Source organism: Desulfarculaceae bacterium, assembly GCA_020444545.1.
In the GTDB taxonomy this organism is placed as follows: Bacteria; Desulfobacterota; Desulfarculia; order Desulfarculales; family Desulfarculaceae; genus Desulfoferula.
Genome location: JAHLKT010000001.1, coordinates 623,864 through 680,394, shown reverse-complemented (window position 1 = coordinate 680,394; position 56,531 = coordinate 623,864). Strand labels below are relative to the sequence as shown.

At 67.2% G+C, this 56,531-nt stretch carries 50 protein-coding genes (2 of these 50 running past the window's edge); 25 read left to right on the top strand and 25 right to left on the bottom strand.

Going from position 1 to position 56,531, the window contains the following annotated elements:
• A protein-coding gene (locus KQH53_03160) for a carbohydrate ABC transporter permease (GenBank protein ID MCB2225652.1) crosses the window boundary here: on the top strand, nucleotides 1–514 show its 3' portion. It extends 305 nt beyond the left edge of the window; the window shows 514 of its 819 coding nt (coding positions 306–819); its start codon lies off the left edge, out of view; its stop codon occupies nucleotides 512–514.
• Nucleotides 515–518: 4 nt separating this feature from the next.
• Complete coding sequence (locus KQH53_03155; protein ID MCB2225651.1) at nucleotides 519–1,565, top strand: ABC transporter ATP-binding protein; 1,047 nt, start codon at nucleotides 519–521, stop codon at nucleotides 1,563–1,565.
• Here the strand turns inward: KQH53_03155 and KQH53_03150 are convergent.
• From KQH53_03150 to KQH53_03120, 7 genes are read right to left on the bottom strand one after another with little or no spacing between them, the layout of a single operon-like run.
• On the bottom strand, nucleotides 1,558–2,472 hold the full coding sequence (locus tag KQH53_03150; GenBank protein MCB2225650.1) for an MBL fold metallo-hydrolase: 915 nt from the start codon (nucleotides 2,470–2,472) through the stop codon (nucleotides 1,558–1,560). The two genes, KQH53_03155 and KQH53_03150, sit on opposite strands and share 8 nt — an antisense overlap.
• Nucleotides 2,473–2,484: 12 nt before the next feature.
• On the bottom strand, nucleotides 2,485–3,684 hold the full coding sequence (locus KQH53_03145) for a tetratricopeptide repeat protein (protein MCB2225649.1): 1,200 nt from the start codon (nucleotides 3,682–3,684) through the stop codon (nucleotides 2,485–2,487).
• Entirely contained in the window at nucleotides 3,681–4,340 is a 660-nt protein-coding gene (locus KQH53_03140; protein MCB2225648.1) for a TonB family protein, read from the bottom strand. The genes KQH53_03145 and KQH53_03140 overlap by 4 nt, the downstream gene beginning before the upstream one ends.
• Nucleotides 4,337–4,762, bottom strand: a complete 426-nt coding sequence (locus KQH53_03135) for a biopolymer transporter ExbD (protein ID MCB2225647.1) — start codon at nucleotides 4,760–4,762, stop codon at nucleotides 4,337–4,339. Before KQH53_03135 ends, KQH53_03140 begins: the two co-directional genes overlap by 4 nt.
• On the bottom strand, nucleotides 4,750–5,367 hold the full coding sequence (locus KQH53_03130; protein ID MCB2225646.1) for a MotA/TolQ/ExbB proton channel family protein: 618 nt from the start codon (nucleotides 5,365–5,367) through the stop codon (nucleotides 4,750–4,752). The genes KQH53_03135 and KQH53_03130 overlap by 13 nt, the downstream gene beginning before the upstream one ends.
• A 1-nt stretch (nucleotide 5,368) precedes the next feature.
• Nucleotides 5,369–6,757, bottom strand: coding sequence for a DUF3450 family protein (locus KQH53_03125; protein MCB2225645.1), 1,389 nt, complete (start codon nucleotides 6,755–6,757; stop codon nucleotides 5,369–5,371).
• Nucleotides 6,757–7,533 carry a DUF3450 domain-containing protein gene (locus KQH53_03120; GenBank protein MCB2225644.1) on the bottom strand — a complete coding sequence of 259 codons (777 nt, stop codon included), beginning with the start codon at nucleotides 7,531–7,533 and terminating at the stop codon, nucleotides 6,757–6,759. Before KQH53_03120 ends, KQH53_03125 begins: the two co-directional genes overlap by 1 nt.
• A 264-nt stretch (nucleotides 7,534–7,797) precedes the next feature.
• Here KQH53_03120 and KQH53_03115 point away from each other — a divergent pair, with 264 nt between their 5' ends.
• From KQH53_03115 to KQH53_03085, 7 genes are all read left to right on the top strand, one after another.
• Nucleotides 7,798–8,667 carry a sialate O-acetylesterase gene (locus KQH53_03115; GenBank protein ID MCB2225643.1) on the top strand — a complete coding sequence of 290 codons (870 nt, stop codon included), beginning with the start codon at nucleotides 7,798–7,800 and terminating at the stop codon, nucleotides 8,665–8,667.
• 164 nt (nucleotides 8,668–8,831) lie between these two features.
• Complete coding sequence (locus KQH53_03110; protein ID MCB2225642.1) at nucleotides 8,832–9,881, top strand: hypothetical protein; 1,050 nt, start codon at nucleotides 8,832–8,834, stop codon at nucleotides 9,879–9,881.
• Between the two features lie 12 nt (nucleotides 9,882–9,893).
• Complete coding sequence (locus tag KQH53_03105; protein ID MCB2225641.1) at nucleotides 9,894–10,250, top strand: 4Fe-4S dicluster domain-containing protein; 357 nt, start codon at nucleotides 9,894–9,896, stop codon at nucleotides 10,248–10,250.
• A gap of 96 nt (nucleotides 10,251–10,346) precedes the next feature.
• Complete coding sequence (locus KQH53_03100; GenBank protein ID MCB2225640.1) at nucleotides 10,347–11,297, top strand: GTP-binding protein; 951 nt, start codon at nucleotides 10,347–10,349, stop codon at nucleotides 11,295–11,297.
• Between the two features lie 93 nt (nucleotides 11,298–11,390).
• Nucleotides 11,391–11,819, top strand: a complete 429-nt coding sequence (locus KQH53_03095) for an arsenate reductase ArsC (GenBank protein MCB2225639.1) — start codon at nucleotides 11,391–11,393, stop codon at nucleotides 11,817–11,819.
• 28 nt (nucleotides 11,820–11,847) lie between these two features.
• A complete protein-coding gene (gene arsB / locus KQH53_03090) occupies nucleotides 11,848–12,942 on the top strand; it encodes an ACR3 family arsenite efflux transporter (protein MCB2225638.1) in 1,095 nt (364 codons plus the stop codon).
• 109 nt (nucleotides 12,943–13,051) lie between these two features.
• The gene (locus KQH53_03085) at nucleotides 13,052–13,633 is read left to right on the top strand and encodes a cob(I)yrinic acid a,c-diamide adenosyltransferase (protein MCB2225637.1); all 582 of its coding nucleotides are present in this window, start codon (nucleotides 13,052–13,054) and stop codon (nucleotides 13,631–13,633) included.
• Between the two features lie 598 nt (nucleotides 13,634–14,231).
• Here the strand turns inward: KQH53_03085 and KQH53_03080 are convergent.
• The 17 genes from KQH53_03080 to KQH53_03000 all read right to left on the bottom strand — a co-directional run bounded on the left by KQH53_03080 (nucleotide 14,232) and on the right by KQH53_03000 (nucleotide 35,210).
• Nucleotides 14,232–14,543 carry a hypothetical protein gene (locus KQH53_03080; GenBank protein MCB2225636.1) on the bottom strand — a complete coding sequence of 104 codons (312 nt, stop codon included), beginning with the start codon at nucleotides 14,541–14,543 and terminating at the stop codon, nucleotides 14,232–14,234.
• 78 nt (nucleotides 14,544–14,621) lie between these two features.
• A complete protein-coding gene (locus KQH53_03075; GenBank protein MCB2225635.1) occupies nucleotides 14,622–16,697 on the bottom strand; it encodes a DUF4445 domain-containing protein in 2,076 nt (691 codons plus the stop codon).
• A 102-nt stretch (nucleotides 16,698–16,799) separates the two neighbouring features.
• Nucleotides 16,800–17,477 (bottom strand): cobalamin-dependent protein, encoded by a 678-nt coding sequence (locus KQH53_03070; protein ID MCB2225634.1) that lies wholly within the window; start codon nucleotides 17,475–17,477, stop codon nucleotides 16,800–16,802.
• An 81-nt stretch (nucleotides 17,478–17,558) separates the two neighbouring features.
• Complete coding sequence (locus KQH53_03065; protein ID MCB2225633.1) at nucleotides 17,559–18,605, bottom strand: hypothetical protein; 1,047 nt, start codon at nucleotides 18,603–18,605, stop codon at nucleotides 17,559–17,561.
• A 55-nt stretch (nucleotides 18,606–18,660) separates the two neighbouring features.
• A complete protein-coding gene (locus KQH53_03060) occupies nucleotides 18,661–19,614 on the bottom strand; it encodes a hypothetical protein (protein MCB2225632.1) in 954 nt (317 codons plus the stop codon).
• Between the two features lie 235 nt (nucleotides 19,615–19,849).
• A complete protein-coding gene (locus tag KQH53_03055; GenBank protein MCB2225631.1) occupies nucleotides 19,850–22,243 on the bottom strand; it encodes a PAS domain S-box protein in 2,394 nt (797 codons plus the stop codon).
• Nucleotides 22,240–23,301, bottom strand: a complete 1,062-nt coding sequence (locus tag KQH53_03050; protein ID MCB2225630.1) for an arginase family protein — start codon at nucleotides 23,299–23,301, stop codon at nucleotides 22,240–22,242. Before KQH53_03050 ends, KQH53_03055 begins: the two co-directional genes overlap by 4 nt.
• Before the next feature lie 98 nt (nucleotides 23,302–23,399).
• Nucleotides 23,400–24,416: a hypothetical protein gene (locus KQH53_03045; GenBank protein MCB2225629.1), complete on the bottom strand. Its 1,017-nt coding sequence runs from the start codon at nucleotides 24,414–24,416 to the stop codon at nucleotides 23,400–23,402.
• A gap of 81 nt (nucleotides 24,417–24,497) precedes the next feature.
• Nucleotides 24,498–25,202, bottom strand: coding sequence for an ABC transporter ATP-binding protein (locus tag KQH53_03040; protein MCB2225628.1), 705 nt, complete (start codon nucleotides 25,200–25,202; stop codon nucleotides 24,498–24,500).
• A gap of 22 nt (nucleotides 25,203–25,224) precedes the next feature.
• On the bottom strand, nucleotides 25,225–25,998 hold the full coding sequence (locus KQH53_03035) for an ABC transporter ATP-binding protein (GenBank protein ID MCB2225627.1): 774 nt from the start codon (nucleotides 25,996–25,998) through the stop codon (nucleotides 25,225–25,227).
• A 3-nt stretch (nucleotides 25,999–26,001) separates the two neighbouring features.
• Nucleotides 26,002–27,018: a branched-chain amino acid ABC transporter permease gene (locus KQH53_03030; GenBank protein MCB2225626.1), complete on the bottom strand. Its 1,017-nt coding sequence runs from the start codon at nucleotides 27,016–27,018 to the stop codon at nucleotides 26,002–26,004.
• Nucleotides 27,011–27,880, bottom strand: a complete 870-nt coding sequence (locus tag KQH53_03025; protein MCB2225625.1) for a branched-chain amino acid ABC transporter permease — start codon at nucleotides 27,878–27,880, stop codon at nucleotides 27,011–27,013. The genes KQH53_03030 and KQH53_03025 overlap by 8 nt, the downstream gene beginning before the upstream one ends.
• Nucleotides 27,881–27,993: 113 nt before the next feature.
• Nucleotides 27,994–29,196 (bottom strand): ABC transporter substrate-binding protein, encoded by a 1,203-nt coding sequence (locus tag KQH53_03020; protein ID MCB2225624.1) that lies wholly within the window; start codon nucleotides 29,194–29,196, stop codon nucleotides 27,994–27,996.
• 253 nt (nucleotides 29,197–29,449) lie between these two features.
• The gene (locus KQH53_03015; GenBank protein ID MCB2225623.1) at nucleotides 29,450–30,772 is read right to left on the bottom strand and encodes a (Fe-S)-binding protein; all 1,323 of its coding nucleotides are present in this window, start codon (nucleotides 30,770–30,772) and stop codon (nucleotides 29,450–29,452) included.
• 17 nt (nucleotides 30,773–30,789) lie between these two features.
• A complete protein-coding gene (locus KQH53_03010; protein MCB2225622.1) occupies nucleotides 30,790–32,229 on the bottom strand; it encodes an FAD-binding oxidoreductase in 1,440 nt (479 codons plus the stop codon).
• 320 nt (nucleotides 32,230–32,549) lie between these two features.
• Complete coding sequence (locus KQH53_03005) at nucleotides 32,550–34,145, bottom strand: CoA-acylating methylmalonate-semialdehyde dehydrogenase (GenBank protein ID MCB2225621.1); 1,596 nt, start codon at nucleotides 34,143–34,145, stop codon at nucleotides 32,550–32,552.
• A gap of 168 nt (nucleotides 34,146–34,313) precedes the next feature.
• Nucleotides 34,314–35,210, bottom strand: a complete 897-nt coding sequence (locus KQH53_03000; GenBank protein ID MCB2225620.1) for a FadR family transcriptional regulator — start codon at nucleotides 35,208–35,210, stop codon at nucleotides 34,314–34,316.
• Nucleotides 35,211–35,730: 520 nt separating this feature from the next.
• Between KQH53_03000 and KQH53_02995 the strand changes: the two genes are divergently transcribed.
• The 13 genes from KQH53_02995 (at nucleotide 35,731) to KQH53_02935 (ending at nucleotide 49,426) form a co-directional block, all read left to right on the top strand.
• The gene (locus tag KQH53_02995) at nucleotides 35,731–36,084 is read left to right on the top strand and encodes a hypothetical protein (protein ID MCB2225619.1); all 354 of its coding nucleotides are present in this window, start codon (nucleotides 35,731–35,733) and stop codon (nucleotides 36,082–36,084) included.
• A 46-nt stretch (nucleotides 36,085–36,130) separates the two neighbouring features.
• The gene (locus tag KQH53_02990; GenBank protein ID MCB2225618.1) at nucleotides 36,131–37,426 is read left to right on the top strand and encodes a hypothetical protein; all 1,296 of its coding nucleotides are present in this window, start codon (nucleotides 36,131–36,133) and stop codon (nucleotides 37,424–37,426) included.
• 9 nt (nucleotides 37,427–37,435) lie between these two features.
• Entirely contained in the window at nucleotides 37,436–38,743 is a 1,308-nt protein-coding gene (locus tag KQH53_02985) for a hypothetical protein (protein ID MCB2225617.1), read from the top strand.
• A gap of 14 nt (nucleotides 38,744–38,757) precedes the next feature.
• A complete protein-coding gene (locus KQH53_02980) occupies nucleotides 38,758–39,621 on the top strand; it encodes a hypothetical protein (protein ID MCB2225616.1) in 864 nt (287 codons plus the stop codon).
• Between the two features lie 2 nt (nucleotides 39,622–39,623).
• Complete coding sequence (locus KQH53_02975) at nucleotides 39,624–40,337, top strand: cytochrome b/b6 domain-containing protein (GenBank protein MCB2225615.1); 714 nt, start codon at nucleotides 39,624–39,626, stop codon at nucleotides 40,335–40,337.
• The gene (locus KQH53_02970) at nucleotides 40,334–41,767 is read left to right on the top strand and encodes a respiratory nitrate reductase subunit gamma (GenBank protein MCB2225614.1); all 1,434 of its coding nucleotides are present in this window, start codon (nucleotides 40,334–40,336) and stop codon (nucleotides 41,765–41,767) included. The genes KQH53_02975 and KQH53_02970 overlap by 4 nt, the downstream gene beginning before the upstream one ends.
• A 28-nt stretch (nucleotides 41,768–41,795) precedes the next feature.
• Nucleotides 41,796–43,316, top strand: a complete 1,521-nt coding sequence (locus tag KQH53_02965; protein ID MCB2225613.1) for a (Fe-S)-binding protein — start codon at nucleotides 41,796–41,798, stop codon at nucleotides 43,314–43,316.
• A gap of 150 nt (nucleotides 43,317–43,466) precedes the next feature.
• On the top strand, nucleotides 43,467–44,435 hold the full coding sequence (locus tag KQH53_02960; GenBank protein ID MCB2225612.1) for an ABC transporter substrate-binding protein: 969 nt from the start codon (nucleotides 43,467–43,469) through the stop codon (nucleotides 44,433–44,435).
• Nucleotides 44,432–45,199 carry an ABC transporter permease gene (locus tag KQH53_02955; GenBank protein ID MCB2225611.1) on the top strand — a complete coding sequence of 256 codons (768 nt, stop codon included), beginning with the start codon at nucleotides 44,432–44,434 and terminating at the stop codon, nucleotides 45,197–45,199. Before KQH53_02960 ends, KQH53_02955 begins: the two co-directional genes overlap by 4 nt.
• Entirely contained in the window at nucleotides 45,196–45,960 is a 765-nt protein-coding gene (locus KQH53_02950) for an ABC transporter ATP-binding protein (protein MCB2225610.1), read from the top strand. Before KQH53_02955 ends, KQH53_02950 begins: the two co-directional genes overlap by 4 nt.
• Complete coding sequence (locus KQH53_02945) at nucleotides 45,957–46,556, top strand: flavodoxin family protein (protein ID MCB2225609.1); 600 nt, start codon at nucleotides 45,957–45,959, stop codon at nucleotides 46,554–46,556. The genes KQH53_02950 and KQH53_02945 overlap by 4 nt, the downstream gene beginning before the upstream one ends.
• Before the next feature lie 337 nt (nucleotides 46,557–46,893).
• On the top strand, nucleotides 46,894–48,450 hold the full coding sequence (locus KQH53_02940) for an MSMEG_0568 family radical SAM protein (GenBank protein ID MCB2225608.1): 1,557 nt from the start codon (nucleotides 46,894–46,896) through the stop codon (nucleotides 48,448–48,450).
• The gene (locus tag KQH53_02935) at nucleotides 48,440–49,426 is read left to right on the top strand and encodes a hypothetical protein (protein MCB2225607.1); all 987 of its coding nucleotides are present in this window, start codon (nucleotides 48,440–48,442) and stop codon (nucleotides 49,424–49,426) included. Before KQH53_02940 ends, KQH53_02935 begins: the two co-directional genes overlap by 11 nt.
• Here KQH53_02935 and KQH53_02930 read toward each other — a convergent pair.
• Complete coding sequence (locus KQH53_02930) at nucleotides 49,423–53,067, bottom strand: PAS domain S-box protein (protein ID MCB2225606.1); 3,645 nt, start codon at nucleotides 53,065–53,067, stop codon at nucleotides 49,423–49,425. The genes KQH53_02935 and KQH53_02930 overlap by 4 nt on opposite strands.
• A gap of 252 nt (nucleotides 53,068–53,319) precedes the next feature.
• Between KQH53_02930 and KQH53_02925 the strand changes: the two genes are divergently transcribed.
• The 3 genes from KQH53_02925 to KQH53_02915 form a co-directional block, all read left to right on the top strand.
• Nucleotides 53,320–54,216 carry a PAS domain S-box protein gene (locus tag KQH53_02925; protein MCB2225605.1) on the top strand — a complete coding sequence of 299 codons (897 nt, stop codon included), beginning with the start codon at nucleotides 53,320–53,322 and terminating at the stop codon, nucleotides 54,214–54,216.
• Between the two features lie 209 nt (nucleotides 54,217–54,425).
• Nucleotides 54,426–55,493: a TAXI family TRAP transporter solute-binding subunit gene (locus KQH53_02920; protein MCB2225604.1), complete on the top strand. Its 1,068-nt coding sequence runs from the start codon at nucleotides 54,426–54,428 to the stop codon at nucleotides 55,491–55,493.
• A gap of 83 nt (nucleotides 55,494–55,576) precedes the next feature.
• Nucleotides 55,577–56,531, top strand: the 5' portion of a protein-coding gene (locus KQH53_02915; GenBank protein ID MCB2225603.1) for a TRAP transporter fused permease subunit. 989 nt of this gene lie beyond the right edge of the window; 955 of the gene's 1,944 nt are visible here — the first part of the coding sequence; its start codon is at nucleotides 55,577–55,579; its stop codon lies off the right edge, out of view.

Here is a 56,531-nt window from a genome sequence, read left to right as displayed (position 1 = left end):
CATGGGCGCGCTGCTCCTGGTCTCCATGTTTCCCCAGATCTCCCTGGCCGGGCCCATCTGGCGCATGCTCCAGGCCGCCGGGCTTTTGAACAGCCATTTGGGCCTGATCATCCCCTACGTCACCCTGACCCTGCCCCTGGCGGTGTGGATACTCACCTCCTACTTCTCCGAGCTGCCCCGCGAGCTGGAAGAAGCGGCGCTCCTGGACGGCTGCGGCCGTTTGGGCGCGCTGGTCAGGGTGGTGCTGCCCCTGGCCGGGCCGGGGATGTTCACCGCGGCCATCCTGGTGTTCATCTACGCCTGGAACGAGTTTTTCTTCGCGCTACTCATCATGACCCGACGCTCGGTGCAGACCCTGCCCGTGGGCATCGCCCTGTTCCAGGGGCAGTTCACCATGCCCTGGGGCGAGATAGCCGCCGCCTCCACCGTGGCCACGGTGCCCCTGGTGCTGCTGGTCTTCCTCTTTCAGCGGCGCATTGTCAGCGGCCTGAGCGCCGGGGCCATCAAGGGATGAAGCCATGTCCGGCCTGCAAATAGAAGCCTTAAGCAAGTCCTTCGGCAGCGAGCAGGTGCTGAGTCAGGTGTCCTTCGCGGTGGAGCGGGGCGAGCTGGCCGTGCTCTTGGGCCCCTCGGGCTGCGGCAAGAGCACCATCCTGCGCCTGGTGGCCGGGCTGGAGGAGCCGGACCACGGCGCCATCACCCTGGAGGGACGCCCCCTGGCCGGGCTGGCCCCCAAGGAGCGCGACGTGGCCATGGTCTTCCAGAGCTACGCCCTGTACCCCCACCTCGACGTGTTCGGCAACCTGGCCTTCCCTTTGCGTATGCGCGGCGAGCCCAAGGCCGAGATCGCCAACAAGGTGCGCCAGGCGGCGCGCCTATTGGGCATCGAGCGCTTTTTGGGCAAGAAGCCGGGCCAGCTCTCCGGCGGCCAGCGCCAGCGGGTGGCCATCGGCCGGGCCATCGTGCGCGAGCCCGCCCTGTTTCTTTTCGACGAGCCCCTGTCCAACCTCGACGCCCAACTGCGCGGCGAGATGCGCCTGGAGCTGGCCCGTTTGCACCGCCGCCTGGGCACCACCATGCTCTACGTGACCCACGACCAGACCGAGGCCCTCACCTTGGGCGATGTGATCGTGGTGCTGGAGGCGGGCCGGGTGCGGCAGATCGGCGGGCCCACCGAGATATACCAGCGCCCGGCCAACCGCTTCGTGGCCGGCTTCCTGGGCTTCCCGCCCATGAACTTCTTCGCGGGGGAGATCGCGGGGCGCGAGTTCGTCTGTGCGGCTCCGGAGTTTCATTTGCCCTTGGAGGGCGGCTTGCAGCCCGGCCCGGCGCTGCTGGGCCTACGGCCAGAGGAGCTGAGCCCGGTGGAAGGCGGCGCTCTCACCGGCTCCCTGGAGCTCATCGAGCGGGTGGGCGGCCAGAGCGTGCTGCACCTGGCCTCGGGCGAGGCCCGCTTCACGGCCACCGCCCCGGCGGACTTCGCGGCCGAGCCGGGAGAGGCCGTCACCCTGGACCCGGCCTCGGCCAGGCCCCATCTATTCAGGGAAGATCAGCGCATCAACTAGGCTGATTGAACTCAGCCGCCAGGCAAGCCACCCTGGCTTCCAAATTGAGCATGTAGGCAGGCAAGGGCTGCTTGGGCTCGGGCCGGTGGTCGTATTCGCCCTGTTTGACCAGCTCAACCACCTTGGCCTGGTCGCCGTTCTCCTGCTCCAGCAGGCGCAGCACCCAGTCCTTGAACTGCTCGGCCGCCGCGATGCAGCGCAGGGCGTATTGGCGGGCCGCCTCGCCGTGGTGCACCATGTGGTGCCCCTGACAGAGCAGCTCCACCTCCAGCCTGGCCAGGCGGCGCATACTCTCCACGTAGGCCGCGTAGCTCACCAGAAACTCGCTGACAATGTAGCCTTCCGGCGCTTGGGTGCTCACCGCCTCGGAGGCGATCAGGGTCTTGATCGCGGGAAGGTAGAAGCTCAGCGAGTCCCAGGTGTGCCCCGGCGTGGCCAACACCTCCACCCGGTGGCCGCCGGCCAGCTCCAGGGCGTCGCCCTCGTCCAGGGTGCGGGCCATGGTGAAGGGCTTGAAGGGCTCGTCGCTCACCTGTTGGTGGCGCAGCTTTCTCAGGGCCGTGGTGGTGGACTGGTTCAGGCTGGTGATCAGCTTGATGGCGTTGGGCCGCTCGATGATCTTGGCCGCCTTGGGCGCGGCCGCGATCTTTATCTCCGGCCACTCCTCCTGGAAGTAGCCCGCCGCGCCGCAGTGGTCGAAGTGCACGTGGCTCATCAGGAGCCAGGCCGGGGCGCGGCCGCCCAGCACCGCCTTGGCGTCGGCCAGGTAGTAGGGGGTCAGGCAGGTGAAGCCCGCATCGAACAGCACCGGCTCCGGACCGTCCCAGAGAAATACCGGGGTGGCTTCGTGGCCCAGGCGGTAGAAGTTCTCGGCCAGGCGCACGGGGCCTTGGGGTTGGTGGCTCATGCTGCTTTCCTCCTAGCCCTGCTCCCTTTGCTGAATCATCTGGCGCACCGCCTTCAGGCCCTTGGCGGCCTCCTTGGCGGTGCTGCTCTTGGCCTTGGCCGCGTCCAGGGCCTTGGCGAAATCGTTGGCCGCCTGCTTTAGCTTCTCGCCCTGCCAGGCGGCATACCCGGCCATGAGCCAGTTGCGCCCGCCCCGGCTCTTCAGCTTGGCGGCGGCGGCATAGGCCGCCCGCGCGGCGGCATAGTCCTTCTGCGCCATGGCGATGCGCCCCACCCGAGTCCAGCGCTTGGCCGTGGGCCGGGCCTGCGCCGCCTTCTCGGCCCAGGCGCGGGCCCCGGCCAGGTCGTGGCCATGCTGACATAGCTGGGCCAGGCGGTCCAGCTCCTTGGCGCTGGGTTTCTTGTCGCCCAGGAACTTTTGATAATAGCGGGCCGCCGTCAAGGGCGCCCCGGCAGCGCGGTAGAGCTCGCTCAGGCGGTGCCAGCCCTCGGGCGCGGGCGGCTCCAGGCGATAGGCCACGGCCAGGTCGGCGGCGGCGGTGGCATAGTCCTGGCGCTGGGTGGCCAGGCTGGCGGCCAGGCGCCAAAGGGAGGCGTCCCCCGGCCACCCGGCCAGCAGGCGCTTCACCACCACCTCGGCCTTGCGGGGCTTTTTCAGCTCAAGATAGGCGTGGGTCAGGGCGGTGAGCCAGGCCTTCTTGGGCTTGGGCCGCGCGGCCAGGCGCTCCAGCAGGGGCCGGGCCTGGGCCGGCTGCTTGGCGCTCAAGTGGAACACCGCCGCCTCGTAGAGCAACTCGTACTGCGGCGGTTTGCTCAGCTCGAAGGCCCGAAGGGCCAGAGCGGCCGCCTCGGCCGGGCGCTCCTGCTCGAAGCGCACCACGGCCAGGTTTCTCAGCGCCGCCTGAAAGCAGGGATCGGCCTTGACCGCCGCCGCGAAGAAGCGCCCCGCCTGGTCGCGCTGCTTGGCCTGATAGGCCAGCACCCCTTGCAGGAAGCTTAGCTGGGGATGGACCTCGTCCCGGCCCTTGGCATAATCGGCCAGGCGGGCGGCGGCCTCGGAGGGCTTCTTTTTTTCAATGAGCTGCTGGGCCTGGTGCAGGGCCGCCTGCAAGGAGCGGATCATGCGCGGCTGGGGCGGGCACTTGTCCGCCGCCCCGGCCACCCCGGCGGCCAGGCAGACGAGCAGCGAGGCTATGACCAGAGCGCGCCTCATCGTCCCTCCAGCTTGAAACGGATGGTGGTCTCCACCCAGGTCTCCACCGCCTCGCCGTCCTTGACCCCGGGCGCGAAACGCCAGCGGCCCACGGTCCTGAGCACCGTCTCCTCGAACACGCCGGGAGGCTCGGCCTTCAGCACCTCCAGATGGCTCACCCCGCCATGCTTATCAACCAAAAAGCGCACCGTCACCGCGCCGCTGATGCCCCGCCGCCGGGCCAGATAGGGATAGGGCGGGGGGGCCTGCCCTTGGGCCAGGGGTGCGCGGTCCACCTGGCCCAGGGTGTAGCGGGCCGGGCCGGGCGCGGCGATGGCCGGGCCCAGGGCCAGGCGCGGGTTCAGCTCCAGGTCCAGGCGCGGCGTCTCCATCTGGGGCTGGAGGGTGGCCACGTGGCTGGCTTGCAGGGGCTTTAGCTTGGTTATCTTGGGCGGAGGCGGCGGAGGGGGCGGCTCTTGCTCCACCTCGGGGGGCGGGGGCGGGGGCAGGGGCAAGAAGGCGCTGATCTGTATCGCATCCAGGCTGGGGCGTTGGGGCTGGTCCGAGAGCAACCAGGAGGCGGCCCCGAAGATGACCCCGTTGATCATGAGCGCGCCCACCAGGGACAAAAGCCATCCCAGGCGCGGCGGGCGGTGTTCCAGGGAAGCGGCGCTCAATTCCCCGGCCTCCGGGCGGCCACGGCCACGTCCTTGGCTCCGGCCAGGCGGGCCTGGTCCAACACGGCCACCGTGGCGCCAGTGGGGGTGGCCTTGTCCGCCGCGATGATCACCGCGCCGGCCGGGTCTTCGGCCAAAAAGCGCTCCACCAGGCCGCGCACGCTGCGCAGGTCCACCTGGCGGCGCTCCACGTAGATGCGCCCGTCGGCGGCCACGCCCACGATGAGGGCGCCCTTTTCCTTGGCCGCGGCGGTGGCCGCGGTGGGCCGCTGCACCTCCACCCCTGACTCGCGCACAAAGGTGGTGGTCACCAAAAAGAAGATGAGCAGGATGAATACCATGTCGATGAGCGGGGCCATGTTGATCTCGGGCTCGGAAGCCCCGCTCTCCAAGCCGCCCAGGCGGCTCCTCAGATGGACCATGCCGCCTCCTCCCGCGATTTAAGCCAGTTGTGCAGCGCCCCGGAGAAACTGAGCAAGCCTTGCTGCAATTTACGCACCTGGCGCTTGAGCACCCAGCCCGCGAAGATGCCGGGGATGGCAATAAGTAGGCCGGTCTCGGTGGTCACCAGCGCCTCGCGGATGCCCCCGGCCATGGCCTGAGCGTTGCCCGTGCCGTACTGGCCGATCACCGCGAAGGTCTCGATCATGCCGCTAACCGTGCCCAGCAGGCCCAGCAGCGGGGCCACCGAGGCCAACACCAGGATGGACTCCACGTGACGCCACAGGCCCGGCTCCTGGCGGCGCACCGAGGCCTCCCAGAGGCGGGTGTCCACCCGGGGCTCGCGGCCGGGCAGGGACATGAAGTGGGCCAGGGCCGCGCTCTTGGGCCCGGCCACGGGGGGCGCGTGGCCGCGCAGCAGGTCCTCCACCGCGTCGTCCAGCTCCAGGCCCTCGCGGCGCACCCGGGCCACCCACAGGAACTTGTAGAGCATCAGGGCCCACAGCCACAGGGACAAGACCAGCAGGGGCCACATCACCGGCCCCCCGGCCAGGAAGAACTGCCACGCCGTGTCCAGCAGGTGCATCCTAGTGCTCCGCCTTGATCAGGGCCGCGGCCAGGGCCACCGCCTTCTCTTCCATGTCCCCGGCCAGGCGGCTGACCCGGCGGCCCAACAGGGCCGAGGCGATGAGGATGGGGATGGCCACGGCCAGGCCCAGCTGAGTGGTGATCAGCGCCTCGGAGATGCCCCCGGCCATGAGGCGCGGATCGCCCGCCCCGAACACGGTGATCACCTGGAAGGTGTTGATCATGCCGGTGACCGTGCCCAACAGGCCCAGCAAGGGGGCCACGGCGGCCAGCACCTTGAGGGTCGTAAGGAAGCGCTCCAAACGGGGCAGCTCCCGCAGCATGGCCTCGGAAAGCCCCGCGTCGATCACATCGGCGGCCTGGCCCCGGTGGGCCAGACCGGCGGCGAGCACGTTGCTGGTGGGGCGGCCGGGCTGCTTCTCCACCTCCTCCAGGGCGGCGGCGAAGTCGCCCTTGGCCACCTCCTCGGCCACCGAGGCCATCATCTGGTCGGTGTTGGCCCGCACCCGGCGCAGGAAAAACAGCCGCTCGATGATCAGGATAAGCGCGGCCAGGGCCACGGCCAGGATGGGCCACACCAGGGGCCCGCCGGCCTGCAGGCGCTCCCAGGCGGTCTCGGAGCGGCTAAGCTGCCTGAGGGCCGCGCCGCCGCTGATGTCCATGGGCGCGGCCGGGCTCTGGCGGTCCAAATAGGCCGTGATGTCCCGGCCCAAGAGCCAGGAGGGATCGCCGCCGGCGGCCAGCAGACGCCCCGAGGCCGGCCCCAGGGTGGCGAAGCCCAGCTCGTCGCCGCTCTTGTACAGGGTGGTGAAGGAGCCCAGGCGCACGATGTCCGCCGAGACCTCACGTCCCTGGCGGTCCACCAGGGGCCCGCGCCAGCGCGCGATCTGGCCGGAGGCGGCCATCTCCGCGAAGTACAGGTCCAGCAATTTCGAGATGTCGCTGAGGCCCGGGAAGCGGCTCTTGTTCAGATAGCCTCGTAGCTCCTCCAGGCGGCCGGGGCTCTGAGCGGTGGAGGGCGAGCGCTCGGCCAGGGCCAAGAGCTCCCGCGCCCCGGCCCGCACGTGGCCGGCCAGCTCCTTCAGGTCGCCGCTGGTCTCGGCCAGCTTGCGGCCCAGCTCGGCCTTTTCCCGGCTGGCTTGGGCCAGGCCCTCGCGGGCCGCGGCCAGGGCCTTTTTCTCGGCGGCCAGCCGGGCGCTCAGCTCCTTGAGCCTGGCGGTCATGGCCGCCTTCTCCTGGGCGATGCTCTGCTGGGCGGTGGCGGCCTCCTGCTTGGCCGTGGCCAGGTCAGCGGCGGTGTCCTTGGCCGCTTGGTCGAAGTCGGCGGCCAGGGCCGGGGCGGCGGCCAAAAGCAGCGCGGCGCTCAGGATGAATAGCAACCGCCGCATTACTTGGCCTCCAAAACCGGGGCCAGGCCCACCGGCAGCTCCACCAGGCTCACCACCCGGCGGCGCTGGGCGATCTCGGCGGCCAGCTCCAGCTCGCGGGCGTATTCGCCCTGGGGCTGCCAGGCCAGCGCCTCGCGGTCCCAGCGCCAGGCCGCGCCCCCGCCCTGCTCCAGGGCGAACAGGGCCAGGCGGCCCAGGCGCAGCAGGCGCACCCGCCGCCGGGCTCCGCCAAGGTCCATTTCGGCCTCCTCCACCGACACGGTGGAGCCGAAGCGGGCCTCGATCTCCAGGGCCTCCAAGAGGCGGCGCGCCTTGCCCGCCAGGGAGGCGTCGTAGTCGCCCAGGGTCTGGCCCAGGGCCTTGAGGCGCGAGGCGCGCTCGGTGGCCAGGAAGGGCAGGTCAGCGGCCACGAAGGCGTCCAGCTTGGCCAGGCTGGCGTCCAACAGGGGCTCCAGCTCGGCCCGGATGCGGGCCATCTCGGCCAGGCGGCGCTTCAGCTCGGCCACCTTGGCCCGCTGCCCGGCCAGGTAGGTCTCGGCCTTGACCCGCTGGGCGCTCACCAATTTCAGCTCTTTTTCGGTGGCCTCGATGGAGTCGGCCAGCTTGGCCCTGGGCCCGGCCCAGGCATCGGCGGCCTTCTGGGCCTGACGGCGCGCGTCGACCGCCTGGCGGGACTGTTGTTGCACCTGTGACGCCGGGGGCGCGGCCCCCAGGCAGGCCAAGGCGAAGCATAGGAGCAGGGCTCCCAGCCAGCGGAAGCGGCAATTATCGCTCATGTGTCTTCTCATGGTCATAAAAACGCCAAACCCCCACCCTGAGGCAGGGCTGGGGGTTCATCCCACGGTTGATTCTGGTTTGTTTCGCTTCCCGGCCCGCCCGCCGCCAATAGCAGCCTTCTGGCTGATAATATATACCTTTTTTCGCCCAGTCGCCCCAGCTTGCGCCGGGCCGGGCGGCGGGTGCGGTGTTTGGCCGTCGCAGCCATGTCATAATTGGTACATCATCCCGCGCTTGTCAAGAAAAAGCACCCGAGAGTAGCCATGCCCCGACTATGCCTCATTTTTTTGCTGTGCCTGTGCCTGGGGGTTGTGGCCTGCGGGCGCGATGAAACGCCGCCCGAGCTGCTCATCTTCATCCTGGCCGGCCAGTCCAACATGTCCGGCCGGGGCGAGCTGAACCAACTGCCCGACAACTTCCCGGCCAACCGGGAGCGCATCGCCAACTTCAACAACGCCTACCAGTGGAGCGGCCCCCAGGAGCCCCTGGACAGCCCCCAGGGCCAGAAGGACCTCTGCTCCCTGGACCTGACCCCCGGGGTGGGGCCGGGCGCCTCCTTTGGCCAGCGCATCAGCGAGCTGATGCCCACGGTGCACGTGGGGCTCATCCCCTGCGCCCTGGGGGGCGCGGGCATCGCCATGTGGGCCCCTTCCACCAACCCCAAGACGCTCTACGGCTCCAGCATCCGGCGGGCCGGGGAGGCGGCCAAGCGGGGCCGGGTGCGCGGGGTGCTGTTTTTTCAGGGCGAGAGCGACACCGCCTCGCGGGCGGCGGTGGTGGCCTGGCCCCGGCGCTTCGCGGCCCTGGTGGCCGCCTGGCGGCGCGACCTGGGCGACCCCACGCTGCCGGTGGTCTTCGCCCAGCTGGGCCGCCTGGGCGGCAACCTGAAGAGCGACCCTGACTACCGCTACTGGAACCTGCTCAAGGCCAAGCAGGCCAAGCTGCGTCTGCCCTACGTGGCCATGGTGCGCTCCGACGACCTGGCGCTCAAGCCCGACGGCATCCACCTGAGCACCTCTGGCCAGATCTTCCTGGGACGCCGCATGGCCGAGGCCATGTACCGCCTGCTCATCCACCGCGACCCCCGGCCCGACCCGGTGGCCGACCGCTGGGTGGGCGGCTCGCCTCTTTAAATCCCATTCAGCTACTGGAAATTATCTCCCGGGTGATTACAATTACCCTCATCCCGGGAGGATGCATGACCAGTCAGCCCCAAGCCCTGTCTCCTTTGACCCCCGCGCCCGCCCCGGCCGGCGGCTCCACCTGATGCTCCGGCGGGTCCCCGGGCGGGGACCCCATGGCCCAGCCCTTTGTGCGCGGCCGGGTGGACACCCCCTCCGGTCCGGCTCCCCAGATAAATAGCCGCCTCACCACCGCCGACCACCTGGGCACCTTAAAGGTGCGTTGGGGCATCGGGCGGCATGACTACACCGTGGCCCCCGGCCTCTACGCCCTGGGCTCGCCCGGGCCGGATTCGCCGGTGTTGGCCTCGGCCAACTACAAGCTGAGCTTCGATCATCTGCGCGCCGCCTGCCCCGGCCTGGACGCCTGGATTCTGGTGCTCGACACCAATGGCATCAACGTGTGGTGCGCGGCGGGCAAGGGCACCATGGGCACCGCCGAGCTGATCAAGCGCGTCGAGGCCGCCCACTTGGACCAGGTGGTGAGCCACCGCAAGATCATCCTGCCCCAGCTGGCCGCGCCCGGGGTGGCCGCCCACGAGATCAAGCGCCACACCGGCTTCCGGGTGGTCTACGGCCCGGTGCTCGCCGCCGACCTGCCCGCCTTTTTGGCCGCCGGCAACCGGGCTCAGCCCGCCATGCGCCGGGTGAGCTTCACCACCTATCAGCGGGTGGTGCTCATCCCGGTGGAGCTGACGGCCGCGCTCCAGATATACGCCTGGCTGCTGCCCGCCCTGGTCTTGCTGGCCGCGCTGGGCGGCTGGATCGGCGGCATTGGCTTCTGGGCCGGGGCGGGAGGGGCCGGGCTGCGCGCCGTGGGCGCCATGCTCCTGGCTCTGCTGGCCGGGGTGGTGCTGCCGCCTCTGCTCTTGCCCTGGCTGCCCGGGCGGGCCTTTGCCCTCAAGGGCCTGTGGCCCGGCCTGGCCGTCTGCCTGCTGCTCTGGGCCGTTTGGCCCGCGCCCGCCTGGCCGCCGGGGGCCGAGCTCTGGGCCTGGTTCCTGGCCGTGCCCGCGCTCAGCTCCTTCATGGCCATGAACTTCACCGGCGCCTCCACCTACACCTCGCTTTCGGGGGTGAAAAAGGAGATGCGCCGCGCGGTGCCGATCCAGATCGCGTCCGCGGCCCTGGGCCTGGGCCTGTGGCTCTATGCCCTGTTCTTCGCATAGGAGGTTTTGGCGATGCCCCTGCAATATCTGAAAGGCGTGGCCACCCTTCGGGCCAACCCCGAACTGTGCGTGGGCTGCGGTCTGTGCCTGGAGGTCTGCCCCCATGGCGTGCTGGAGCTGAAGGACAAGCGGGTGGTGGTGGCCCGGCGCGACGACTGCATGGAATGCGGCGCCTGCATGATCAACTGCCCCGCCGAAGCGCTGTTCGTGCAGGCCGGGGTGGGCTGCGCCCAGGCGGTGATCAACAGCGCCCTGGGCCGCACCGGCGGGGGATGCTGCTGCGTGGCCGAGCCGCGCACCGCCCAGCCCCTGCCCCTGGACGGCATCGGCCACGCCCCGCCCCCGCGCAAAAGCTCGGGCTGCTGCTGATTCGCCCGAATTCCTTTGCCCCCCGGCTTCTCTCCGGGTAGATAATTAAGTGACACCGCCCCGGCGGGGTCACCCCACCCATCCCGGAGGCGACACATGAGCCAGGACATTCCCATACATCTGATCTGCGGCTTCTTGGGCGCGGGCAAGACTACCCTGCTGCAAAGGGTGTTGGCCCAGCAGCCCGCCGATGAATCCCTGGCCGTCCTGGTCAACGAGTTCGGCAAGATGGGCTTGGACGGCGAGCTGCTGGAGGGCTTCTCCTCCCTGGTGCGCGAGCTCAGGGCCGGCTGCATATGCTGCGAGCTGCGGGTGGACTTTTTGCGCACCCTGGCCGAGGTGGTGAACAACTTCGCGCCCCAGCGCATCGTGGTGGAAGCCACCGGCGTGGCCGACCCCAACGAGATGATCAAGGCCATCGAGGAGGCGGCCAAGGAGCTGCCCCTGACCCTGGGCTCGGTGGTCAGTCTGGTGGAGCCGGAGATGTTCGCCCGGCGCGAGGTGTTCGGCCCCTTTTACAACAACCAGATCAAGGCCGGCGACCTGGTGCTCTTGAACAAGACCGACACCATTCCCCCCGAGGAGGTGGAGCCCCTGGCCGCCGAGCTGGCCGCGCTCAACCCTGGGGCGGTGGTGCTGCCCGTGGTGCACGCGGCGGTGGAGCGGCGCCTGATCTTGGAGCCGGGGGGCAAGGGCCTGCGCCAGGGCACGCTCGGCGGGCTCATCAACCTCATGGAGATCACCTCCCTGGCCCAGGGGCCGGGCCACCTGCCCGGCATCGAGGACGGCTTCGTGGCCTTTTCCTACGAAGACCCCGCCCCCCTGTCGCGGGCCTGCCTGGAGAAATACCTGGCCTCCCTGCCCTGGGAGGTGTTCCGGGTCAAGGGTTTCGTCAACAGCGACCAGGGTCCGCTTTTGGTCAACTACACCTACCGGCGGCCCCAGATCGAGCCCGTGGAGGCCGAAGGCCCCACCCGCCTGGCCCTGGTGGGCTGGCGGTTGGACCAGGCGGCGGTGCTGGGCCCCCTGGAGGACTGCCAGGCCTGAACCCGGCCAGGCAATTGACGCTCAATTGTCACGGGTCATAACCGACCCCGGCGGTAAGAATATAGGGGCAAACCTTATAAGGGAGGGAGCCCCATGCCCGGCAAAAAAGTCTTGTTCGTCTGCACCCACAACAGCGCGCGCTCCCAGATCGCGGAGGCCTACATGAAGCAGATGGCCGGGGAGCGCTTCGCGGTGGAGAGCGCCGGTTTCGAGCCCGGCCCCCTCAACCCTCTGGCCGTGGAGGTGATGGCCGAGGAGGGCATCGATATCAGTGGGAACCAGGCGCGCAGCGTGTTCGAGCTGTTCCGCCAGGGCAGGGTGTTCGAGGTGGTGATCACTGTGTGCGAAAATTCCCGCGAGAGCGAGTGCCCCCTGTTTCCGGGCATAACCAAGCGGCTGCACATGCCCTTCCCCGACCCGGCCGGGCTAAGCGGCAGCCACGAGGAAAAGCTGGCCGCCGCCCGCCGGATCCGCGACCAGATCAAGGGCGCGGTGGCCGAATTGATCGACGAGCTGGGCTGAAGCCCGGCGCCCCAGCTGGAGAGAACCCATGGCCCAGGCACCTCCCAAGCGCCTTTCCTTTTTGGACCGGTTCCTTACCCTGTGGATATTCCTGGCCATGGCCGTGGGCGTGGCCTGGGGATACGGGTTTCCGGGGGTCCGCCAGGTCATAGACCATTTCTCGGTGGGCACCACCAACCTGCCCATCGCCATCGGCCTGATCCTGATGATGTACCCGCCCCTGGCCAAGGTGAAGTACGAGCAACTGGGCAAGGTGTTCAAAAACACCAAGGTGCTGGCTTTGTCCCTGGTGCAGAACTGGGTCATCGGCCCGGTGCTGATGTTCGCCCTGGCCGTGGCCTTCCTCTCCGGGCAGCAGGAATACATGGTGGGCCTGATCCTCATCGGCCTGGCCCGCTGCATCGCCATGGTTATCGTGTGGAACGACCTGGCCCGGGGCGACACCGAATACTGTGCCGGGCTGGTGGCCTTCAACAGCATCTTCCAGGTGCTCTTCTTCTCGCTCTACGCCTGGTTCTTCATCACCGTGCTGCCCGAGTGGCTGGGCCTAAAGGGCATGGCGGTGGAGGTCTCCATGGGCCAGATCGCCCAGAGCGTGTTCATTTACCTGGGCATACCCTTCATCGCCGGCATCATCAGCCGGGTGGTCGGCCTCAAGCTCAAGGGCCGCCAGTGGTATGAGGAAGTCTTCATCCCCAAGATCAGCCCCATAACCCTCATCGCCCTGTTGTTCACCATCCTGGTGATGTTCTCCCTCAAGGGGGAGTACATCGTGGCCTTGCCCCTGGACGTGGTGCGGGTGGCCATCCCCTTGTGCATCTACTTCGTGGTGATGTTCCTGGTGAGCTTCTGGCTGTCGCTAAAGGCCAGGGCCACCTATGAGCAGGCCGCCACCCTGAGCTTCACCGCCGCCTCCAACAACTTCGAGCTGGCCATCGCCGTGGCCGTGGCCGTGTTCGGCCTGGACAGCGGCCAGGCCTTTGCCGCGGTCATCGGCCCCCTGGTGGAGGTGCCGGTGCTCATCGGGCTGGTCAACGTGGCGCTCTACATCCAGCGGCGCTGGTTCCCCCACCGGCTGGCCACACCCACCGGGGTCTGCCACGTGAGCTGCAAGCCCTCCTGAACTAAAGCGCCCGCACCGGCCGCCGCGCTCGGCAAGCAGCCCTTGCCCTGGGGCGGCAGTTCGACTATACAAAGTAGACTATCTGTCTCCTAGGCGGGGAGCCGCGAGCTTGAACCAACGCACGACCATGCAGCACATCTACTACCCCGACGAGCGCCACGGCCTGGTGCAACGGCCCGGCCTGGGGCTGGTCCATATCTGCTACGGCCAGGGGGTGGGCAAGTCCACCCGCAGCGTGGGCCTGGCCATCCGGGCGGCCTCCGCGGGACTCCGGGTGTTTTTCGTGCAGTTCATGAAGTCCGGCGATTCTTCCGAGGTGAAGATCCTGGCCAACACCGAGAACATCATCTACCGCTGCCCGGGCAAGCATCCCTTCATTCTCTCCAAGGGCCCCCAGGCGGAGCACTACGAGCACGCCGAGGAGGCCCTGTGGTACGCCCAGCGGGCGGCCAAGGAGGGGGCCGAGGTGATCATCTGCGACGAGCTTCTCTCGGCCCTGGTGTTCAAGGTGCTCAGCGTGGAGCGCGCTCTGAACCTGATCCTGCGCTGTAGGGGGAGCGTGGAGCTGGTGCTCACCGGCATCGACGCCTCGCCGGTGATCCAGGAGGCGGCCGACTACGTCACCGAGTTCCGCCAGGTCAAGCATCCCTATTACAAGGGGCATATGGCCCGCAAAGGCATCGAGTTTTAGCGGGCGGCCCACTGAGCCGGGCTGCAACCCGCGCTTCGCGCTTTGTCTCCTTCGGCGTATTTAGCAATACGCCTCAGTCGCCAAACCGCTGCAGCATCGGGTTTCGCCGCGCCTCAGCGGCCCGCTGGCGGGGCATTTTGGTGATAGTTCCGGAACCGCTCCAAAGCTACGCCTCGCCGACGCACTCGACCGCCGCTGGTGATACGCCTGACTGATAGCCTCAGTCGCCAAACCGCTGCAGCATCGCGTTTCGCCGCGCCTCAACGGCCCTCTGGCTGGGCCGTGCCTCCCAGAATAAAACTAGCCTTGTCATTGCGAGGAGCGGCCTCCGGCCGCGACGCGGCAATCTCTGCCCGGCAGCAGACGACCCGGAACCGGCAAATAGGTTGGGAAAACATGGTTGTTGGGTGGCCCAGACAGCTTGCTGTCTGGGTGCCGCAGGCACAGGAGGTTTGGCGGGGCGGTGGCCGCTGGCGGGTGCTCCTTTCGCTCCCAGCCGCCCGCGAGCTTTTCTTTTTTTCTTGCCCCCCTAAAAGCGCAAAGCGGCCCCGGCGCGCTCATGGCGCCGGGGCCGCGATGATTCAGACGGTTGGCTTGGCTACAGGAACTTGATGCTGGCGGTCCGGGGCACGTTTAGCCCCAGCTCCACCTCGGCCGCCTTGAGCACCCCGCTGATCACGGGGCAGGCGTTGTGCCTCAGCGTCCGGGCGGCCAGCTCGGCCAAAGGCCCTTCCGCGAAACGATGACGCAGCAGCTCGTCGCAGCCCAACTCGGTCAACTCGGCGGCCAGCTTTTCCACCGCCTCGCAGTCCGAACTGATCTTGACGGCCACCGCGCGAGCCCCCTTCTTCTCGGCGGTCACCTTGGTTATGAAGCCACAGGCTCCGGCGTTGATCTCGACCTCGGTCATGGTTGCCCTCCCAGCCATGATGTGTCGCCTCCGGAGGCCGGGGGGCGCCCCGGAGGCTTGCCTTGATGCCGGACGATCTTATTTCTGGTGCAAAATCTCTGGCCGCACCACGCCTTCCAGATGGGGGAACTCGTCGGTCATGTGGGGCAGCTGCATGGACTCCATGAATTGCTGCTCAAAGTCCTTTTCCACGGTCAGCTCGATGTACTCCACGTTCCTGGCGATCCAGTCTGCCTCGTCGCGGCGGCCCATGTCCAGCAGGGCGGCGCGGGCCCCGTCGCCGGCCGCGTTGCCCACGCTCATCACCATCTCCAGGTCGCAGTCCGGGAACAGGCCCATGGCCAGGGCCTTGGCCTTGTCCACGTGGGTGCCGAAGGCCCCGGCGATCTTGACCGTGTCTACCTTTTCGATACCCATGCGGCGCATCATCAGCTTGCAGCCGGTGTAGAGCGCGCCCTTGCCCAGCTGGATCTGGCGGATGTCCTTCTGGGTGATCACCACGTCCTTGCCGATGGAGGTGTCCTCGGCCCAGGCGATGACGAATTCCTTCTGGCGCGGGTTTTCCGGGTTGGAGCGGAAACGGTTGGACTTCTGCTCCTTGGCGAAGCGCCCGCTCTTGGCCACCACCCCGCTGGAGTAGAGCTCGGCCAGCACGTCCAGGATGCCCGAGCCGCAGATGCCCTTGGTCTGCATATCCTTGGCTTCGCTGAAGCTTCTCCAGGCTTCACGCCCGATCACCTTGTAGTCCACCTCGTGGGTGTCGGGGTCGATGGTGATGCGCTCGATGGCCCCGGGGGCCGCCCGCATGCCGCAGGAGAGCTGGGCCCCTTCCAGGGCCGGGCCCGTGGCGCAGGAGCTGGAGATGAGTTTCTTCTTGTTGCCCAGGACCAGCTCGCCGTTGGTCCCGATGTCGATGATCAGGGCCATCTGCTCGCTCTTCTGGGGCTCCTCGGCCACCAGCACGCACACGTTGTCCGCCCCCACGAAGCCGGCCTCGTTGGGCAGGACAAACACGTAGGAGCCGGGGTTGATGCCCAGGCCCAGGTCGCGGGCCTTCAGGTCCAGGCTGTGGTGGATCACCGGCGGGAAGGGGGCCAGCCCCACCGGTTCGGGGTCCAGTTGCAGGAAGATGTGGTGCATGGCCGTGTTGCAGCCGAAGGTCATGTCCATGATGTCGCCGGGCTCCAGGCGCAGATACTCCACGCCTTCCTCGGGGGCCTCCACCAGCTCGGGGTTGCCCTCGGCGTCCTTGACCACCTTGCCGTTCTCGTCTTTCTTTTTCTTCAGCGGCGGGTGGGTGTTGGTGCAGGCCTGCTTGATCAGGGTGTTGAGCCCCTCGATGAGATCGTCGCTCATGCGCTTGAGGCCACCGGGGGTCATCTGATGATAGGTGATGCGGGCCATGACGTCCTCGCCGTACTTACACTGCGGGTTCATCATGGAAACGGTGTCGATCACCTTCATGTCGGCCAGGTTGCACATGTAGGCCGCGATGGTGGTGGTGCCGATGTCCACCGCGATGCCGTAGTAGTCGGTCACCTCGCCGGGCCAGAAGTTGATGATCTCCGAGCCCTGCCACACCGCCACGGTGACGGTCCATTTGCCCTTGCGGATGGCGTTCGGCAGCTTGCGCAGAGCGAACAGGTCGCCCCTGAGGCCCTTCAGGTCGAAGTTCTTCTCCAGCTCGGCGCAGACCCGCTCGAAGTCCGCGGTGGGCTCCTCGAAGGTGGGGGGTTCACAGGTCACGGTGTAGAGGCGCACGGCGGGGTTCCAGTCGATGGGGATGTCCCGCGCCGCCTTGGAGACCACCTGCTTGCCGGCCCGCGACTCCTCGGGCACGAAGACCAACAGGTCGCCGGTCACCTTGGCCGCGCAGGCCAGGCGGAAGCCCAGCTCCCGCTCGGCCGGGGTGATGAACTTGTCCTCCTCTTTTTGCCAGTCGCTCACGTGCTCCAGGCCGGAGGTGACGCCGTACTTCTGAAAGGTGCCGGTCTCGATGCGCACCCTGCACTTGCCACAGACCTTCTTCTCGCCGCAGAGCGCCTCGATGTCCACGCCCAGCTGGCGCGAGGCCTCGATGAGGTTGATGCCGGTCTCCACCTCGCCCCGGCGGCCCGAGGGCTGAAAGATCACCTTGGCGGTAGTTTTTTCCATGAACTGTCTCCCGAGTTGGCCTGTGCCGGCCTGGTGCCACCCAGACGCGATTGGTCGGACCAGGCCGGAGGGGCGGGGCAGTGGCCCCCCCGGCCGGAATGGTTACTCGCTTTGCAGCTTGCGCAGGCTGGCCACCATCTTGACCGCTTCCTGCACCGCGTTGCCCGCGCTCTCGGCATAGCCGTCGGCGCCGAACAGGTCGGCTATGTCGCCGGTCACCGGAGCCCCGCCCAGCATGATCTGCACGTTGGGGTTCTTTTCCTTGATCATCTCCACCACCTTTTTCATGCCCATCATGGTGGTGGTCATCATGGCGCTCATGGCCACGATCTCGCTGTCGGTCTTGAGCTGCTCCTCCACGAAGTTCTCCAGGGGCACGTCGCGGCCCAGGTCGTACACCGTGAAGCCGGCCACCTCGAACATCATCTTGATGATGTTCTTGCCGATGTCGTGCACGTCGCCCTGGATGGAGCCCAAGACCACCTGGCCCTTGGCCCCGCTGCTGCCCACGTCGGCCGGGTCGATGTGGGGCTTCAAGATGTCCAGGCCCGCGTAGAGGGCATCGGCGCACATCAGAAGCTCGGGCACGAAGTACTCCTGCTGGTCATAAAGCTCGCCCACCTCTTCCATGCCCGAGGCCAGGCCGTTCATCACCGCGTTGTACACGTTGTGGCCCTCGGCCAGGACGGCGTTGGATGCTTCCACCACGCGCTCCTCGTCGTACTCCACCACGCCCTCGTGCAGCTCCTTCAGAAGCTCGTTGACTCTTTCCTCGCTCATGATTCCGAATCCTTCCCTGCAGAAAAGGTTTGTGCCTCGCGGCTCCCGGCCCCCGCGTCCGGGGGCCGGGCGTAAGTTGGTTTACAGGCGGCCCACCGCCGAGGTGGGGGCATCGCCGTACTTGTGAACTGCTTCCACGTAGGCCTTCATGTTCTCGGCCTTAACATCGGGCCAGATGTCGCAGCCGGGCCACACCGCGTCTACTCCGGCGTCCACGCAGCCCTTGATCACCGCGTCCACGTCGGCCGCGTCCATGGTGACCAGGGTCTTGTAGGGGTCGAAGTTGCCCAGGATAAGGGCGTCGGGACCCAGTTTCTCGCGGCTGGCCACCACGTTGTTCTTCTGGTCCACGCTCACCGCGTCGGCCCCGCAGTCGCCCATCATCTCGATGATCAGGTCGGTGCCGCCGCAGATGTGGTTCACCGTGGGCACGTCCAGCGCCGCGAAGACCTTTTCCAGGTTGGGCTTGATCAGGGTCTTCCACATGCGGGGGGAGAGCAGGTCGGTGCCCGAGCCCATCTCGCGGATGCTGATGTAGTCCACGCCCAGGTCCTGGTAGTGCTTGGCCATGGCGATGACGTACTCGGTCATGGACTCCAAAAAGGCGGTGACCCGCTTCTTGTCCTTGGCCAAGCCCTTCAGCAGCACGTCCAGCTCCATTATCTGGCCGCCCAGGGTGAAGGGCCCCAGGGTCCAGCCGCCCACCGCGTACTTGCCGCCGTCATAGTCCAGGCAGTACTTGAGCGCTCCGTCCACCACCGGCATGCGCGCCTCACCGAAAAGGCTTTGGTAGTCGTCGGGCAGCTCCACATCGTCCAGGGTGGCCCACTTGGTGGGCACGGTGGGGTAGAGGATGCCCTCCACGTCGGCGTAGAGGGTGGCCCCGCGGCCCATGGCCTCGGCCGGGATGCACATGTCATAGGGCACCACCACGCCGTCGAAGCCCCACATCTCGGCGCTGGTCATGGCCGATTTGCCCATGAGCTCGGCGTCGGTGTGGATCTCGGCGAAGCGCACCCCCATCTTCTCGATGGCCTGGATGGTCACGGTGCCCATGCCCGAGAACACCGGCATGGTGTCGATGGGCTCCTTCTTGAAAAATTTCTGTACCCGTTCCTTGGGGGTCATAGAGCTTTGTCCTCTCTCCGAAAAAGATTGGCCGGCCCGCCTGGGGGCGCGGGATTTAGATCATGCCCTTGAGCTGCTCCACGAACTCGGGGAAGCACTTGTACAGGGGATGGTTGGGGTCCACCGGCAGCTCCTTGTGCTCGCCGAAGACCATGGTGGCCTCGTAGGCGTTGGCCATGGCCACCGCCGGGATCACCCGGTCCGAGCCGGCCATGGGGCCGCTGAAGATGATGTCGTGGTACAGACAGGCGCTCAGGCCCTCCAGGGCGGCGTCGCTGCCCGCCCAGCCCTTGAAGCCCCACATCTCGCGGGCGGCCTTCCACATGTAGGAGCCGTTACTGGGCGCGCTGCCCGCGGGCAGGCCCCACTTCTCCTTGACCAGCTTGTTGGCCAGGGAGCACAGGCCGGTGGCCGGGCCGTTCATCACCGAGGTGTCCACGAACATGGACTCGAACTTGGCCCCCACCTTGTCGATGGCGTCCAGGAGCTTCTGGGTGCCGGAGATGCGGCCGGTGGGCATCTGGTCGGCCATGTCAAAGGCCACCAGCAACACGTGCTTCACGCCCATGTCGCTGATCTCCTTGATCTCGGTCTCCAGATCCTCCTCCCACACGGTGAGGCTGTTGTAGAACATGCGGTCCAACAGGCCCTTTTCGGCGCAGTAGGCCACGCCCTCCAGCTTGGGCTTCATCACCCAGGCGTCGATGCAGAAAGGCATGTCCGTGACGCTGGTGAAGAAGTCGATGAAGGTCTGGAACTCCTTGCCGGTGTTGGCCACGATGTCGGCCATCACCGGCACCCCGGCCTCGGCGGAGATCTTCTCGGCCTGCTTGATGATCTCGGTGGCCTTGGCCTCGTTGAAGCCGTCCTTGCGCTTGGCCCCCTCGAAAACCTTGTCGCCCTTTTGGAAGATGGAGGGCACGACCACGGTGGGGAATTGTCCCGGCTGGCCGCCGAACTTGACACCCCCCACCTCGACTACTTTTTGCTCGGTTTCAAAACGAAACATCGACCCTCCCTCCCTCTGGTGGAGTTGCCGGAATCGGGGTGCCCTTGGGGGGCGCCGCCCTCGGTGCTTTGATGTGTCGCGCAGGGTGTGGGGCAGGTGCGCAGCGTGCCGAGAACCCGGTCCCGGTCTAAAAAATTTATTGTGCGAAGTAATAATGAAAAAAGCCGCCTACGGCCGTCAAGTCTACATAAAGTCTATATAAGTCTATGATTGGGAGGCGGTTGGGAGGGGATTGCTAGATTAAGTCCACTCTATTCAGGTAGTTGACCAGATTTTTGTCGCGGCCCTTGAGGCCCAACTTTTTTCGGATGGAAATGCGTTGCAAACGCACCGTGTCCGGGCTCTTGCCCAGCATGGCGGCGATCTGCTCGCTGGTCTTGCCCGCCCGGATCAGGCGGGCCACCTCCATCTCCTTTTCGGTGAGGCGCAGGATGGGGTCGGATGGGTCCACCTTATCGCTGGCCGGGCGCTGGCCCAGGTCGGTGAGCAGGAGCCCGGCCATCTCCCGCACCAGCTCCGCCGAGTCGGCGTGGTCCAAAAGCTGGTGAATACGCTGGGTTATACGCTTGCCCACGTCCGAGGCCACCGCCTGGCAGGCCCGGAGGCGCTCCTCCTCGGCGTGGCGTAGCAGGGTGTTCAGGGCGGTGTTCTTCTCTTGCAGCTCCCGGCTTTTCACGGTCAGGTTGTCCTGCAAGCGGCGGCGCTGGGTAACGTCGCGGGCCAGGCCCACGGTGCCGTAGGCGCGCCCCCCGTCGTCCTTCAAGAGTGCCATCACCGACGAGCCCATGCCCCGCGAGCCGTCCCGCCGCTGGAACTCGTACTCGCCCTTCCACACGTCGCCGTCGCGCACCACCTTGGCCCCGTGGCGGGCCAGCTCCCGGGAGCGGGCTTCGGGCATGAGCATCCGGGTGTCCTTGCCCAGCACCTCGTCCTTGCGGTAGCCGAACATCTTCTCGGACGCCGGGTTCCAGTCGATGATGATCCCTGCCAGGTCGGTGACGATGATCGCCTCTTCCATGTGGTGGAAGATATGGGCGTATTGCCGCTGGCGCCGCTCGGCCTCGCGCTGCACGGTCACGTCCGCCATGCGCAGCGCCACCCCCCGGCCCACCCGGCCGATCCAGAAGTTCACCAATCGGCTCTCCGAGCTGGCCCGGGGCAGGCGCACCCCGATCTCGATCTCGGCCGGGCCGCCCAGCTCGGCCACCGAGGCCGCCTCGCGGAAGATGCGCTCCCGGGCCGCGCCGTCCACGAACAGCTCGGCCAGGCCCAGGCCGGGGGAGAAGAAGTCCACCCGCCCCAGCAGCCGCCAGGCCGCCGGGTTCACCCAGGGGGCCTGGAAGTCCAGGACCGCCCCGTCCTCGCCCCGCACCGCCTCCAGGAGCATCAGGGCGTTGGGCAGGGCGTCCAGGGCGTAGCCCGCCAGGCTGCCGCCCCGCGCGGTGGGGCCTTCCTGGGGCTCGGGCCGGGGAGGGCGCACCCAGGCGGTCACGCCGGGCCCCTCGGCCTCGCGCTCCACCGGGGCCAAGAGGGCATGGCCAAACAAACGCTGCCCCGCCAGGCCCAGGGGAGGCGGGTCGCTCAGGTTGCGGCCCGCGGCGGCCAGGTCCAGCAGGCCCTGCCAGGCCTTGGCCGCCTCCGGGGGCAGGGGCAGCTCGGCCGGGTGACGGCCCAGCACCTCGCCCGGCCCCAGCTCCAGGCCGAAGGATTGGTTGAGCAGGGCCAGGGCGGCCAGGTTGAAGCGGGCGAAGCCAAGCTCCGGGTAGTAGGCATAGGCCCCCAGCTCGGGGGAGGCCAGGAGGCGCTCGTACTCCAAAATGGCGCTGCGCTCCGAGGGATCGTAGAGCAACATGACCAGCTGGCGGGGGTCGCCCTGGTCGCCCACCATCACCAGAATGCGCATGGCCAGGCGGCGGCCCGCCCCGGCCGGGGTGGCCAGGCTGAGGCTGATCTCGCCCCGCGCCGCGCCCCGGGCCCAGGCCTGCTCCAAGGCGGCCAACACCTTGTCCACCTGGGACGAGTCGGCCAGGATGCCCGCCAGCCAGTCGCCCACCTGGGTGCGCTCGCCGGGCACCGAGCCGGTGAGGCGGCGCACCTCGCTGTCGTACAGGGCCACCAGGCCGTCGCGCCTCAGGGCCACGATGCCCACCCCGCCCATGCGGTAGAGCAGATTCAGGGCGGTCTCCGCGTTGTGCCGGGCCAGGCCCAGGCGGCCCGCCTGGCTCTGCTTGAGCTGGCCCAAGCGGCGGCGCAAGCGGGCCAGCTCAAGAAGCTTGCCCACCGCGCTGACCAGCCCGGCCGGGCTGATGGGGTCGCAGAGCATCATGGGCTCGCCCTGGCCGGCCAGCTCCTCGCCGCTCCAGGCGGGCGAGGCCCGGAGCAAAAGCAGCACCTCGATATCCGGGCTGATCTGCCGGATGCGGGGCAGCACGCCCCCGGCCCCCCAGCCCGCGCCCCGAAGGTCGGCCACCACCACCGGCCAGGCAGTGGGCTCGCTGCCCAGGCGCTCCAGCCCGGCCTCCAGCTCGGGCTCCAGGGACGGCTCCAGGCCGGGCAGGGAACCGCTGAGCGCCTCCAGCAGCTCTTCGCGCCCCGGCTGCGCCGGGCCCAGCCACATCAGGCGGGTCATGGCTTGCCTCCCGGCTCCAGGCCCAGCGCGATGATCTCGATGAGGTCCGCCCCCAGGCGGGCGGCCTCCTCCCGGCCGGGGTGGCGGGGGTTCAGCTCGCTCAGGTCCATGCCCGCCAGGGCCGGGCCGCTCTCGATGAGCCCCCGCAGGCTTTTGGCCAGCCGGATCAGGCTCGCGGTTCCTAAGCCCCGGCGGTCGTTGAAGCGCACCGCCTCGGTGGCCTCGCCCGCGCCCACGTCCAGGTCCAGGGACACGTACACATAGGGCGTCTTGATGCGTTTCAAGAGCGCGGCCAGCTTGTCCCCGCCTCCGGCCAGGTCGCTCCGGGTGGCCACCCCCACCCCCAGGCGGGGCAAACGGGCGTAGGCCCCGGTGTAGGCCTTCATGCCCGGGTCCTTGATGCGCAGGGCCTTCTTGGGCGGCCAGTCGGCCACGCCCAGGAGATACAGGTTCTTGGCCAACACCGCGCCCTCGTCCAGCAGGCAGCCCAAAAAGCTGGAGGCGTTGTAGGAGTCGGGCCGCCCGCGCAAAAAGGGGTCGTGGGGGTCGTAGAGGCTGTCGGGGTTGTGGCCCAGGTCATAAGCCACAGCCCCGGCCACCGCGCTCATGGGTATAGCGTCGGTGTGCGCGTCCAAGACCACCACGGAGAGGTTCTCCGGCCCCAGGCGGCGGCTGAGCTCCGCGATGATCCCCCCGGCCTGGCTGTGGTCCGTGGCGATGAGGCAGGGCGCGTCCTCCCCGGCCGTCTCGGCCAGGGCGGCCACCTCGCCCGCCGCCCGGCGGCAGCCGTCGGAGTCGATGAAGCCCACCATGGCCTCCAGGCTCAGCTCCCCGGCCGAGGCCGGATCGGGGCTGGGCAAAAGCCAGGCCGGGGACGGGGCCTCGCCCAGCTCGCGGAAGCGCTCGGGGCCCACCTCGCGGCGGATGTGGGCCATCACCGCCTGGTAGGGGCTGGGCGGGGTGGCCCCCAGGCTGGCCAGCTTCTCGGCCAGGGCGGGCTCGCGCTCGTCCGGGTCCAGGGCCGAGCCCAGGAAGGCTATCTTGGTTTCAGAACTCATCACTGCTTTATAACCCCCGGGTGGGGGGCAAGACAACGCCCCCGCCGCGCCGGGGCTCCGGCGGACGGGGGCGGCAATGGTGAATGGGATGGCCCCGTTTAACGGGAGAAGTAATCGTCCCGGGCCTTGCGCAGTTGCATGAGGTTTTCCATGGGCGAGAGCGGGGCCACCCCACAGCCCGGGCAAAGGAAGTCGGTGCCGTTTTCCAGGGCCTGGGTGCACTCCTGGTAGCAGGCCTCCGGCGTGCCGTTGAACAGGGTGGTGGCGCTGGCCACGTTGCCGAAGACCACCTTGCCTTTTTCGTGCGCGATCTCGGCGGCGCGCTTCATGTCGGCCTTTTCCTCGATGGACAGGCCCACCGCGCCGGTGTCGCACATCATCTCGATGATGGCGTCGGTGTTGGCGCAGATGTGCAGCACCACCGGCCCCTTCACCTTGCTTATGATCTCCTGCTCCAGGGGCAGCACGATCTGCTTGTACATGCGGGGGCTAAGGAGAGCCGGGCCCGAGGTGGGCTCGGCAAAGACATAGTAGTCCGCGCCCTGGTCGAAGGCGAAGTTGGCCGCCGCGATAGCCGCCTCCTTGGTCACCTCCAACACCTGCTCCACCTTGTCCTTGGCCTTGAAGCACCACCTCATAAAGCTCTCGGTGCCCACCAGGTTGGCCGCCGCGGTGAAGGCCCCCTCGGACTCGCCGAACACGGCCATGTCGTCGCCGATGGCGTCCTTGATGATGCGGAACTGCTCCTTGTACACCGGGAAGCGGCCCCGGCTCAGGAAGTCGCTGGGGAACTCCAGGCCGTCCAGGCTCTCGGCGTAGGGGTGGCCCTTGACGTAATACTGGGTGTCGGGGGTGGGCATGCCCAGCTCCACCCCCAGGGCCTCGGACAGGGGGATGATGTCCCAGCCCATGGCCTTGACCCACTCCCAGCCCAGCTCCTTGGGCGCGGCCAGGGCCCACTGGGCCATGGTCTTGGGGTCCAGGTCGGCCTCGGGCCGGGCCTTGCCGATGGTTTCGCCCAGGCCCACCACCGCGTAGGTGGTGGTGCAGCCCACCGGGGTCATGTCCACTTCCTTGCCCATCAGCTTGTTCATGACGCGTTCTTTTAGATTCATGCTCACCTCCGGAGCTTGACGATTGGCATGACCGGCGGCCGGACTCTCGCCCAGGGCCCGGCGGCCGGGAGAAACTCGGGTTTAGATGGCCAGGGTGCGCTTGATCAGCTCCTGGTCCTCGATGATCTCGGCGGAGCCGACCTCGCCTTGCAGCTTGCTCTTGGTGCCCATCAGGTAGTGCCGCCCGGCCATGGCCAGGGCGATGCGGAAGTTCTGCTCCACCAGCAAGAGCGTGATGCCGTGCTGGGAGCAGAGGTCGCTCACGATGGAGGCCACCTTGGCCACCAGGATGGGGCTAAGGCCCTGGCTCGGCTCGTCCAGGAGCATGATGGTGGGGTTGCCCATCAGGGCCCGGCCGATGGCCAGCATCTGCTGCTCGCCACCGGAGAGCTTGGTGCCCCCGGAGCGGCGGCGCTGGCCCAGCACCGGGAAGTACTCGTAGACCTTCTCCAGGCTCCAGTCGCCCTCGCCGCCTCCCTGGCCCTGGGCCAGGATGAGGTTCTCCTCCACGCTCAGGTCCGGGAAGATGTGGCGCTCGGCGGGCACGTAGGCCACCCCCAGGCGCACGATCTTGTGGGGCGGCCAGCCGCGCACGTCGGTGCCGTTGATCAGCACGCGGCCGCGCTTGGGCGGGGTCAGGCCGATGATGGAGCGCATGGTGGTGGTCTTGCCCACCCCGTTGCGCCCCAGGATGCTCACCGCCTCGCCGGTGTTCACCTCCAGGCTCAGGTCCTGGATCACGTGGCTGGTGCCGTAATAGGTGTCGATGCCTTCCAGCTTGATCATCTCTTGTTCCTGCCTTGGCTGCTCACACGCTGCTCAGCGGCGCCCAGTCGTCGCCGCCCAGATAGGCGTCCTTGACCTCCTGGTTGGAGGCGATCTCCCGGGGGGTGCCCCGCGCGATCACCCCGCCCTGGTGCAACACGATGATGTGGTGGCTGATCTTCATCACCACCTCCATGTCGTGCTCCACCAAGACCACGGCCATCTCGGTTCCCAGGTCGGCGATGAGGTCGCTCACCTGGTCGGTCTCCGCCGGGCTCATGCCCGCGGCGGGCTCGTCCAAAAAGAGCACCCTGGGGTCGCTGGCCAGGGAGATGGCCACTTCCAAGACCCGCTGGTCGCCGTGGGCCAAGAGGTTGGCCGGCCGCTTGGCCAGTTTGTACAGGCCCACCCGCTTGAGGATGGCCTCGGTCTTGTCGTTGACCGAGGTGAGGCCGGGGCGGGAGGACAGGATGCGCAGCGAGCCGCCCAGATGGCTCTGCACCGCGATGCGCACGTTCTCCCACACGCTCAGGCCCATGAAGATGCTGGTGATCTGGAAGGTGCGGCTGATGCCCATCTTCACGCGGTGGTGGATGGGCCGCCGGGTGATGTCCTTGTCGCCGTAGAGCACCTTGCCGCTGCTGGCGGCCAGGCGGCCGGTGATGGTGTTGATCAGGGTGGTCTTGCCCGCGCCGTTGGGGCCGATCACCGACTGCACCAGCTTGTCCTTGACCTCGAGGTTCACCAGGTTCACGGCCAACACGCCGCCAAAGGCGCGCGATAGGTCTTGGGTGGTTAGGACTACTTCGTGGCTCATGTCCTAGCCCTCCCCGCCCGGGCTTTTCTGGAACAAGGCGGGCAGCCCGGCCACCCCCTTGGGCAAGAAGAGCACCAGGAGGATCACGATGGCCCCGATGAATATCTCCCAGTCCTGGGTCCAGGAGCTGAGCTGGTCCTTCAAGACGATGAACAGGGCCGCCCCGATGAAGGGCCCCCACAGGGTGCCCATGCCGCCCAACAGGACCATCATCAGCACCCCGGCCCCCTCGAAGGCGCCCATGACCCCCGGGCCGGTGTAGCCCCGGTAGAGGATGTAGATGCTGCCGGCCACCCCGGCCAGGCCGCAGGCCAACATCCAGCCGATGAGCTTGTAGCGCCGCACGTTGATGCCCACGAAGCTGGCCCGCTCCTCGTTCTCGCGGATGGCCTCCAACACCGCCCCCAGGGGGGAGTGGATCACCCGCCAGGTGAACAGGAAGCACATGAGCAGCACCCCCAGGGTGAACAGATAGATCGCCGTGGAGTTGCCGCTGGATGCCAGGTCGATGCCGAACAGGCTGATCATCGGCTGGGGCAGGCCCATGAGGCCGTCGTCCCCGCCGGTGAGGTCGTACCACTTCCAGGCCACGGTGTAGAACATCATGCCGAAGGACAAGGTGAGCAGGGCGAAGGCCAGGCCTCCGGTGCGCACCTGCACCCAGCCCACGGGCAGGGCCACGGCCATGGTGAACACGGTGCCCACCAGCATGGAAATCCAGATGCTTTCGGGCCAGATGTGGATCATGAACAGGCCGGTGGCATAGGCCCCCAGGCCCAGATAGGCGTTGTGCATGAACGACAGCAGACCGGTGTAGCCCAACAGAACGTCCAGGCTCATGGCCAACAGACCGTAGATCATGATCTCGTTGACCAGGCGGATGTAAAAACGGTTGGGCAGGACAAAGGGCAGCACGGCCAGTATCACCACCGCCGCCGCGGTGGTGATCCACATGGCCTTGCCGCCGCCCAGGCGCTGCATCATCAGTGAGCGGGGCGCTGCTTGCTCCATGTTACTCAAACTTACCCTCTCCCAAGATTCCCAGCGGTTTGATGACCAGAATGAGCGCCATGAGCATGTACACGATGACCATGGCCATCTCGGTGATGAAGAACTCGGCCAGGGTTTGCACGAACCCGATCATGAGGGCGGCGATCACCGCCCCCCGCAGGCTGCCCAGACCGCCGATGACCACCACCACGAAAGAGCTGATGAGCATGTCGTGGCCCATGATGGGGAAGACGGTGAACAGCGGGCCGGCCAGGACCCCGGCGGTGCCGGCCATCATGCAGCCCAGCACGAAGCCCGAGATCTGCACCCCGCGCACGTTCACGCCGCAGGCGGAGACCATCTCGGGGATCTCGGAGGCGGCGCGCATGTTGATGCCCAGCCTGGTGCGCCCCAGCAAAAGCATCAGGGCGGCCACCACCGCCGCGATGCCGATGAGGATCACTAGTCTGAACACCGGATAGGAGGCCGAACCCAGGCTCACCGACCCCTGCATGAACTCGGGCAGGTGGATGAAGCGGGTCTCCACCCCCCAGAAAAATTTGATCAGGCCGTCGATGACGAACATCAGGCCGTAGGTGAGGATCAGGGTGTAGATCATGGAGCGCTTGCGCATGGGGGTGATAAGCACCCGCTCGATGATCAGGCCCAGCACGCCCACCAGGATGGGGGCGGCGATGAAAGCCAGGAAGTAGTTGCCTCCCGCGGACACCACGGTGTAGCCGAAATAGGCCCCCAGGGCGTAGAGCGCGCCGTGGGCCAGGTTCATCACCCGGTTCAGGCCGTAGATGATGTTTAGCCCGACGCCCATGATGACGAAGATGCCGCCCAGGACCAGGCTGTTGAGGATGATGTCTACCGTGATTGCGAACATGCCTTAATTACCTTGCCTACCCCGGGGTGGCCGTGGTGAGGGAGGAGGGGAAGGGGCCCGGGGGCCCCCGCCCATCCTCCCGTTCGGTTTAAGCCTTCAGGAAACCGCCTCGCCTACTGCTTGCAGGGCGGGCCCAGTTCCTTGGCCGGGAAGACCTTCAAGACCTTCATGTAGATGGTGGCCCCGTAGGGATTCTTGGGGGCCTTGACGGTCTCGGTCAGCACGGCGTCGTTGCGCATGCAGTTGTCGCCGGGGCAGATGTAGACCTTGCCGTAGGGGCCGTCGTAGCTGATGCCCCGGATGGCGGCGGCGATCTTCTGCGGATCGGTGCTGCCGGCCTTCTCGATGGCCTTGAACAGGTTCATGGCCCCGACATAGCTGTGCGCGGCCGCGTCGCAGGGGATGGCCTTGTACATCTTGTAGTAGCGGGTGTTCCAGTCCTTGGCCTTGGCTTGGTAGCCGGGGAAGTTCTCCAGGTCCCAGGCGTAGTCGCTGGCGCCGAAGATGCCCACGCCGGCCAGGCCCGCGTTCTCCAGGTCCACCGCGCCGGGAGCGGCGCCGGAAACCAGGCGGCAGGTCTTCATCAGGCCGAACTCGGTGGCCTGCTTCATGAACCGGGGGATGACGTCGGTGATCAGGGCGATGTAGATGCCGTTGGCGCCACTGGCCTTGATCTTGGAGATGTAGGTGGACCAGTTCTTGGTCTTGATGGGGGCCTTGTCGAAGTCCGGGTTAACCACCTGCACGCCCTTGGCCTTGGCCAGGGCGATAAAGCGCTTGGCCGCGTCGTGGCCCCAGGAATAATCATGCACCAGCACGTAGTACTTGCGATTCTTGAGGTCCGGGGTGGCCAGGATGCCCTCCACGTTGCCCACCGCGGTCTGGTCGTTGGCCAGCTGCCCGGAGCGGAACACCAGGGGGTTGAGGCCGTAGAACTTGGTGGTCATCACGTGGGTGGAGACAAAGGGCACGTTGAGCTTGTCGATGTTCTTGGCCAGGGCCAGGCCCACGCCGGAGCTGAACACGCCGATCAGGGCCACGGACTTGTCCTGGTAGACCAGCTTTTCGGCCTTGGATACCGCCACGGCCGGTTTGACCCGGGTGTCCTCCACGATGAGCTTGATGGGACGGCCCAACAAGGTCTTCTTGTCCTTGGCCGCCATGTCGATGCCGTTGGCCATCTCCTTGCCGCCGTTGGCCACGATGCCGGTCAGCGGCACCAACACGCCGATCTTGACCGGATCGGCGGCCACGGCCGGCACGGCCAGGGCCAGAGCCAGCAACAGGCTGGCCCCAATAATCAACATCCGTTTCATAACTCCCCTCCTTTAAGAGAACCCAGGCGGCGGCTTCGGGCGGGGCCACCTTGGCCCGGACCCGGAACGCCGCTTATCGCGTTGCCCTATATTGGGCCGCCGGAGGAGACTGGCTGAGAGTCACTATGGTGTGCTCCCGGCCGGCGGACGTAGATTTTAAGGCTCGCTTTGCTTCAGAAACCTCCTTGTCGCCCTTTGATGTTGCTTCAGGGGGCCGGGCACCCTCCCAAGTAGACCCGGCCCGCCGGTTGTTCTAGTCCTTGGCGGGAATCACCTGGTCCAAAAGCTCCACCACGTCTTGGATCTTCATGGAGCTCTGGATGCGCTGGGCGCCGCTATTCAGATTGAAGTGACAGAAGGGGCAGGTGGAGGCCATTACCTCGGCCCCGGTGCCCATGCCTTCTTCCACCCGCAGGCCCGCGTTCTTGGCGGCCCAGTCGCCGAAGCCGGTCATCACCCCGCCGCCGCCGCCGCAGCAGAAGCTGTTGGAGCGGTTGCGCTCCATCTCCATGAACTCCACCCCGGGGATGGCCTTGAGGAGCTCACGCGGCTCCTCGTAGACGCAGTCCTCCTCGCTCATGCCCAGGTAGGCGCCGGGCCAGAGCTGGCTGCCGTCGTCGTCCACCTCGAACTTGTTCAGGTGGCGGCCGATGTGGCAGGGGTCGTGGTAGGTCACCTTCATGGCCAGCTCGCCCTCGATGGGCAGCTCGCCCTTTTGCAACAGCTCGTGCAAATACTGGGCGGTGTGCACCACCCGGATGCCGTCCATCATCTTGTCGTAGTCGCTGGAGAGGATGTAGTCCTTCTTGATGGCCCGGTAGCAGCCGGCGCAGGAGGTGATGATGGTCTCCACTCCCTGCTCGTCGTGCAGCTTCTTGAACAGCTCCAGGTTGTGGGTGGCCAGGCGCTTGAACTCCTCGGCGTCGCCCACGCGCATGGCCGTGGAGCCGCAGCAGACCTCGTTCTCGCCCAGGATGCCGAAGTCCAGGCCCAGCTTCTGGAACAGGCTGGCCGTGGCGGTGGGGATGGGCCGGGCGCCCTGGTTGAAGGCCCCGGTGCAGCCCACGTAGAACAGGGTGGGCGCGGGCTCCTTCATAATGTTCTTGATGGGCTTCTTGGCCTTCTTGAAAGGCCGGGTCCAGTCGGTGCGCAGGCGGCGCGGGCCCTGATAGGGGTTGTTGTAGTTCTTCAGCGACCTGGTCAGGTTCTTGTGCAGGGGCAGGGGCCCCACGCCCTGCTCCACCGCCTTGCGCCGCATGGCCTCCATGATCTCGGGGATGAAGGGCTTGTGGTCCAGTTGGCACTGGTTCTGGCAGCCGGCGCAGATGGTGCAGCGGTAGATGTCGTTTAAGAGGTCCTCGTCGAACTCCAGGGTTCCGTCCAGGATGCCCCGGGCAAAGGCGATCTTGCCCTTGGAGGACATGTTGCCCTCGAAGCCGAACTCGGTGCCCGCCGGGCAGATGGGGGCGCAGGTGGCCGGGGGGCCGAAGTCATAGGCGACCTTGCAGGTTCCGCAAGCGGTGCAGCGCCAAATGTAATGTTCCAGGTCTTCCAGGCTGGCGATATCCCATTCCATGATCTTGCTCCCCTCCCTTAGATGCCCAATTTGCCGGGATTCATGATGTCGTTGGGATCAAGCATTTCCTTGACCCGCTTGAGCAGCATGAGATAGCCCGGATCGGCCCGGAGGTTGATCTCCTTGGCGAAGTCCACCGGAGGCTTGTAGGGGATGCCTCCCTCGTCCAGGTCCACGCGCAGGCATTCCACGATGGCCTGGCGGGCGTTCTCGGTCTCCTCCTTGGACTGCTTGTTGAAGGGGATCATGGCCCGGAGCATTCCGTAGTGCACCCCGCGGTACATGCTCATGCGCACGCTGGGCGAGAGGTTGTGCCCGATGAGGATGTCCTTCCAGCGGGTGTAGACCGGGGCCCACTTCTTGGCCGGGGTGAAGGTGCCGGGCCAGGAGATGCCGGCCCCGCCCTGCTTGCAGTAGTTCTTGGTGGAGCCCACCACCTGGCTGGGCAGCTGGGTGCGGCCCTTCAGGGCCTCCTCGGGGTAGTGGGTCACCTGGATGGAGGTGCCCTTGGCCTTTTCCTCGGCCACTACCTTGTCCCAAATCTCGGCCCGGGCGTCGCGCTCGGCCTCGGTCCAGGAGAAGGTGGTGGCGTAGGAGTTCCACTCCGCCGCGTCGTCGGGCTTTTCCTTGTAGGGATAGGGAATGGGCACCTGGCTGAGCCACCAGGAGACCGCGGTGATATCGTCGCAGATCTCGTAGTTGCTCAGGTTGAACATGTAGGAGTACATGTCCTGAACCGTGTCGCAGCTCACCGTGAAGATTTTCAAAAGCGGCGGGGCCGGGTGCACGTTCACGCCCATCTTGGTCACCACCCCGGAGCTGCCCAGCCAGCCCTTGAACAGGCCGTCGAGCTTGGGCAGGGGCAGGGTGCTGTGCCAGGCGTTTTTCTGGATGGCGCAGGAGCCCACCCGCACCAGCTCGCCGGTGGGCAACACCACCTCCATGGAGGTGATCTCCTGGCTCTGCAGGCCGTAGCGCGCGTTGAGCCCGCCGATGCCGTGGCTGATGGCGCAGGAGCTCACCGAGGCCGAGGGCGGCCCCACCGGCCAACCGAAGCGGAGCCCCAGGGGGGTCAGGGCGGCGGCCAGCTGGGCGTGGCTCACGCCCGGCTCGATCACCGCCACGCCGTCGGCCACGTCGATGTCGATGATCTTGTTCATCTGCTTGAGGTCCATAAGGATGCCGCCCCGCTCGGGGATGCACAGGCCGCCGATGTTGGTGCCCGCGGTGTAGGGCACCACCGGGATTTTCTCCCGGTTGGCGAACCTGAGGACTTCCTGCACCTGCTCCACGTTCTGAACCATGACCACGTAATCCGGGAGCTTGGGCTCCACGAATGAGAGGTCATAGGAATAGGCGTAGCGGATGTGCTTGGCACCGGAGGCGTTCTTTTCGCCCACGATGCCCTGGAGTTCTTCCAGGACGGGGTCAATTTTCTTGGCGGTGGCGGTATCCATGAGGTCTATCCTCCTTGCGCGCAGGCGCGCGCCAGAGCGCCGGAACCCGGGGCGGGGCCGGGCGACGTGTATAGGCGGGATGATTTAACCAGGTGGGAATAATCTAGGCTGGGCTGGGCGGCTGGGCTCTGGGGGTGGCGGGCCGTTTCCGGCGGCCGCCCCGAGGCGCCCAGCTTGTGTCTCCGATGTTTTTCCATGCCCTCCTCAAACCATGGAAACGGATCGTTAGGCTCTCACTAACGCGCTTTTTGCGGCCCCGGGCCGGGGCGGGGCCGCGTGGGCCCGCCCCGGCGGGGGGTTATGTATTGCTCTCGGATCAACTACTTGTCGGTGGGCAGGGAGGTGATGGTCCCGTCCCAGGTGTCCACCTTATTGTCGATTTCGCCTTCCTCGGGGAACCAGGTCTGGGTGACGCACTTCGACTCGGTGAAGAAGTTGAAGCCGTCGCGGCCCATGACGTGCAGGTCGCCGAAGAAGGACTGCTTGTGGCCGGTGAAGCCGAAGATGCCCAGGGGCACCGGGATGCCCACGTTCACGCCCACCATGCCCGCGCCGGTGCGGAAGGCGAACTGCCGGGCGTAGTAGCCGTTCTGGGTGTAGATCACCGAGCCGTTGCCGAAGCGGCTGTTGTTCATCAACTCGAGGCCTTCCTCGAAGTTCTCCACCCGCTTGATGCACAAGACCGGTCCGAAGATCTCCTCGCGGCCGCAGGACATGTCCTCGGTCACGTGGTCGATGATGGTGGGGCCCACGAAGAAGCCGTTCTCGCAGCCCTCGGGCAGCTCGGGGTCGCGGCCGTCCAGCACGATGGTGGCGCCCTCTTCCTCGGCCTTGTTGATCCAGTTGGTGACGAACTCCTTGTGGCCCTGGTTCACCACCGGGCCCATGCCGGTCTCGGGCAGCCAGGCCTTGCCCAGGGTAACTTCCTTGGACAGCGCCACCAGGCGCTCCACCAACTCGTCGGCGATGGCGTTTTCCACCACGATCACCGGCAGGGCCATGCAGCGCTGGCCGGCGCAGCCGGTGAAGGCGTTCATGATGCCGCCGGCGGTGCGCTCCAGCTTGCAGTCGCGCAGCACCAGGGCGTGGTTCTTGGCCTCGCACAGGGCCTGGACCCGCTTGCCGTTGGCCGCGGCGGTGGAGTAGATGTGCAGGCCCACCTTGGTGGAGCCCACGAAGCTGATGCCCTTGATGTCCGGGTGGCGCAGCAAGAGCTCGGCCTGGTCGCGGCCCGCGGTAATCACGTTGATCACGCCGTCGGGGATGCCCGCCTCCTGCCACAGCTCCATGACCCGCATGGCGCTCTGGGGCACGAAGCTGGCGGCCTTCAAGACCATGCAGTTGCCGGTGGCGATGCAGATGGGGGTCATCCAGCCGTGGGGGATCATGGCCGGGAAGTTCCAGGGCGGAATGCCGGCGAACACGCCCATGGGCTCGCGGTAGAGCGAGGTGTCGTAGTTGGTGGACACCTGCATCAGGGCCTCGCCCTTCATGATGTGGGGCGCGCCGCAGGCGAACTCGACCACCTCGGTGACCTTGAGGATGTCGCCCATGGCCTCCTGGTACTTCTTGCTCATCTCCTTGGCCAACAGGACGGTGAGCTCTTCCAGGTTCTCGTCCAACAGGGCCTTCATCTTATAAAGGACCTGCACCCGCTTGCTCACCGGGGTGATGGACCACTTTTCAAAGGCCACCTTGGCCGCCTGCACCGCCTCTTCCACCTCTTCGGTGAGGCACTGGGGGGCCAGGGCGATGACCGCGCCGGTGGAGGGGTTGTAGCAAGGCATATACACGTCGGTGGCGGAAACCTTCCACTGGCCGCCGGCGCAATACTTCAGCTTGATGGGCCTTTCGCCGCTGATGGGATCGACGGCGACCGAATCGTCCACGAAGAAGTAACGTTGGTTTTCGCTCATCTGTTGAACTCCTTAGTCGGTGCTTGCGCGGCCGGGGCCTTGGGCTCCGGCCTGTTCATGTTGTGTTGTCACGGTGAGCCATGCCAGGGTCGCCCTCGCCGGGCCGCATGGCGGTTTAACTGATCTCTTATGGCCGGGGCATCCGTCCGGTTCGCGGGCGGTGCGCGCCTATTTTTCCTCTTCCTCCTCGGGGACCACCACATAGAGGCCGCCCGAGCCCAAGTGCTTCAAGACCATGGCCCGCCCCAGAGCCTGCCGGGGCAGGGAGGCGTCCAAAAGTTGGGCCAGGGGATCGTCCGCCGTGTCCTTGTCGGGGCCGGCCACGTAGCGGGCGTCCAGGTTCAGTCCCAGGGTGGCGGGCTCGAAGGGCTCGCTGCCCGCCGCCTCGGCCATGTAGCGGTCCACCTCCAGGAGGTCGCGGGCGATCTCGGCCCGGGCCCCCACGGTGTCGCGGGCCTCCAGAAAGTCCACGATGCGGCGGTGAGACTCGCGCACGTGGCGATAAAATTCGGGACTGAGTTGCAGTTCGTACTTGGCGTCCCGCAGAAGGTTGTCCACGAAGTCCAGGATGAGGATCAGGAGCGGGTTCTTGCTCATGCGGGCCAGGTAGCGGTGGAAGCTGATGTCCCTGGCCGCGTCGCCGTTTTCGTCGGCTTCGGTTATCTCCGCCAGTTCACGCAGGCGCTCCAGGTCCTTCTCGGTGGCGTTCATGGCGGCCAGATGGGCCACCGACGGCTCCACCGTGAAGCGCAACATGGTGATATCGCTGATGGAGATCGAGCGAAAGTGCAGGAAGTTCATTATGGAGTGGATGGTGGTCTTCATGTCCACTTCGGCCACGAAGACTCCGCCGGTGGTGCCCTTGCGTATCTCCACCAAACCCATGGCCTCCAGCACGCGCAGGGCCTCGCGCATGGTGGCCTTGCTCACCCCGAACTGGGCGATGAGCTCCTTTTCCGAGGCCAGCCGGTCACCGGGCTTGATCTGGCCCGAAAGCACCGCGTCGCGGATCTGCTCGATGATGCGGTCGGAGACCTTCTCGGTTTTGTTGGCGGCCTCGAACATGGGCCCCTTTCGCCTGGGGAGGCGGGCGCGACTGGTGAGCCTTGGCGGCCTCGCCGCCGCGCCTGAGAGTGGTCTAAACGGCCATGAGTGATGGTCTTAGACTTTATAAAAATTCGCGGGCTCGCTTGTCAAGCGAAATATTATAACCTTTATACCTTATCCGCTGCATTTTGCCATATTCCGGCCCCCTCGCCGCAGGCTGCCGCGCCGTGGAATAGCTAATTGTTCTCAAATGCCTTTATAGGCATAATATTTCATAAAAGCAAAAAAGACAATATTAATTAGATGGTTATGCCATTATCGCCTGCCGCGAAGCGGTGCCGGCCGGGGGCCGGAAGGGGATAGATGCGAACTATTATATTAATTATGTTTTTTCGGTTGACTTGGGCCTCTTGGTTCTTGATATGATGCTGGCGTCGAACGACCCCCTAAGACGGGTATCCGATCCAGGACACGGCCGCGGCCCCCTCACGGGACGCCGCGCCGCGCACCTGCCAACCCTTAGCGAGGAATTGAACAGATGGGAGTCAAGATTGATCCGCTCAAGTGCACGGCCTGCATGGCGTGCGAGCTGGCCTGCGGATATCACCGCGACGACGCCTTCGCTCTGTTGTCCTCCTGCATCGTTGTTTACCGCACCCGTGATAAGAAGGACTACTTCGGAGTCATCCTCAAGGAAGAGGAGGATCTGGTAATCGCGCGGCCCGAGGGCCTGGAAGTGAAGCGCATCGGCGCGGTGGAAGAGGGCGGAGGAGGCGGCGACGCCTCGGCCAAGCCCATGCTCCTGCGCGAGGCCTGCGACCTCTGCGAGGACCGCGACGACGGCCCCCTGTGCAAGCAGATATGTCCGGTGGACGCCATCTACCTGGACTGAGGCCGGAGCGAGATTTACCTACCTTCTTATATAGAGGTGACCAGTCATGGAGTTTTTGGCCTCTGACCAAATAGCCATCGTTGACCTGGCCAGCGGCGAGGTGGAGATCGAAGAGTTCTCCGACGAGCTGTGCCAGGAGAAGATAGGCGGGGCGGGTGTCAACCTGGCCCTGTACAACCAGCACCTGGACGGCGATCCCATCGTGTTGGGCGCGGGCCTGTTCACCGGCAGCCTGGTGCCCGGCTCGGGCCTGGGGGTGTTCACCGCCAAGAGCCCCCTCACCGGCACGGTGGTGCACGCGCCGCTGACCCAGTATTTGGGCATGGAGCTCAAGTACTCGGGCTTCGACTACATCGTGATAAAAAACGCGGCCGCCGCCCCCAGCATGCTCTGGGTGCACGACGGCATCCTGGACGTGGAGGACGCCGGAGCCCTGGCGGGCCTGGACGTGTGGGCCGCGGTGGACAAGGTGCGCGCCGAAAAGGGCGACGACCTGATCCAGGTGCTGGGCACCGGCGCGGCGGCCACGGAGCTCTCCGCCCTGATGATCAACTACTGGCCCGCGGGCGACTGCTTCGGCCTTGGCAAGGCCCTGGCCGCCAAGAACCTGCGCGCGGTGGCCATCCGGGGCCTGGGCCTGTTGGAGATCGCCGACGACGAGGCCTTTGTGGACGAGTGCGTGGCCTTGCAGGCCGCGGTCAAGGGCGGGGCCTGGGCCGGCAAAAAGGGCCTGGTGGACCTGGCCAAGGGCATGGGCAATGACGCCCTGGCCGACTGGCTGGCTCCCCTGGTGCACCGCCACCGGGCCAACTTCAACACCCCCTTCGCGGCCAACAGCTTCCTGTTCCTGCAAGGCGACCCCGCCGATCTGCCCGAGCCCGCCGAGGCGGAGATGGGCGTGCTGCTCAGCGACCTGGGCGCGGCGGCTCTGTTCCAGCAGATGGGCCTGTCCCTGGCCGAGGCCGGGGCGATCATCCAGCAGTGCTGCAAGCTGGGCCTGGACCCTGGCCTGGTGGCCAAGGTTTGCCAAGACACCGGCAAGACCGACGCGGCGGCGATCAGCGGCGCGCTGGCGGGCCTGAGCGGCCCGGTGGCCGGTCTGGCCGGGCCTTTCAGCCCCTCGGTGCCCAAGACGGCCATATTCGGGGTGGACCAGGCGGGCGACGACGCCTACTGGACCCGCCGCCAGGCCGTGGCCTACCTCTTCGGCCTGGACCCCCTGTTCGCGCTGTTGTCCCCGGAGCTGAGCGAAGACAAGCTCCTGGAGCTGGCGGGCATCGGCACCGAGCTGGAGTTCGGCCTGGACAGCCTGGAGGCGGTGATAGCGGAGGTTTGCGGCTAGGGGTAGCTGATGCGCAACCCACTCTCGGACGTGAGCGCCTTCAACCGGGGTCTGGCCCGGGGAGGCGCCCCCCCGCCGCCGCCGGCCCTGGCCGGGGCGGGGCGGGAGCGCACCCCGCGCTACCCCCGCCTGGGGGTCTACACCGGGGCGGGCAGCTCCCACTCCTGGCTGTGGTTCGCCGAGTCCCTGGAGCGCCTGGGTTTTTATGACCTCAGGTTCCTGGACCACGGCGAGATCGCGGCCGGAGGGCTGGCCGGTCTGGATGTGCTGGCGGTGAGCGGAGGCGACACCTTTGCCATGGCCCGCGCTCTGGGGCCGCCCGGAGCCAAGGCCCTGGAGGGCTTCCTGGCGGCCGGAGGGCTGTATCTGGGAGCCTGCGCCGGGGCCTATCTCATGCTGCGCTCCTCCAAGGAGCCTCTCTGCTGGTTCAACTTCGTTCAAGCCACCATCGCCAATCTCAGCCGAGACCTTCCCCAACCTCTGGTCCTGCCCGAGAAGTACAAGACCGCCTACGGGTGCGACTACGTGTTCCACCCGGTGCGCGAGGCGATCAGCCTGGCCTGCGCCCCCGGCCCCCTGGGCGGGGTGGAGCTGGCCGCGCCCCTGTACGGCGGACCGGCCATGATCCCGGCCTCGGAGGAGGTGCGGGTGTTGGCCACCTATGCCGCCTTTGAAAAGCGCACCCGCTTTTTGGCCCCGCCCGAGGTCGCGGCCGAGTCCCTGCTGGGCAAGGCGGCGGTCTTGCGCGCGCCCCACGGCCAAGGCGCGCTCTATCTCTTCGGCCCCCATTTCGAGCATCCCGGCTTCCCGGCGGCCAACCGCCTGCTGGCCTCGGCCATCTACGCCGACCTGCCGGAGCAAAGGGCCGAGGCGGCCCCGGAGCCCGCTGACGCACTCAGCGGCCGCGCGGCCAAGGACTGGCTCCTGGCCGTAAAGCGCGAGCTGTCCAACAGCCGCATCGTGGCCCTGGGCCTGGAGGACCACCCCGCCCGCTGGCTAATCGGCAGCAAGGTATACGAGCCGGCCAAGCTCAGGGTCTTCCTGGAGGCCATGTGGAACCGCCTGCGGGCCTTGGGTAAGGCCCCGGCCCTGCGCGGTTCCCCGGACGACCTGGCGGCCCTGCCCGGGTTATTGCCCGGCATAACCGCCCAGGCGCGGGCCCTCAAGCAGGGCCTGGACGCGGGAGCCGACACCCAGGCCCTGGCCGAGGAGCTGTTCCCCGCCCTGGTGGCGGCGGCTTCCTGCTTCATGAAAATTTACTTCGCCACCGCGCTGGCCGGCCTGGGAGAGGGCCCGGCCAAGCGGCGGCTGCACTGAGGTTCGAGGCGCGTATGGCCCTAAAGAGCAAACATCGTTGCCGGGCGGCGGGGCTCATCTTGGCCCTGCTGGCTGCCCTGGCCCTGGCCACGGCGGCCTGGGCCGCGGTCCCGCCGGGCATGGAGTCGTCGTGGTACGTGGACCTGGGCCGCTATCAGGCCGGGGCCCACGGCAAGCTGGAGTGCGCCGAGTGCCACGCCAAACAGGAGCTGGCCCTCCGGCCGGGCAGCAAGACGCCCCACCCGGACACCCAGGACCCCAGCTATCTCATGACCCCGGCCCTTCGGGGTTATGACTACGCCCAGTGCGCCCGCTGCCACAAGAGCGCCTTTGCCCGCTACCACCTGGGCAAGCACGCCGAGGCTCTAAAAAAGGGCACCAAGACCAAGCAGACCCAGAATCTCTCGCCGGTGTGCGGCGACTGCCACCAGGTGCACTACGACAAGGCGCGCCTGGACCGGGTGGAGCTGGGCCGGCGGCAAACCCTGGTCTGCGGCTCCTGCCATCCCGCCCAGGCGGCGACCTATTTGAACGACTACCACGGGCAGGCGGGCGACAAGCTGGGCTGGGACAAGGCGGCCTTCTGCACCGACTGCCACGGGGCCCATGACGTGAAGAGCCTCAAGACCGCGGAGGTGACCGCCGGGGTCTGCTGGCGCTGCCATCCCGGCTCCAACCCCCGCTTCGCGGCCTATTTGGTGCACCCCACCCTGGTGGACCTGGCCCAGGACGACCAGGCCAAGCGCAAGACGCTCTACCTGCTGTTCACCATCAGCGCGGTGCTGGGGGTGCTGGCGGTGTGCGTGGTGGGCTTCTTCTACGGCCACACCTTCCTGTGGCTGCTCCGCGAGATTCAAAACAAGCTGAGGAAGCACTAACCATGATGGAACGCGATTTAGGCAAGGGACAGGTGGAGCGCTTCAGCGTGCTCAACCGCCTGTTGCACGTGCTGGTCATGGTGGGCTTCCTGGGCCTGGGGATCACCGGCTTCTCGCTGTTCTTCGGCGGGGCCTGGTGGGCCCGGGCCATCGCCTGGTGTTTGGGCGGGGCCGCGGGCCTGGCCTGGACCCACCGCTTCCTGGCGGTGATGACCTACGCGGCGGTGATGGCCCACCTGATCTGGCTGGTCTACTACAAGCTGGTGCTGAAAGGCCGCCTCACCGGTCCGGGCACCATGTTCCCCCGCCCCCAGGACGTGAAGGACGTGTTCCGCCACTTGGGCTGGGCCTTGGGGCGCGGCCCCCAGCCTCGCTTCGACCGCTTCGCCTGGTGGGAGAAGATGGACTACTGGGCGGTGCTTCTGGGCATGAACACCATGGGGCTCACCGGCCTGGTGCTGTGGTTCCCGGAGTGGTTCAGCCAGTGGCTGCCCGGCTACTTCATCAATATCGCCCTGTTGCTGCACCTGTTCGAGGCGATCATCGCGGTGGCCATCAAGTTCGTGGTGCACCCCATCCTGGCCCATCTGAGGCCCGAGGTGTGGCCCGCGGACACCAGCATCTTCACCGGCCGCATGAGCGCCGAGCGCATCCGGCACGAGCATCCCGCCCTTTGGGAGCGCATGAACTCCGGCAGCGGGGAGGCGGGCTCATGAGAAGGCTCAGCCTCATCGCCGTGCTGGCGGCCCTGGTGCTCTGGGCCGCCGCAGCCCTGGCCATGCCCCCGGTGGCCATGGACCCGGCCCCGGAAGGGCAGGGCGCCCGCCAGTGCCTGGACTGCCACCATCTGCCCAACCTGGCCTCCAACGAGGGTGTGATCGCCAACCAGCAGCTCTGCCTGGAGTGCCACGCCAAGGAGAGCTGCTCCCGCCAGGTGGACGGGACCAAGGTGCCCCTGGTGGTGACCATGGACCTGTTCGCCACCAGCCGCCACCGCTGGGTGGCCTGCTTGCAGTGCCACACCGACGTGGCCGCCTCGCCCCACAAGAGTAGGGCCGGGGCGCAGTGCCTGAGCTGCCACCCCATCCACGGCGAGGGCGAGATAAACAGCCCCCACCTCTCGGTGGACTGCGCGGCCTGCCACCACAAGAGCCCCTACGTAAAGCTGGACAAAAAAACCGGCGTGGTGAAGCTGGCTCATAAGGATCTCGAGGGCAAGCCCATCCCGCTCACCGAACACGGGCCCACGGACCTGACCCAGGACAAGCACTGCGTGCGCTGCCACGTGGCGGGCAACAAGGTGGGCGCGCCCAACATGGTGCTCCCGGCCAAGGGCCTGATCTGCTTCCCCTGCCACACGGCCAGCTTCTCTCTCGGCTCCTGGTGGTTCGGCCTGGCCTTGCTTGTTTTCCTGGTGGGCATCGTGGGCGGCGGCCTGTTCTACATGCGCGGCCGGGTGGCCGGGGTGGAGAGCGGCCTGCACGACAAGCTCTCCCGGGGCAGCGACAGCCTGTACAAGGCGATCTTCTCGCGCCGTAGCTGGGAGTTCGTCAAGGTGCTGTGGTTCGACGTGCTCTGGCAGCGCCGGGTGCTCAAGCAGAGCGTGCGCCGCTGGTTCTTCCATAGTCTGATCTACCTGTCCATCATGGCCCGCTTCGGCCTGGCCCTGTTCACCTGGGTGGTCTACGAGCTCTGGCCCTCCAGCGACCTGGCCATGGCCCTGATGAACAAGAACTTCGGCTTCGTGGCCGTGGTCAATGACCTGCTGGGCCTGCTGATCCTCATCGGGGTCATCCTGGCCGCCTTGCAGCGCTGGGTGTTCAAGGGCGAGCAGGTGGTGGCCGAGTGGCAGGACAACCTGGCCCTGATCATCCTGGGCCTTATGATCGTGCTGGGCTTTGTGGCCGAGGCGGCCCGCCTGGTGGTGAGCCAGACCCCGCACGGCATCGCGGTGTACTCCTTCGTGGCCTATCCCCTGGCGCGGCTCTTGGCCGCCACCGGAGTCAACTGGCCGGCGGTCTACGGCTGGCTGTGGTACGCCCACGGCCTGGTGGCCGCCCTGTTCGTGGCCTACCTGCCCTTCGGCAAGATGCGCCACATGTTCACCGCGCCCCTGAGCCTGATTATCAACCGCCGCCTGCAATGATTTAGGCGGCGTCGGGAAGAGTCGAGCCATGGCTGATCAGGAAAACAAGCCTCCCGAGGAGAACACCAGCCAGCAGGCGCCCGAGGCGCCCGCGACCGAGGCCCCGGCCCCCGAGGCCCCGGCCGGGCAGGCCGCCGCGCCCGCGCCGGAAGCGCCGGCTGCGCCGCCGGAGCCGCCCGCGGCCGCCGCCCCGCCGGAAACCCCGGCCCCCGAGGCCCCGCCCGCCCCGGAGCCGGAGCCGGAGCCCGAGAGCGCCCCGCTGATCCCCATTCATCTGCTGGAATCCAAGCGCCTGTTGCAGCTGGAGGCCTGCACCCGCTGCGGCGAGTGCCTCTCCTGGTGCCCGGTCTACGACCAGGACGGCCGCCAGGACATCCTGCCCCGGGCCAAGGCGGCGGAGTTTTTGCGCATCATCAAGGGGCAGCACGGCCTCTTGGCCAAGATCGCCCACGGCGGCGGCGATCCCGGCCCCCTGCGCAAGGCCATCGGCAAGGTGTTCGGCTATAAGGAAGTGACCCGCGAAGAGATCGAAAAGTTCGCGGCCGATCTCTACGAGTGCTCCACCTGCGGCCAGTGCCAGATCGTGTGCCCGGCAGGGCTGGACACGGTGAATCTGTGGGAGGAGATCCGCGCGGCCATCGTGGCCGCCGGCTACGGCCCCCTGGAGAGCCAGCAGGGCCTGGTCAAGAGCGTAAAGAGCTACGACAACCCCTGGCAGCAGCCGCGCACCGCCCGGGCCAAGTGGGCCCGCCGGGCCAAAAAAGAAAAGCTCATCGCCGAGGTGCCCCAGGACATCAGTAAAAAGCCGGCCAAGGTGCTGTTGTACCTGGGCTGCACCGCCAGCTACGACACCAACGTGCGCCAGGTGGCGGTTAGCACGGTGAACATCTTCGACGCCCTGGGCATCGACTACGGCATTCTGGGCAACAAGGAGCGCTGCTGCGGCAGCGTGATGCTCAGGATGGGCGACCGCGAGTTCGACCGGGTGGCCCGCGACAACATCGACCAGTTCAATTCTTTGGGGGCCGAGCTGTTGGTCACCTCCTGCTCGGGCTGCTACAAGACCATCCGCGAGGACTACGAGCGGGTCGGCGAGCTGAACCTCAAGGTGATGCACTCGGCCCAGTTCCTGCGCGGGCTCATCGAGAGCGGCGAGCTGAAGTTCAATACCCCGGTCAACCAGACCGTGACCTATCACGACCCCTGCCATCTGGGCCGGGCCAGCCGGGTATACGACGACCCCCGCTTCATCATGGAGCACATACCGGGGCTCACCCTCAACGAGATGCCGCGCAACCGGGAGTATTCCCGCTGCTGCGGCGCGGGCGGCGGGCTCAAGGCTGGCTATCCCGACATCCAGAACAAGATGGCCCAGGCCCGGGTGCGCGAGGCCGAGGGCACCGGGGCCAGCGAGCTGGTCTCCTGCTGCCCCTTCTGCTACCAGGGGCTCCAGGTGGGCATCAACGCGGTGGACTCGGACCTGGTGGCCCGCGACCTCACCGCCCTGGTGGAGATGGCCATGGGGTTAAAGCCTCCGGCCGAGGAATAACACCCCGCGGACCGGGCGCACGCCGCCGCGGGGGCCGGGCCCCGGCGGCGGCGCTGCTTTACGGTGGGGGCGTAGTGTGATTATAGTGATATGGCCCGTGCCGGGAGGGCGGCGGGCTAACCAGAGGGGGATCCGAGGGGAGGGAGCAACATGGGTAAAAGCAAGCTGGGCCTGATCCTCTTGCTGGGCGCGCTCTTGGTCGCGGCCGGGGGCGTTCCCGCCTCGGCGGCGGGCAAGGTGCGCATCGGCTATTTACAGGCGGACATCCACCAGCTGGCCTGCTGGGTGGCCCTGGAAAAGGGCTTCTACAAGCAGCAGGGCTTGGAGGTGGAGGTGGCGGGCATCTTCCGGGCCGGGCCCGAGGAGATGAGCGCCTTTGCCGCCGGGGCCCTGGACATGGGCTACGTGGGCGAGGCCCCGGCCACGGTGGCCGTGGCCAACCACGCGGCCAAGGTGGTGGTGGCCGCCCAGGTGAACACCGAGGGCTCGGCCATCGTGGTGCGCAAGGACAGCCCCATAAACGGGCTGCCCGGCCTGGAGGGCAAGACCGTGGCCGTGCCCGGCCACTCCACGGTGCAGGACTTTTTGCTCAAGAAAGCCCTGGACCAGGCGGGCCTGCCCCTGGACAAGGTGCGCTCCATGGTGCTCAAGCCGCCGGAGATGATCGGGGCGCTCCGCGAAAAGCAGATCAACGCCTTCGTGGCCTGGGAGCCCTATCCCGCCAAGGCGGTGACCATGGGCGTGGGCCGGGTGCTGGTCAACTCGGGCCAGATCTGGCCGCAGCATCCCTGCTGCGTGCTGGTGGCCTCGCGCGAGTTCTACGCCAAGCACCCCGAGCGGGTGGTGGCCCTCACCGCCGCGCACGTCAAGGCCACCGACTTCATCAAGGCGCACCCCGCCGAGGCCCTGAAGATCGCCGAGCGCTACACCGGCATGGACCGGGCCACGGTCAAGCGGGCCATGTCCAACGTTAACTACACCTACAAGCTCAGCGTGACCGGCGAGGTGGAGTACGTGGAGTTCCTGGCCCGTTTGGGTTACATCAAGGTGCCCGACCTGGACGCCTTCCTCAAGGAATTCATGGACCCGACTATCCTAGAGCGGGCGTTGGCCAGGTGAAACCCGCCCGCTGGTGGCTGGCCCTGGCCCTGCTGATCATCTGGCAGGGGCTGAGCATGGCCGGGGTCTTGCCCGCCTACAAGCTGCCCTCGCCCTGGGCGGTCATTCAGGGCTTCGGCGAGCTGGCCACCAAGGGCATGCCCCCGGGCCACCTGCTGCAATGGCATCTGCTCTACAGCCTTTTGCGCGTGGCCATCGGCTTCATCAGCGCCGCGCTCATCGGGGTGCCCCTGGGCCTGGCCTTGGGGGCCTTCCCCCGCTTGCGCGATTCGGTGAGCCCCATCATCGAGGTGCTCCGGCCGGTGCCGCCCCTGGCCTGGATACCCATCGCCATCCTCTGGTTCGGCATCGGCCTGCCCTCGGCGGGCTTCATCATCTTCCTGGGCGCCTTCTTCCCCATCGTCTTGAACACCATCGCCGGGGTGCTGGAGGTCAACCCGGTGCTGGTGGAAGCGGTGCGCACCCTGGGGGCCAAGCGGGGCGACGTGATCAAAAAGGTGCTCTTGCCCGGGGCCCTGCCCAGCATCTTCGTGGGCCTGCGCATCGGGCTGGGCATCGGCTGGATGACCCTGGTGGCCGCCGAGTTCACCGGAGTGCGCACCGGCTACGGCCTGGGCTACATGATCATGACCGCGCGCGATATCCAGCGGCCCGACGAGATCATCGCGGGCATGGCGGTGATCGGCCTGGTGGGCCTGGGCATCGACATCCTCCTGCGCCTGGCCCAACGCCGCCTGGTGCCCTGGCGGGAGGCGCGCTCATGAGCCTGGAGCTTCAGGGCCTGGTCAAAAGCTACCCCGCCGCTAACCACGGCGCGGCCATGCCGGTGTTGGATCGCCTGGACGCCTCGGTGCCCCGGGGCCGCCTGGTCAGCCTCATCGGCCCCAGCGGCTGCGGCAAGACCACCCTGCTGCGTATCATCGCGGGTCTGGAGGCCACGGACCAGGGCAGGGTGCTGCTGGACGGCGGGCCCATCACCGGCCCCAGCGCCCAAGTGGGCATGGTCTTTCAGCAGTACGCCCTGTTGCCCTGGCGCACCTGCCTGGGCAACGTGGAGCTGGGCCTGGAGATCGCGGGTGAGGGCGCGGGGGTGCGCCGCTCGCGGGCCCGGGCCTATCTGGAGGCTCTGGGCCTGGCCGAGTTCGCCCAGCACTACCCCCACCAGCTCTCGGGCGGGATGCAGCAGCGGGTGGCCATCGCCCGCACCCTGATCCTGGAGCCCAAGCTGGTGCTCATGGACGAGCCCTTCGGCTCCCTGGACAGCCAGACCCGCAACGCCTTGCAGGAGTTTCTCGTCAAGGTGTGGTCCGGGCGCGGCGACACTATAGTATTTGTTACCCACAACGTTGACGAGGCGGTGTTCCTCTCCGATGAGGTGCTGGTGCTCTCGGCCCGTCCGGCCCGGGTGCTGCAGCGCTTCGCGATAGAGGAGCCCCGCCCCCGCGACCGCACCTCCGAGGCCTCCAACGCCATCCGCCGCGAGATCCTCACGGTGCTGGGCCGCCAAAAGGAGACAGACGCATGAAGATAATCGGCGTGGCCGCCAGCCCCCGGCCAGGACAATCCACCTTTACCCTGCTCACCGCCGCCCTGCGCGCGGCGGCCGAGGTGAACGACAGCATAACCACCGAGCTCATCGAGCTGGCCGGCCGCCAGGTAAACGGCTGTGTGGCCTGCGGGGCCTGCGCCAAGAAGCTGGCCTGCTCCCAGGACGACGACTTCCCGGCCCTCATCGAGACCCTGGCCTCCCCGGACCTGGGCGGCCTGATCATCGCCACCCCGGTGTACATGAGCGGGCTCACCGCCCAGGCCAAGGCGTTCCTAGACCGCCTGGTGATGTTTAGGCGCAACGGCTGGATGTTGCGCAACAAGGTGGGCGGGGCCATCGCGGTGGGCGGCTTCCGCAACGGCGGCCAGGAGACCGCGGTGCAGAGCATTCTGGCCTCCATGCTGGTGCAGGACATGGTGGTGGTGGGCGACGGCATGCCCACGGCCCACTACGGCGGCACCGGCTGGAGCGGCGCGGAGGGCGGCATCGAGGCCGACAAGGTGGGCCTGACCACCGCCCAGGGCGTGGGCAAGCGGGTGGCGGAAGTTGCGCTCTGCATGATGGGCATCTGAGGCCCGCCGGCTTCGCCAGCCACCGATTCGCTGCGTTACCGGCAGCCGTCCGGGCCGCTCCGCACCCTGCCGCCCCCCAGTGTTTTGGGTGTAGGGGCGGGGTTTATCCCCGCCCATCAGAGCTTTGATCGAAGAGGGCGGGGATAAACCCCGCCCCTACACCGGAAGTGAAAAATGCCGGCTTCCGGCAAATCCAGCCGCGCGCCCCGTGGGATATAGGCGGGTTAGTGCTTTTTTTGTGTGGATCGGATACATACTAGATCGCGGTTTGATGCAGCTTAACTGCATTAAATGCGTGGGTTAGGCCATCGAGCGACCACATCCGGGAGACTGCGCCTTGCAGACCGCCGAAATCATCACCCAACTACAAAGCCTGGGCCTCCGCATGGAGGCCGACGGCGAAAAACGCATCGGCGGGGCGGGCCCGGCCGAGGGCGGCACCCTGATCATCAACGGGGTGGCGGCCACCGCGCCCCTGGACAGCCCCTTTGCCGCGGCCTCGCCCTGGTCCCTGCGCCTGGGGCCAGAGGGCGCGGAGCTTCTGCTGAACGGCGAGGTGGTGGAGGCCGAGGTGGAGCTGGTGCCCACGCCCCGCTTCTACGACGAGGCCACCCCCGAGGGCGTGGCGCTCAGGCAAGTGGCCCTGCTGCACGGCCGTGACTGCCTGGCCAGCACGGTCTTGCAGCGCTGCCTGTTCTACAACAGTCCCAACCGCTGCTCCTTCTGCGGCATCGAGCTTAGCCTGGAAGGCGGCCACACCCTGGAAGAGAAGAGCCCGGAGCAGCTGGCCCTGGCGGCAGCCAAGGCCAAGGAGCTGGACGGCGCCAGCCACGTGGTGCTCACCACCGGCGGGGCTGCCCCGGCCGGGAGCGAGCTCAAACACCTGGCCGCTTGCGCCCGGGCCATCAAGCAGGCCAGCGGCCTGCCCATCCACGCCCAGTTTTTGCCCCCGCCCTTCAACCGCAGCTTCCGCAACCTGGCCGAGGCCGGGGTGGACACGGTGGGCCTGCACATCGAGAGCTTCGATCCCGGGGTGCTCTCGCGCCACGCCATCCCCAAGGCGGGGCTGGGCCTGGGCCGTTTCGTGGAGGCCTGGCTGGAGGCGGTGGAGGTGTTCGGGCCGGGCCAGGTGAGCAGCTTCATCATCGCCGGGCTGGGCGAGGACCCGGACGAGCTGGTGGCCGGCTGCCGCATGTTGGCCGAGATGGGGGTCTACCCCTATCTCCTGCCGCTCCGGCCCATCCCGGGCAGCGAGCTGGCCGAGGCCGCGCCCCCGGACCCGGAGTACATGCGCGGCCTGTACCAGCGGCTGGCGGCGGTGCTGCAACAGACCGGGATGAGCGCAAGCCAATCCAAGGCGGGCTGCGTGCGCTGCGGGGCCTGCTCGGCCCTGGGGGCCTGGGAGCTAGAACCCGCCCGCCTGGTGGTGCGCCCGGCCCGCGACGCGGCCGAGCGCGAGGCCGCCCTGGCGGTGCGGCAACGGGTGTTCGTTGAGGAGCAGGGCATCGTGGCGCTGAGCGACCGCGACGAGACCGACGAGCGCTCCATCCACCTGCTGGCCATCGTGAACGGCGAGGTAGCGGGCACGGTGCGGGTGTATCAGAGCGATGAGCGCCCCGAGGCCTGGGTGGGCGGCCGCTTGGCCGTGGAAAAGGCCCAGCGCCGCACCGGGGCCGGGGCCGCCTTGGTCAAGGAAGCCATGCGCACGGTGCGCCGCCGGGGCTGCACCCACTTCACCGCCGAGATTCAGCAGGCCAACGTGGCTTTCTTCCAGCGCCTGGGCTGGGCCAAGAGCGGCGAGCAATACGAGATTCACGGCTGGGCGCACCAGCCCATGACGGCCGACCTGAGCGCGGCCCCGGACCTGGAGCCAGGAGAGAGCCATGGAGCTTGACCTCAACGCCTTGGCCGCGCACATCAAGGGCTACATGGGCCTCAAGCGCAAGGAGCCCATCGCCGAGGTTTACCGCCACCTGGTGCAGGGCAGCCCCATGGGGCCGCAGCTGGAGAGCTGGGGCGACGACGCGGCGGCCATCCCCTTTACCGACGGCTTTTTGCTCCTGGCCACCGACGGCATCATGGAGGGGCTCTTGGTCAACGAGCCCTATGCCGCGGGCAAGGCCTCGGTCATGGTGGCGGTGGGAGACATCTACTCCATGGGCGGGCGGCCTCTGGCCATGGTCAACGTGTTGGCCAGCGGGCCCCAGGCCCAGCGGGCCGAGATCGTGCGCGGCATCGCCAAGGGCTGCGCCAAGCTTAGGGTGCCCATGGTGGGCGGCCATCTGCACCCCGACGCCGAGGCGGACCACCCCCATCTTTCCGTGGCCATCCTGGGCTGGGCCCAGAAGCTCTTGCGCTGCCATTTGGCCCAGCCCGGCGACGCGCTCATCGTGGCCTGCGACCTGAGCGGCCGCCCGGGATGCGCTTCGGTGACCTCTTGGGACGCCAACAGCACCAAGACCAGCGACGAGCTCTTGGCCCGGCTGGAGGTGCTGCCCGCCTTGGCCGAGCAGGGCCTGGCCCACGCCTGCAAGGACGTGAGCAACGGCGGCCTCCTGGGCACCATGGCCATCATGCTGGAGAACTCGGGGCGCGGCGGAGAGATCGAGCTGAAGGCCATCCCCCGGCCCGAGGGCCTGCCCCTGGAGAAGTGGCTCACCGCCTTCATGAGCTACGGCTTCGTCTTGGCCGCCAGGCCGGAGCACGCCGAGGAGGTCTGCGCCCGCTTCCGGCAGCGCGGGGTCAGCGCCGAGCGGGTGGGCACGGTGAGCCAGGCCCGTCAGGTGGTGCTGGCCTCGGGCCAGGACCGCCACACCCTATTCGATTTCGAGCGCGAGGTCATCACCGGCATCAGCGCGCCGGCGGCCTAGGCCTCTTCGCTCTCCACCCCGTCATCCTCGATGCCGGCCGGGTCCTCGGGCGCTTGCCCCTGGGCCTGGTCCAGCGCCTTGCGCACCGCCTGGGCGATCTCATAGGTGGCGATGGGCTTCATCACAAAGGCGGCCACCCCGATTTCGCGGGCCTGGCGGGGGCTGAGCTGGTGGCTGAAGCCGGTGGCGATAATCACCGGCAGCTCGGGGCGAATGGCCTTGAGCTCGCGCACCAGGGCCGCGCCGGTGAGGCGGGGCATGGTCTGGTCGGTGATCACCAGGTCGTAGGCCATGGGGTCGGAGCGGAAGGCGTCCAGGGCCTCGGGGCTGGCGGTGAAGGCCTCCACCTGGTAGCCCAGCTTGCTCAGGATGTTGCTGGCCACCTCCACCAGGGCGGGCTCGTCGTCCACGAACATCAGGCGCTCGTTGCCCCGGCTGCGGGGAGGCTCGGACAGGGGCGGCGCCTCGGCCTGCTGCTGCTCCGCCTCGGGCAGGAGCACGTGGAACACCGCGCCGCCGCCCATGCGGTCCTCCAGGGTGATGGCCCCGTGGTGCCCCTGCACGATGCCGTGCACCGCCGACAGGCCCAGGCCGGAGCCGCGCCCCGGCTCCTTGGTGGTGAAGAAGGGCTCGAAGACGCGCTCCTTCGCCGAGGGGGAGATGCCCGGCCCGTTGTCGGCCACGCTCAGGCGCACATAGGGTCCGGGCAGCAGGTTGGAACCCGCCAGCTCGTCGCCCGGCGAAAGGTGGGTGCGCCTGACGGTCACCCAGATGTCGCCGCCCCGGTCCTCCATGGCCTGGGTCGCGTTGGTGCAGAGGTTCATCAACAGCTGGTGGATCTGCACCGGGTCGCCCAGCACCCAGCTTTCCTGATCCAGGTTGCTGTGCAGGTCGATGTTGGAGGGCGTGGTGGCCCGAATGAGGCGCATCACCTCCTCCACCACCCCGGCAAGCTGCATCGGCTGGAGCCGGTGCTTGCTGTGGCGGCTGAAGGAAAGTATCTGGCTCACCAGGTCGCGGGCCCGGAGGCAGGCGGTGATTATCTGTTCCAGGTTAAGAGCCACCTGCCCGCCGGGCTGGGTCTCGCCCAGGCTCAGCTCGGCGTAGCCCATGATGGCCGCCAGGATGTTGTTGAAGTCGTGGGCGATGCCCCCGGCCAGGGTGCCCACCGCCTCCAGCTTCTGGCTCTGCCTCAGCTGGGTCTCCATGCGCCGCTGCTCGGTGATGTCGCGGGCTATGTAGAGGATGGCCGGGCGCCCCTTCCAGCTCAGATGCACCGCGCTGGCCTGTATCCAGCGCACCTTGCCGTCCCCGCTGATCACCCGCATGGGGTAGTTGTCCGGCGTGGGCTTGCCCGCCACCCGGTCCTTGTAGCGCTTCCGGGCCAGGGCCCGGTCGTCGGGGTGCAGCACCTCGGAGAAGGGGATTCCGGCCAGCTCCTCGGCGCTGCGCCCGGTGACGCGCTCCACCATGGGGTTGGCGAAAACCAGCTTGGCGTCCTGGATGATGTAGATGGCGTCCTGGGCGGTGCTCACCAGCAGGCGGTACTGCTCCTCGCTCTCGGCCAGGGCCTGTTCGGCGGCCTTGCGCTGGGTTATGTCCTGCACCAGGGAGAGCAGGTACTCCACCCCCGCGATCTCCACGATGGTGCCGGAGAAGAGCACGTCCAGCTCACGGCCGTCCTTGGTGTGCCGTTTCATCTCCATGTCGTGCAAAGAGCCCTGTTCGCGGAGCCGCTCGATCATCCACTGGCGCTCGCTGGGATCGGGGCGGATGCCCAACTCGTCGGTGGTGCGGCCGATCACCTCCTCGCGCGACCAGCCGGTCTGGTCCAGGAAGGCCTGGTTCACGTCCAGGTAGCGGCCCTCCTCCAGCGAGGTCAGCACCACCCACACCGGCGAGTGCCGGAAGATTTTGCTGAACTTCTCCTCGCTTTCGGCCAGGGCCTGGTCGGCCTTCATGCGCTCGGTGATGTCGGAAAAGCTCACCGAGATCATGGCCACGCGGCCCGTGTCCTCCTGGAACAGGGGCCGGGCGTTGACCGTAATCCAGCGGTCGCGCCCGCCGATGCGGAAGATGTAAAGCTCGGCGCTGATGGGCTGGCCGTTGGCCAACACCCGGCGCGAGGGCATCTGCTCCGGTGGGCAGGGCGAGCCGTCGGGCAAGAACAAGGGCCACCCGGCCTGCAAGGTGTTGTGCCCCAGCACCTCGCGGGGGGAGAAGCCGGTTATCTGGGCGGCGGCCTGGTTCCAGCTGAGGATCACCCCTTCGTGGTCTATAAGCACCACGCCCTCGTGCAGGCTGTCCAAAAGGGCCCGCTGGCGGCCTTCGCTCTCGGCCAGGGCACGGGCGGCCCGCTCCCGGCGGCTCACGTCCTCGTAGGTGACCAGCTGTTCGCCGCCGCTCAGGGTGACCGGACGGAACAGAATCTCCTTGACCGTGCCGTCCTTGCAGCGCACCGGATAGGTGCGCGGGCGGGCCTGGCCCGGCTCGGCTAAGGCCTTGTCCTCCTCCCAGGTGCTTATCACCTGGCGGCGCAGCTCCAGGTCGGGGAAGGCCTTGCGGAACCAATCGGAGCCCCGGGAGAGATCCTCCAGGCTATAGCCGGTCATGCGGGTGAAGGAGGAGTTCAGGTAGAGGTAGCCGCCGTCCTCGGCGATGAGGCTCACTCCCAGGGGCGACTCCTCCACCAGGGTGCGGTAGCGCTCCTCGCTTTCGGCCAGGGCCTTGGCCGCGCCCACCAGCTCGGAGGTGCGGCGGTGCACCGCCGCGGTCAGGTCGTCGCGGTGGCCCGAGAGGGCCTTGAGGGCCCGGTGGGCCCGGCCCAGGGCGGCGGCCAGGCAGAGGGCCCCCAGGGAAAGGAAACCCAGGTAGGCCCACATGAGGAACAGGGCCTCCCGGTAGGGCTGGCTGTTGAAGGGGCCCATTCCCAGAGTGGCTGCCACCACCGCGCCAGAGCAAAAAAGCAGCGAGGCGCTGCTGGTCAGGCGGCGGCCGAAGCGGAGCCCTGCCCAGACCAGCAGGGGGAAGGGTAAAAAGTCCAGGGCGTCGGCCATGTCCGGGCTGATGCGCCCGCCGAAGATCAGCCCGCCCACCGCGATGTACATGGCCAGCCACAGGGTGGCTTCCCATACGCGGGGCGGGTGCCAGGTCATGACCGGGCGGGTGGCCCAGGTCAGGATCACCGGGGTCACCAGGATCACTCCCATGGAGTTGCCCAGCCACCAGGAAAGCCAGAGGTGCCAAGAGGGTTGCAGGTAGGGCAGGCCTCCGGCGGCAATGCCCAGCAGGCTGGCGGAGGCGGCGATGGGCCCGCTGACCAGGCCGCCCCATATTGCCAGGTTCACGACATCGCTCACCCGCTCCAGGCTTTTGTCCAGGCCGCGCCAGGCGAGAAGCTTTAGGCCCGCCAGGGGGGCGATGGTGTTGCCCAGGGCGGACAACAAGCAAAAGGAGCAAGAACCGGGAGAGGTAATTCCGGCCAGGAAGGAGCCCACCAGAATCGCCGGGGCCACCCGCCAGCCCAGGATTAGCATCGCGCCCAGGCTCACACCCGCCGGCGGCCAAAACAGGGTGAGCAGGCCTTTTTGGCTCGCCAACAGAATGCTCAGCTTGAATACGGCGAAATAGATTATCGCCACGCCCAAGTTTTTTAGGACATCACTGAGCAGAGAAGATTGGCGATAGCTGCCGGGCAACTGGCAAATCCTTGGTTTGAGGGCAGGATTTGTAAAATTCTAACACAGTTGCGAGGCTGTTTTCCGGCAAAATGCCTTAAGCCCAATGGGGGAGGAGGTTCTCGGGGCCCTTGGCGCTGGCGGGGTGCTAATAGTAAAGTGATAGCAAAACGGGCGGCATCGCTGGTAGCGGCCAGAGGCGAAAGGACGGGCAACATGGCGCGGGACAAGCAGGAACAGCGGGGGGCCGAGCTGGAGAAGGCCCTGGCCGCCCTGGCCGAGAGCGAGGCCCGCTTCCGGGTCACCTTCGAGCAGGCGCCGGTGGGCATCGTGCAGGGCGACCTGACCGGGCGCATTCGCCGGGCCAACCGGCGCATCGGCGAGCTGTTCGGCTATGCCCCCGGCGACCCGTCCTTTCTCACCCTGCGCCTGTGGGAGTGCACCCACCCCGACGACGTGTGGACCATCGAGCGCTTCAAGAAGCTGTTGACCGGGGAAATCTCCGACTACACCGTGGAGAAGCGCTACCTGCGGCGCGACGGCACCGAATGGTGGGCCAAGGTGCGCTGCTCCATGGCCCGCGACGACCGGGGCCAGCCCAAGTACTTCATCGTCATCGTGGAGGACATAACCCTGGCCAAGGCGGCCGAGGAGCAGATGGAGGCCATGGTGGCCCAGCGCACCTCCGAGCTGGAGGCGGCCAACAACGCGCTCAAGGTGATGCTCAACCACCGGGCCGAGGAGAAAAGGGAGCTGGAGGAAAAGGTGGCCGCCAGCGTGGGCTCGTTGGTGCGGCCGTTTCTGGAGCGCCTGTTGGCCAGCGGCCTGGGGCCGGACCAGCGGGCCCTGGCCGAGGCGGTGAAGAGCGGGGTGGAGGAGGTGACCTCGCCCTTTGCCCGGCGGCTCTCCTCCCGCCTGGTGGGGCTCACTCCCAAAGAGCTGGAGGTGGCCCGCCTGGTGCGCGACGGCAAAAGCTCCAGCGAAATCGCCTCCATGCTGGCCATCGGCGAAAACGCGGTGGCTTTCCACCGCCAAAACATCCGCTCCAAGCTGGGGCTTAAGAAGCAAAAAATGAATCTTTGCAGCTATTTGATGAGCCTGACCGACGGATAGCCCCCCAGAGGCGCCAAGTTAAAGTAATAGTTTTCGACTATTGCTATACTGCCAATAAATTATATTTGTATGACAATGGCCAGGCCTTAACATGGGGCCCAGGCAGCGGTTCGGCTTCGAAGGGGCGGATGGCGGGCAACCGTTTCCCTTTCGAGGCCGAGCCGCGCATTTAATGCCTATTCATATCGTTATCGAGAGGGGAGTCAGACATGCCCAAAAAAGCCCTTTTGTCCTTCGCGGCGGCCGCCCTGTTGGCCCTGACCGCCGCTTGGCTGGCCCTGCCCGGACCGGCCGCGGCCGGCAAGTTCTACCGGGTGGAGGCCCGCACCACCACCTTCGGAGGCTCCAGCTACGTCCTGGGCTTCGGCATGTGCGACTTGCTGAACAAGTATTCGGATATGGTGCGCGGCTCGGTGTTGGAGTCCACCGGCACTCCGGAGAACATCAAGGTGGTGGGCGTGGACCCCAAGAAACGCAAACGCACCTTCTTCACCTGCTCGGCCGAGATGTTCGAGGCGGCCCGGGCGGGCAAGCCCCCCTTCACCCAGGTGGCGGACAAGGTCAAGGACATCATGGTGATGTGCTACCAGCAGTCCCTGGCGGTGGCCTTCATCACCCTGGACCCCAACATCAAGACCCTGGCCGACTTGAAGGGCAAGCGCGTGGCCACCTGGCCCCGGGGCACCACCAAGTACGACATGGCCTACAAGTTCCTGGGCGGGGCGGGCAAGGAAGTCCTGGACTCGGTGAAGTGGCAATACACCGGCTACGCGGGCTACAACGACATGATCCTGGGCAAGTGCGACGCGGCGGTGTCCTTCTGCCCCCAGCGGGGTAATGGCATATACACCACCGTGCCCAAGCTCAAGGAGCTCCTGAGCAAGCGTAAGGTGTTCTTCGTCACCGCCACCCCGGCCATGCGCAAGCTTTCGGGCAAGCTCTACGGCCCGGTGTACGGCGCCACGGCCATCATGCCCAAGGGCATCTTGGGTAACGGGATGCCCCAGCAGAAGGTGCTGTGCTACAACATCGTGCTGGCCTGGGCGGTGTATCCCCAGATCCCGGCCGACGTGGTCTACAACATCCTCAAGACCACCTTCGCCCACCGCGAGCAGATGAAGACCTACCACAGCTCGGCCAAGGCCTGGACCCCCGAAAGCCTGGGCGCCTATCCCGCGCCCAAGGCCCAGTGGCACCCCGGGGCCCGCAAGTACTTCGAGGAGAACAAGCTCCCCTACGGCGAGAAGTACTTCGACAAGGTGTACGCGGTGGAGTAAGCGCCTCCTGACGCCATGAACGCGCCCCCCGGCCCCGGCGGCCGGGGGGCGCCCAACTCAAAGGCCCCCACGGAACGGCATCCATGCCCGAGCAACCCACAGCGGCCCCCCCGGCCACGCGCCTGTTCCCCACCTGGTGGGACGCGGCCCTGGCCCTGGTTTCGGTGGCCATGGCCCTGTACCACCTGATCAACGTGTATTGGTCCGTGGTGGGCACCATAGAGCACCGCATGATCCACCTGGTCTTCGCCCTGGTGCTCATCTTCCTGGGCGCGGCCAAGACGGCTAAGCAGAGCAAGGGGCGCTGGTTCTGGTGGCTGATGATCGCGGCGTCGGTGGGGGTGGTGGCCTATCTCTGGGTGAACCTGGAGCGCCTGCTGTTCAACGTGGGCTTCCCCACCACCCTGGACGTGGTGGTGGGCTTCACGGTCCTCTTCATCGTCTTCGCGGCCTGCTGGCGGAGCTTCGGGTGGATACTGCCGGCCATGGCCTGCCTGCTTCTGTCCTACGGCTTTTTCGGCTATCTGCTGGGCGGTCCCGAGCTGGGGGTGGGCGAGCTGATCACCACGGTGGACTTAACCTTCGGCTCCTACGACCTGTGGGGCACCATCCTGATCATCAGCGCCAACGTCATCTTCCTGTTCATCTTCTTCGGGGGCATGCTGGGGGCGCTGGGGGCCAACGACTTTTTCCTGGAGCTGGGCAAGGTGGTGGGGCGCTACTCCCGCTCCGGCCCGGCCATGACCGCGGTGATCTCCTCGGCGCTCATGGGCACCACCACCGGCCAGGCCACTCCCAACATCGCGGTCACCGGGGCCTTCACCATCCCCCTGATGAAGCGGGTGGGCTATAAGCCCGAGGTGGCGGCCAGCGTGGAGGCGGCGGCCTCGGGCGGGGCCCAGATCATGCCGCCCATCATGGGGGCGGGCGCTTTCGTCATGGCCGACCTGTTGGGCGTGCCCTACGCGGACATCATCACCGCCGCGGCCATCCCGGCGGGGCTCTACTTCGTGTCCGTGGCCTTTTTCGTGCACTTCG

Bases quoted from the DNA above. Each gene is read 5' to 3' on its own strand.
- KQH53_03065 (MCB2225633.1), bottom strand. From the start codon at position 18,605: ATGACCCCCAAGGAACGGGTACAGAAATTTTTCAAGAAGGAGCCCATC.
- KQH53_03145 (MCB2225649.1), bottom strand. From the start codon at position 3,684: ATGAGGCGCGCTCTGGTCATAGCCTCGCTGCTCGTCTGCCTGGCCGCC.
- KQH53_02925 (MCB2225605.1), top strand. From the start codon at position 53,320: ATGGCGCGGGACAAGCAGGAACAGCGGGGGGCCGAGCTGGAGAAGGCC.
- KQH53_02935 (MCB2225607.1), top strand. From the start codon at position 48,440: ATGGAGCTTGACCTCAACGCCTTGGCCGCGCACATCAAGGGCTACATG.
- arsB (MCB2225638.1), top strand. From the start codon at position 11,848: ATGGCCCAGGCACCTCCCAAGCGCCTTTCCTTTTTGGACCGGTTCCTT.
- KQH53_03060 (MCB2225632.1), bottom strand. From the start codon at position 19,614: ATGTTTCGTTTTGAAACCGAGCAAAAAGTAGTCGAGGTGGGGGGTGTC.
- KQH53_02970 (MCB2225614.1), top strand. From the start codon at position 40,334: ATGAGAAGGCTCAGCCTCATCGCCGTGCTGGCGGCCCTGGTGCTCTGG.
- KQH53_02995 (MCB2225619.1), top strand. From the start codon at position 35,731: ATGGGAGTCAAGATTGATCCGCTCAAGTGCACGGCCTGCATGGCGTGC.
- KQH53_03125 (MCB2225645.1), bottom strand. From the start codon at position 6,757: ATGCGGCGGTTGCTATTCATCCTGAGCGCCGCGCTGCTTTTGGCCGCC.
- KQH53_02965 (MCB2225613.1), top strand. From the start codon at position 41,796: ATGGCTGATCAGGAAAACAAGCCTCCCGAGGAGAACACCAGCCAGCAG.
- KQH53_02950 (MCB2225610.1), top strand. From the start codon at position 45,196: ATGAGCCTGGAGCTTCAGGGCCTGGTCAAAAGCTACCCCGCCGCTAAC.
- KQH53_03005 (MCB2225621.1), bottom strand. From the start codon at position 34,145: ATGAGCGAAAACCAACGTTACTTCTTCGTGGACGATTCGGTCGCCGTC.
- KQH53_03020 (MCB2225624.1), bottom strand. From the start codon at position 29,196: ATGAAACGGATGTTGATTATTGGGGCCAGCCTGTTGCTGGCTCTGGCC.
- KQH53_02990 (MCB2225618.1), top strand. From the start codon at position 36,131: ATGGAGTTTTTGGCCTCTGACCAAATAGCCATCGTTGACCTGGCCAGC.
- KQH53_03110 (MCB2225642.1), top strand. From the start codon at position 8,832: ATGGCCCAGCCCTTTGTGCGCGGCCGGGTGGACACCCCCTCCGGTCCG.
- KQH53_03155 (MCB2225651.1), top strand. From the start codon at position 519: ATGTCCGGCCTGCAAATAGAAGCCTTAAGCAAGTCCTTCGGCAGCGAG.
- KQH53_03045 (MCB2225629.1), bottom strand. From the start codon at position 24,416: ATGAATCTAAAAGAACGCGTCATGAACAAGCTGATGGGCAAGGAAGTG.
- KQH53_03000 (MCB2225620.1), bottom strand. From the start codon at position 35,210: ATGTTCGAGGCCGCCAACAAAACCGAGAAGGTCTCCGACCGCATCATC.
- KQH53_03095 (MCB2225639.1), top strand. From the start codon at position 11,391: ATGCCCGGCAAAAAAGTCTTGTTCGTCTGCACCCACAACAGCGCGCGC.
- KQH53_03075 (MCB2225635.1), bottom strand. From the start codon at position 16,697: ATGGAAAAAACTACCGCCAAGGTGATCTTTCAGCCCTCGGGCCGCCGG.
- KQH53_03130 (MCB2225646.1), bottom strand. From the start codon at position 5,367: ATGCACCTGCTGGACACGGCGTGGCAGTTCTTCCTGGCCGGGGGGCCG.
- KQH53_02985 (MCB2225617.1), top strand. From the start codon at position 37,436: ATGCGCAACCCACTCTCGGACGTGAGCGCCTTCAACCGGGGTCTGGCC.
- KQH53_02980 (MCB2225616.1), top strand. From the start codon at position 38,758: ATGGCCCTAAAGAGCAAACATCGTTGCCGGGCGGCGGGGCTCATCTTG.
- KQH53_02920 (MCB2225604.1), top strand. From the start codon at position 54,426: ATGCCCAAAAAAGCCCTTTTGTCCTTCGCGGCGGCCGCCCTGTTGGCC.
- KQH53_03025 (MCB2225625.1), bottom strand. From the start codon at position 27,880: ATGTTCGCAATCACGGTAGACATCATCCTCAACAGCCTGGTCCTGGGC.
- KQH53_03055 (MCB2225631.1), bottom strand. From the start codon at position 22,243: ATGACCCGCCTGATGTGGCTGGGCCCGGCGCAGCCGGGGCGCGAAGAG.
- KQH53_02975 (MCB2225615.1), top strand. From the start codon at position 39,624: ATGATGGAACGCGATTTAGGCAAGGGACAGGTGGAGCGCTTCAGCGTG.
- KQH53_02960 (MCB2225612.1), top strand. From the start codon at position 43,467: ATGGGTAAAAGCAAGCTGGGCCTGATCCTCTTGCTGGGCGCGCTCTTG.
- KQH53_03105 (MCB2225641.1), top strand. From the start codon at position 9,894: ATGCCCCTGCAATATCTGAAAGGCGTGGCCACCCTTCGGGCCAACCCC.
- KQH53_03035 (MCB2225627.1), bottom strand. From the start codon at position 25,998: ATGAGCCACGAAGTAGTCCTAACCACCCAAGACCTATCGCGCGCCTTT.
- KQH53_03070 (MCB2225634.1), bottom strand. From the start codon at position 17,477: ATGAGCGAGGAAAGAGTCAACGAGCTTCTGAAGGAGCTGCACGAGGGC.
- KQH53_03050 (MCB2225630.1), bottom strand. From the start codon at position 23,301: ATGAGTTCTGAAACCAAGATAGCCTTCCTGGGCTCGGCCCTGGACCCG.
- KQH53_03100 (MCB2225640.1), top strand. From the start codon at position 10,347: ATGAGCCAGGACATTCCCATACATCTGATCTGCGGCTTCTTGGGCGCG.
- KQH53_03040 (MCB2225628.1), bottom strand. From the start codon at position 25,202: ATGATCAAGCTGGAAGGCATCGACACCTATTACGGCACCAGCCACGTG.
- KQH53_03010 (MCB2225622.1), bottom strand. From the start codon at position 32,229: ATGGATACCGCCACCGCCAAGAAAATTGACCCCGTCCTGGAAGAACTC.
- KQH53_03080 (MCB2225636.1), bottom strand. From the start codon at position 14,543: ATGACCGAGGTCGAGATCAACGCCGGAGCCTGTGGCTTCATAACCAAG.
- KQH53_03015 (MCB2225623.1), bottom strand. From the start codon at position 30,772: ATGGAATGGGATATCGCCAGCCTGGAAGACCTGGAACATTACATTTGG.
- KQH53_03150 (MCB2225650.1), bottom strand. From the start codon at position 2,472: ATGAGCCACCAACCCCAAGGCCCCGTGCGCCTGGCCGAGAACTTCTAC.
- KQH53_03135 (MCB2225647.1), bottom strand. From the start codon at position 4,762: ATGGTCCATCTGAGGAGCCGCCTGGGCGGCTTGGAGAGCGGGGCTTCC.
- KQH53_02945 (MCB2225609.1), top strand. From the start codon at position 45,957: ATGAAGATAATCGGCGTGGCCGCCAGCCCCCGGCCAGGACAATCCACC.
- KQH53_03115 (MCB2225643.1), top strand. From the start codon at position 7,798: ATGCCCCGACTATGCCTCATTTTTTTGCTGTGCCTGTGCCTGGGGGTT.
- KQH53_03120 (MCB2225644.1), bottom strand. From the start codon at position 7,533: ATGAGCGATAATTGCCGCTTCCGCTGGCTGGGAGCCCTGCTCCTATGC.